The organism is Skermanella aerolata KACC 11604, assembly GCF_000936425.1.
GTDB lineage: Bacteria > Pseudomonadota > Alphaproteobacteria > Azospirillales > Azospirillaceae > Skermanella > Skermanella aerolata.
The window spans coordinates 170,434-228,104 of record NZ_AVFK01000005.1 but is presented as its reverse complement, the minus strand read 5'-3'; the positions used below and the strand labels follow the sequence as shown (position 1 = coordinate 228,104).

The 57,671-nt window shown below is 64.4% G+C and carries 48 protein-coding genes and 1 pseudogene (2 of these 49 only partly in view); 20 read left to right on the top strand and 29 right to left on the bottom strand.

Going from position 1 to position 57,671, the window contains the following annotated elements; genetic code table 11:
- Positions 1–205 (top strand): annotated as a pseudogene (gene hepT / locus N826_RS45940) (type VII toxin-antitoxin system HepT family RNase toxin) (it extends 230 nt beyond the left edge of the window).
- A gap of 17 nt (positions 206–222) precedes the next feature.
- Here the strand turns inward: hepT and N826_RS09100 are convergent.
- The 11 genes from N826_RS09100 to purD form a co-directional block, all read right to left on the bottom strand.
- On the bottom strand, positions 223–1,734 hold the full coding sequence (locus tag N826_RS09100; RefSeq protein WP_044427828.1) for an AMP nucleosidase: 1,512 nt from the start codon (positions 1,732–1,734) through the stop codon (positions 223–225).
- 19 nt (positions 1,735–1,753) lie between these two features.
- Positions 1,754–2,887, bottom strand: coding sequence for a signal recognition particle-docking protein FtsY (gene ftsY, locus N826_RS09095; protein WP_084720602.1), 1,134 nt, complete (start codon positions 2,885–2,887; stop codon positions 1,754–1,756).
- Positions 2,881–4,140 (bottom strand): tRNA (N(6)-L-threonylcarbamoyladenosine(37)-C(2))-methylthiotransferase MtaB, encoded by a 1,260-nt coding sequence (mtaB, locus tag N826_RS09090; RefSeq protein WP_044427827.1) that lies wholly within the window; start codon positions 4,138–4,140, stop codon positions 2,881–2,883. Before mtaB ends, ftsY begins: the two co-directional genes overlap by 7 nt.
- Entirely contained in the window at positions 4,137–5,000 is an 864-nt protein-coding gene (gene dapF, locus N826_RS09085; protein WP_044427825.1) for a diaminopimelate epimerase, read from the bottom strand. The genes mtaB and dapF overlap by 4 nt, the downstream gene beginning before the upstream one ends.
- 87 nt (positions 5,001–5,087) lie before the next feature.
- Positions 5,088–6,773 carry a methyl-accepting chemotaxis protein gene (locus N826_RS09080; protein WP_044427993.1) on the bottom strand — a complete coding sequence of 562 codons (1,686 nt, stop codon included), beginning with the start codon at positions 6,771–6,773 and terminating at the stop codon, positions 5,088–5,090.
- Positions 6,774–6,911: 138 nt separating this feature from the next.
- Positions 6,912–7,754 carry a DUF4344 domain-containing metallopeptidase gene (locus N826_RS09075; RefSeq protein WP_044427823.1) on the bottom strand — a complete coding sequence of 281 codons (843 nt, stop codon included), beginning with the start codon at positions 7,752–7,754 and terminating at the stop codon, positions 6,912–6,914.
- A 136-nt stretch (positions 7,755–7,890) separates the two neighbouring features.
- The gene (locus N826_RS09070) at positions 7,891–8,694 is read right to left on the bottom strand and encodes an undecaprenyl-diphosphate phosphatase (protein ID WP_044427821.1); all 804 of its coding nucleotides are present in this window, start codon (positions 8,692–8,694) and stop codon (positions 7,891–7,893) included.
- Between the two features lie 61 nt (positions 8,695–8,755).
- Positions 8,756–9,160, bottom strand: coding sequence for a GtrA family protein (locus N826_RS09065; RefSeq protein WP_044427819.1), 405 nt, complete (start codon positions 9,158–9,160; stop codon positions 8,756–8,758).
- Positions 9,157–10,251, bottom strand: a complete 1,095-nt coding sequence (locus N826_RS09060; protein WP_425600600.1) for a glycosyltransferase family 2 protein — start codon at positions 10,249–10,251, stop codon at positions 9,157–9,159. Before N826_RS09060 ends, N826_RS09065 begins: the two co-directional genes overlap by 4 nt.
- 23 nt (positions 10,252–10,274) lie before the next feature.
- Positions 10,275–11,912 (bottom strand): hypothetical protein, encoded by a 1,638-nt coding sequence (locus N826_RS09055; RefSeq protein WP_052830950.1) that lies wholly within the window; start codon positions 11,910–11,912, stop codon positions 10,275–10,277.
- 92 nt (positions 11,913–12,004) lie between these two features.
- On the bottom strand, positions 12,005–13,294 hold the full coding sequence (gene purD, locus N826_RS09050) for a phosphoribosylamine--glycine ligase (protein ID WP_044427817.1): 1,290 nt from the start codon (positions 13,292–13,294) through the stop codon (positions 12,005–12,007).
- An 80-nt stretch (positions 13,295–13,374) separates the two neighbouring features.
- Here purD and xseA point away from each other — a divergent pair, with 80 nt between their 5' ends.
- Positions 13,375–14,952 (top strand): exodeoxyribonuclease VII large subunit, encoded by a 1,578-nt coding sequence (xseA, locus tag N826_RS09045; protein ID WP_044427815.1) that lies wholly within the window; start codon positions 13,375–13,377, stop codon positions 14,950–14,952.
- Here the strand turns inward: xseA and N826_RS09040 are convergent.
- The 9 genes from N826_RS09040 to N826_RS09000 all read right to left on the bottom strand — a co-directional run bounded on the left by N826_RS09040 (position 14,949) and on the right by N826_RS09000 (position 25,064).
- On the bottom strand, positions 14,949–15,839 hold the full coding sequence (locus tag N826_RS09040; protein ID WP_044427814.1) for a lysophospholipid acyltransferase family protein: 891 nt from the start codon (positions 15,837–15,839) through the stop codon (positions 14,949–14,951). The two genes, xseA and N826_RS09040, sit on opposite strands and share 4 nt — an antisense overlap.
- Positions 15,840–15,978: 139 nt before the next feature.
- Positions 15,979–16,872: a lysophospholipid acyltransferase family protein gene (locus N826_RS09035; RefSeq protein ID WP_044427812.1), complete on the bottom strand. Its 894-nt coding sequence runs from the start codon at positions 16,870–16,872 to the stop codon at positions 15,979–15,981.
- 5 nt (positions 16,873–16,877) lie between these two features.
- A complete protein-coding gene (gene lpxK / locus N826_RS09030) occupies positions 16,878–17,867 on the bottom strand; it encodes a tetraacyldisaccharide 4'-kinase (RefSeq protein WP_044427811.1) in 990 nt (329 codons plus the stop codon).
- On the bottom strand, positions 17,864–19,147 hold the full coding sequence (locus tag N826_RS09025; protein WP_044427810.1) for a 3-deoxy-D-manno-octulosonic acid transferase: 1,284 nt from the start codon (positions 19,145–19,147) through the stop codon (positions 17,864–17,866). The genes lpxK and N826_RS09025 overlap by 4 nt, the downstream gene beginning before the upstream one ends.
- A 119-nt stretch (positions 19,148–19,266) precedes the next feature.
- A complete protein-coding gene (locus tag N826_RS09020) occupies positions 19,267–20,304 on the bottom strand; it encodes a glycosyltransferase family 4 protein (RefSeq protein ID WP_044427808.1) in 1,038 nt (345 codons plus the stop codon).
- Positions 20,301–21,083, bottom strand: coding sequence for a UDP-2,3-diacylglucosamine diphosphatase (locus tag N826_RS09015; protein WP_044427806.1), 783 nt, complete (start codon positions 21,081–21,083; stop codon positions 20,301–20,303). Before N826_RS09015 ends, N826_RS09020 begins: the two co-directional genes overlap by 4 nt.
- A gap of 175 nt (positions 21,084–21,258) precedes the next feature.
- Complete coding sequence (zapE, locus tag N826_RS09010) at positions 21,259–22,407, bottom strand: cell division protein ZapE (RefSeq protein ID WP_044427805.1); 1,149 nt, start codon at positions 22,405–22,407, stop codon at positions 21,259–21,261.
- Between the two features lie 145 nt (positions 22,408–22,552).
- Positions 22,553–23,899, bottom strand: coding sequence for a B12-binding domain-containing radical SAM protein (locus tag N826_RS09005; RefSeq protein WP_044427804.1), 1,347 nt, complete (start codon positions 23,897–23,899; stop codon positions 22,553–22,555).
- A gap of 103 nt (positions 23,900–24,002) precedes the next feature.
- The gene (locus N826_RS09000; RefSeq protein WP_044427803.1) at positions 24,003–25,064 is read right to left on the bottom strand and encodes an NAD-dependent epimerase/dehydratase family protein; all 1,062 of its coding nucleotides are present in this window, start codon (positions 25,062–25,064) and stop codon (positions 24,003–24,005) included.
- 170 nt (positions 25,065–25,234) lie between these two features.
- On the opposite strand from N826_RS09000, the gene N826_RS08995 reads away from it, so the two are divergent.
- The gene (locus tag N826_RS08995) at positions 25,235–26,455 is read left to right on the top strand and encodes a glycosyltransferase (RefSeq protein WP_044427802.1); all 1,221 of its coding nucleotides are present in this window, start codon (positions 25,235–25,237) and stop codon (positions 26,453–26,455) included.
- A gap of 67 nt (positions 26,456–26,522) precedes the next feature.
- Positions 26,523–27,593, top strand: a complete 1,071-nt coding sequence (locus tag N826_RS08990; protein WP_044427800.1) for an NAD-dependent epimerase/dehydratase family protein — start codon at positions 26,523–26,525, stop codon at positions 27,591–27,593.
- A 30-nt stretch (positions 27,594–27,623) separates the two neighbouring features.
- On the opposite strand, the gene N826_RS39775 is transcribed toward N826_RS08990, so the two are convergent.
- On the bottom strand, positions 27,624–28,250 hold the full coding sequence (locus tag N826_RS39775) for a class I SAM-dependent methyltransferase (protein ID WP_052830949.1): 627 nt from the start codon (positions 28,248–28,250) through the stop codon (positions 27,624–27,626).
- 82 nt (positions 28,251–28,332) lie between these two features.
- On the bottom strand, positions 28,333–29,175 hold the full coding sequence (locus tag N826_RS08980; protein ID WP_044427798.1) for a tetratricopeptide repeat protein: 843 nt from the start codon (positions 29,173–29,175) through the stop codon (positions 28,333–28,335).
- A gap of 49 nt (positions 29,176–29,224) precedes the next feature.
- Between N826_RS08980 and N826_RS08975 the strand changes: the two genes are divergently transcribed.
- The 5 genes from N826_RS08975 to N826_RS08955 all read left to right on the top strand — a co-directional run bounded on the left by N826_RS08975 (position 29,225) and on the right by N826_RS08955 (position 32,854).
- Complete coding sequence (locus tag N826_RS08975; protein WP_044427985.1) at positions 29,225–30,118, top strand: SDR family oxidoreductase; 894 nt, start codon at positions 29,225–29,227, stop codon at positions 30,116–30,118.
- Between the two features lie 115 nt (positions 30,119–30,233).
- Positions 30,234–31,586: a hypothetical protein gene (locus tag N826_RS08970; protein WP_044427796.1), complete on the top strand. Its 1,353-nt coding sequence runs from the start codon at positions 30,234–30,236 to the stop codon at positions 31,584–31,586.
- Positions 31,587–31,724: 138 nt separating this feature from the next.
- Positions 31,725–31,916 carry a hypothetical protein gene (locus N826_RS08965; protein ID WP_044427794.1) on the top strand — a complete coding sequence of 64 codons (192 nt, stop codon included), beginning with the start codon at positions 31,725–31,727 and terminating at the stop codon, positions 31,914–31,916.
- Positions 31,917–32,003: 87 nt separating this feature from the next.
- Entirely contained in the window at positions 32,004–32,435 is a 432-nt protein-coding gene (parS, locus tag N826_RS08960; protein WP_044427792.1) for a type II RES/Xre toxin-antitoxin system antitoxin, read from the top strand.
- Entirely contained in the window at positions 32,435–32,854 is a 420-nt protein-coding gene (locus N826_RS08955; RefSeq protein WP_044427790.1) for an RES family NAD+ phosphorylase, read from the top strand. Before parS ends, N826_RS08955 begins: the two co-directional genes overlap by 1 nt.
- A gap of 285 nt (positions 32,855–33,139) precedes the next feature.
- Here the strand turns inward: N826_RS08955 and lepA are convergent, their stop codons facing one another.
- Positions 33,140–34,942 carry a translation elongation factor 4 gene (gene lepA / locus N826_RS08950; protein ID WP_044427789.1) on the bottom strand — a complete coding sequence of 601 codons (1,803 nt, stop codon included), beginning with the start codon at positions 34,940–34,942 and terminating at the stop codon, positions 33,140–33,142.
- Positions 34,943–35,085: 143 nt separating this feature from the next.
- On the opposite strand from lepA, the gene N826_RS39770 reads away from it, so the two are divergent.
- Positions 35,086–35,721 (top strand): TIGR02466 family protein, encoded by a 636-nt coding sequence (locus N826_RS39770; RefSeq protein WP_052830948.1) that lies wholly within the window; start codon positions 35,086–35,088, stop codon positions 35,719–35,721.
- 45 nt (positions 35,722–35,766) lie between these two features.
- Here N826_RS39770 and N826_RS08940 read toward each other — a convergent pair whose 3' ends face one another.
- From N826_RS08940 to N826_RS08930, 3 genes are all read right to left on the bottom strand, one after another.
- Complete coding sequence (locus tag N826_RS08940; RefSeq protein WP_244619573.1) at positions 35,767–36,333, bottom strand: DedA family protein; 567 nt, start codon at positions 36,331–36,333, stop codon at positions 35,767–35,769.
- A 170-nt stretch (positions 36,334–36,503) separates the two neighbouring features.
- Entirely contained in the window at positions 36,504–38,606 is a 2,103-nt protein-coding gene (locus N826_RS08935; RefSeq protein ID WP_052830947.1) for a bacteriohemerythrin, read from the bottom strand.
- A 334-nt stretch (positions 38,607–38,940) separates the two neighbouring features.
- Positions 38,941–42,282 carry a maltotransferase domain-containing protein gene (locus tag N826_RS08930; RefSeq protein ID WP_044427784.1) on the bottom strand — a complete coding sequence of 1,114 codons (3,342 nt, stop codon included), beginning with the start codon at positions 42,280–42,282 and terminating at the stop codon, positions 38,941–38,943.
- Positions 42,283–42,453: 171 nt separating this feature from the next.
- Between N826_RS08930 and N826_RS08925 the strand changes: the two genes are divergently transcribed.
- From N826_RS08925 to N826_RS08915, 3 genes are all read left to right on the top strand, one after another.
- On the top strand, positions 42,454–43,302 hold the full coding sequence (locus N826_RS08925; RefSeq protein ID WP_052830946.1) for a polyphosphate kinase 2 family protein: 849 nt from the start codon (positions 42,454–42,456) through the stop codon (positions 43,300–43,302).
- A gap of 265 nt (positions 43,303–43,567) precedes the next feature.
- Positions 43,568–44,167, top strand: coding sequence for a PRC-barrel domain-containing protein (locus N826_RS39765; RefSeq protein WP_084720600.1), 600 nt, complete (start codon positions 43,568–43,570; stop codon positions 44,165–44,167).
- Between the two features lie 280 nt (positions 44,168–44,447).
- Positions 44,448–45,134: a class I SAM-dependent methyltransferase gene (locus N826_RS08915; RefSeq protein WP_169789308.1), complete on the top strand. Its 687-nt coding sequence runs from the start codon at positions 44,448–44,450 to the stop codon at positions 45,132–45,134.
- Positions 45,135–45,150: 16 nt separating this feature from the next.
- Here the strand turns inward: N826_RS08915 and N826_RS08910 are convergent, their stop codons facing one another.
- Positions 45,151–48,141 (bottom strand): transglycosylase domain-containing protein, encoded by a 2,991-nt coding sequence (locus N826_RS08910; protein ID WP_044427782.1) that lies wholly within the window; start codon positions 48,139–48,141, stop codon positions 45,151–45,153.
- A 507-nt stretch (positions 48,142–48,648) separates the two neighbouring features.
- Positions 48,649–49,533 (bottom strand): LysR family transcriptional regulator, encoded by an 885-nt coding sequence (locus N826_RS08905; protein ID WP_044427781.1) that lies wholly within the window; start codon positions 49,531–49,533, stop codon positions 48,649–48,651.
- Between the two features lie 160 nt (positions 49,534–49,693).
- Between N826_RS08905 and N826_RS08900 the strand changes: the two genes are divergently transcribed.
- The 5 genes from N826_RS08900 to N826_RS08880 all read left to right on the top strand — a co-directional run bounded on the left by N826_RS08900 (position 49,694) and on the right by N826_RS08880 (position 54,259).
- Positions 49,694–50,806, top strand: coding sequence for an alkene reductase (locus tag N826_RS08900; protein ID WP_044427976.1), 1,113 nt, complete (start codon positions 49,694–49,696; stop codon positions 50,804–50,806).
- A 70-nt stretch (positions 50,807–50,876) separates the two neighbouring features.
- The gene (locus N826_RS08895) at positions 50,877–51,989 is read left to right on the top strand and encodes a sulfotransferase family protein (protein ID WP_044427780.1); all 1,113 of its coding nucleotides are present in this window, start codon (positions 50,877–50,879) and stop codon (positions 51,987–51,989) included.
- Positions 51,990–52,086: 97 nt separating this feature from the next.
- On the top strand, positions 52,087–52,575 hold the full coding sequence (locus tag N826_RS08890; RefSeq protein ID WP_044427779.1) for a thioesterase family protein: 489 nt from the start codon (positions 52,087–52,089) through the stop codon (positions 52,573–52,575).
- Between the two features lie 60 nt (positions 52,576–52,635).
- Positions 52,636–53,136, top strand: a complete 501-nt coding sequence (locus N826_RS08885; RefSeq protein ID WP_044427778.1) for a pentapeptide repeat-containing protein — start codon at positions 52,636–52,638, stop codon at positions 53,134–53,136.
- Between the two features lie 100 nt (positions 53,137–53,236).
- On the top strand, positions 53,237–54,259 hold the full coding sequence (locus tag N826_RS08880; RefSeq protein ID WP_044427776.1) for a GGDEF domain-containing protein: 1,023 nt from the start codon (positions 53,237–53,239) through the stop codon (positions 54,257–54,259).
- Between the two features lie 27 nt (positions 54,260–54,286).
- Here N826_RS08880 and N826_RS08875 read toward each other — a convergent pair whose 3' ends face one another.
- Positions 54,287–54,646: a hypothetical protein gene (locus N826_RS08875; RefSeq protein ID WP_052830943.1), complete on the bottom strand. Its 360-nt coding sequence runs from the start codon at positions 54,644–54,646 to the stop codon at positions 54,287–54,289.
- Positions 54,647–54,823: 177 nt separating this feature from the next.
- Between N826_RS08875 and N826_RS08870 the strand changes: the two genes are divergently transcribed.
- Positions 54,824–57,154 (top strand): ATP-dependent helicase, encoded by a 2,331-nt coding sequence (locus tag N826_RS08870; RefSeq protein WP_044427774.1) that lies wholly within the window; start codon positions 54,824–54,826, stop codon positions 57,152–57,154.
- A gap of 155 nt (positions 57,155–57,309) precedes the next feature.
- Positions 57,310–57,671, top strand: the beginning of a protein-coding gene (locus N826_RS08865; protein WP_044427772.1) for a hypothetical protein. It continues 847 nt past the right edge of the window; 362 of the gene's 1,209 nt are visible here — the first part of the coding sequence; it begins with the start codon at positions 57,310–57,312; its stop codon lies off the right edge, out of view.

Here is a 57,671-nt window from a genome sequence, read left to right as displayed (position 1 = left end):
TCTTCAGCAGGCTGGGATAATCGAGCCGGATCTGGGTGCGAACCTCTAGCGCATGGCGGGCTTTCGCAACATCGTGGTGCATGATTATCAGGCCATGGAAGTCTCCATTCTCGTTCAGATCATCGAAGAGCACCTGAACGATTTTTCGAACTTCAGCCGAGCCGTGCTGAGCCGGAGAGAGCCCGGTTCCGATATCGACTCCTGAAGGCGAGGTTGGATCGCCTACTGGAACGCCGCCTCCGCAAAGCTCCGCAGCTTTCTGGAATGCAGTTTTTCCAGTCCGTTGCGGCGCAGCAGTTCCATTGCCAACACGCCGATCTTGAGGTGCTGGTCGACCTGCCGGCGGTAGAAGTTGTTCGCCATGCCGGGAAGCTTCAACTCGCCGTGCAGCGGCTTGTCGGAGACGCACAGCAGCGTTCCGTAGGGCACGCGAAAGCGGAAGCCGTTGGCGGCTATCGTGGCGCTTTCCATGTCCAGAGCTATGGCGCGGCTCTGGCTGAAGCGCTGGACCATCTCGGTATGGTCGCGGAGCTCCCAGTTGCGGTTGTCAATGGTGGCGACGGTACCGGTCCGCATCACCCGCTTCAACTCGTAGCCGCTCAGGCCGGTGACCTGTCCGACGGCGCCCTCCAGGGCTACCTGGACTTCTGCCAGCGGCGGGACGGGGACCCAGATCGGCAGGTCGGCGTCCAGCACGTGGTCTTCCCGGACATAGCCATGGGCCAGCACGTAATCGCCCAGGCGCTGGGTGTTACGGAGGCCGGCGCAGTGGCCGAGCATGATCCAGGCGTGGGGGCGCAGGACGGCGATGTGGTCGGTGATCGTCTTGGCGTTGCTGGGACCGACGCCGATGTTGACCATCGTGATGCCGGAGCCGTCCGCCCGCTTCAGGTGGTAGGCCGGCATCTGCGGCAGGCGCCCCAGCCGGGTGCCCGTGGCGTCAGCGCCGCCCAGGTTCTGGTTCGGGATGGTGAAGTCGCCGGGTTCGACGAAGGCGGTGTATTGCTTGCGGTATTCCTGCGTGTCCGGATCGTCTGATGGCGACATGATCTCCATGCCGAGCCGGATGAACTCGTCAATGTAGAACTGGTAGTTGGTGAACAGGACGAAGTTCTGGAAATGGTCCGGCGATGTCGCGGTGTAGTGCTTCAGCCGATGGAGCGAATAGTCCACGCGCGGGCCGGTGAACAGCGCCAGCGGCGTCGGCTCGTCCGGAGCCGGCTGATGGGTCCCGTTGACGATGCTGTCGTCCATCTGCGACAGGTCGGGCAGGTCGAAGACGTCGCGCATCACCGACAGCCGCTCGGGCGTCAGGTCGCTTTCGACATGCAGTCCCTCGGGGAAGGCGAAATGGATCGGGATCGGCTGCCGGCTGACGCCCACTTCCAGGACGACGTTATGGTTGCGCCGCAACTGTTCGAACTGTTCCAGGAAATAGTACGAGAACAGGTCAGGGCGGGTCACCGTCGTCGCATAGGTACCGGGTCCCGCCACGAAGCCGTATGCCAGCCGCGTATCCACCCGCGTCCCGATCTCGGTATGGACGCGGACGAAGGGATAGCAGGCGTGGACGCGCTGCTGAAGGTCTTCGCCGGCGGAGAAGCGCTTGAAGCAGTCGCGGAGATAGGCGGTGTTGGCGTCGTAGATCTCGCGCACGCGCTCCAGCGCCGCCGCCGGGTCGGTGAAATGTTCGGCAGCGAAGGGAAGGCCGATATGGCTGGTCGAGTTCGGCATGGTCTCCTAGGCTCTCCCTCTAGCTTTCAAGGCCCATCAGCGAGCGGGCAAACGATCCGGCCTCGAAGGGCCGCATGTCTTCCAGGCTTTCGCCGACGCCGATCAGGTGGACCGGCAAGCCGTACTTCTCCGCCAGCGCCACCAGCACGCCGCCCCGGGCGGAGCCGTCCAGCTTGGTCACGATCAGGCCGGTGACGTTGACCATCTCGCCAAACACTTCGACCTGACTGTGGGCATTCTGCCCGGTCGTGGCGTCCAGCACCAGAAGCACCGACTGCGGCGTCTCCGGGTCCATTTTCTTGATAACGCGGATGATCTTCTGAAGTTCGGCCATCAGGTTGGCCTTGTTCTGAAGCCGTCCCGCCGTGTCGATCAGCAGGATATCCGCCTTCTCGCGCTTGGCGCGCTCCAGCGCGTCGAAGGCGAGGCCGGCGGCATCGGCCCCCGTCTCCTTCGAGACGACGGGGCAGCCGGAACGCTCACCCCAGACCTGAAGCTGCTGGACGGCCGCCGCGCGGAAGGTGTCGCCCGCCGCGATGATGACCGACTTGCCTTCGGTGCGGAACTGCTTGGCCATCTTGCCGATGGTCGTGGTCTTGCCGGCGCCGTTGACGCCGACCACCAGGATGACGTGCGGCTTGGCGTCCGGATCGATCACCAGCGGTTCGGCCACGGGTTCCAGGATCTGGGCGATGCTGGCGGCTAGGGTCCGGCGAACCTCGTCGGGGGAAACCTCCTTACCGAAACGGGTGCGGGCGAGTTCGGCGGTCACCTTGGCCGCCGTGACGGGGCCGAGGTCTGCCGTGATCAGCAGTTCCTCGAGCTCTTCCAGCGCTTCGTCGTCCAGCTTGCGCTTGGTGAAGATGCCGGAAATGCCGTCGGTCAGCTTGGACGTCGATTTGGTCAGCCCTTCGCGCAGACGCGAGAGCCAGCCCTTCTTCACCGGCTGCTCCGGCTCGGGTTCCGCCAGGGCCAATACAGGTTCGGGCTCGGGCTCCGGTTCCGGTTCAAGCTCGGGTTCCGGCTCCGGCTCGATGACCGGTTCCGCTTCCTGCCGTTCCGCTTCGGTCTCGATCTCCGGAGTATCCTGCCTGACTTCTTCCTGCTCGGGCTTAGTCGGCTCCTGCTTATTGCGGCGCCAGAATTTCAGCATGCGATACTCCGGTCGATCCGGCCGATCAGGTGTTCCGCATCGACGCCGACGATTTCAGCCCGTACGACCGAACCCGGTTCGACGGGCTGGTCCAGGCGCACTTCGGCGAATTGCTCGGTTCGGCCGAGGGTTTCCTTTTCCGCCAAGACGGCGGCATGTGTTCCGATACGTCCGCTCAGGAAGCGGCTGACGGCTTGGGAACCTGCCTCGCGCAGGCGTGCCGCCCGTTCCTTGCGGACCAGTCCATTGACCTGCGGCATCTTGGCCGCAGGGGTGCCGGGGCGGGGGGAGTAGGGGAATATGTGCAGCCACGTCAGGCCGCATTCGTCCACCGCCCTCAGCGTGTTCTCGAACATCTCGTCTGTTTCGGTCGGGAAGCCGGCGATCAGGTCGGCGCCGAACACCATGTCGGGCCGCAGGTCGCGGGCACGCCGGCAGAACTCGATCGCGTCGTCCCGGAGATGCCGGCGCTTCATGCGCTTCAGCACCATGTCGTCGCCCGCCTGGAGACTGACATGGAGGTGCGGCATCAGGCGCGGTTCCTCGGCGATCAGGCGCCACAAATCGTCGTCGATCTCGACCGGGTCGAGCGAGGACAGCCGCAGCCGCTTCAGATCCGGCACCTGGGCCAGCAGCCGGCGGATCATCTGCCCCAGCGTCGGCTTGCCGGGCAGGTCTGGACCGTAGGAGGTGATATCGACGCCGGTCAGCACGATCTCGTTATAGCCGGACTGGACCAGCAGGCGGACCTGCCGGACGATTTCGCCGATCGCGACCGAGCGTGAGTTACCCCGGCCATAGGGGATGATGCAGAAGGTGCAGCGGTGGTCGCAGCCGTTCTGGACCTGGACGAAGGCGCGGGCACGGCCTTCCAGCCCGCCGATCAGGTGGCTGGCCGTCTCCCTGACCGACATGATGTCGTTGACAAGGACGCGTTCGGTCGAACTGTCCAGGCCGAAGCTTTCGGGCTTCAGCTTCTCCTCGTTGCCGAGGACCTGATCGACTTCCGGCATGGCGGCGAACTTGGCCGGGTCGATCTGGGCGGCGCAGCCGGTCACGATGATGCGAGCGGCGGGATTCTCGCGGCGCGCCTTGCGGATCGCCTGACGGGCCTGCCGCTCGGCTTCCGACGTGACAGCGCAGGTATTGACGATGATGGCGTCGGTCAAGCCGGCGGCGGCGGCGTTCTCCCGCATCACTTCGGATTCGTAGGTGTTCAGCCGGCAGCCGAAGGTGATGAACTCGGTGGTCATGCGGTCACCAACGCCGCCCCGACCGATGTCTGGCCCAGGAGGTCCGGTTGCAGGACGCCGCTGAAGCTGAGCGCCACCGGCCCCGTCATCAGGACATGCCCGTTCTCCTGCCACTCGATGGTCAGGCTGCCACCGTCCAGCACCACTTCCGCCCGCCGGTCGGTCAGCCCGCGCCGGACCGCCGCGACCTGTACGGCACAGGAGCCGGAGCCGCAGGCGCGGGTGATGCCGGCGCCGCGTTCCCAGACGCGCATGCGGATCTCCGTGCGGGAAAGCACCTGGACGAACTCGATATTGGCGCGCTGGGGGAAGGCCGGATGATGTTCCAGGACAGGACCGACCCGTTCCAGCGGAACGGCGTCCACGTCGTCGACGAAGAAGACGATATGCGGGTTGCCCATGCTGACCGCCACCGGCCCGGACCAGGGGCCTTCCGACACGTCGAGGCGAAGCGTGTCGGCAGGACCGGCCAGCGGAATGTCGCGCCAGTCCAGCCGCGCCGGACCCATGTCCACCGTTATCAGCCCGTTGGCTTCCGCCGTGGCGGGCAGAAGCCCGGAGATTGTCTCGATCACCGCTTCAGCGATGCCGGACTGTTCCATCAGAAGGTGTGCTACGCAGCGGGTGGCATTGCCGCAGGCCCCGGACTCGCTGCCGTCCGGGTTCAGGATCTGCATGAAGGCGGTAGCGCCTTGTGTCCTGGGCGGCTGGATCACGATGAACTGGTCGAAGCCGACGCCCGTGCGCCGGTCCGCGATGGCACGGACCTGCGCTTCGGTCAGGGACAGGGTTCGGCTGCGGGCATCGATGACGACGAAGTCGTTGCCGAGCCCGTGCATCTTCAGAAACGGGATGGTCATGATGCGCGGTTATATGGCGATTCCCCCTCTCAAGTCCATGGCTGCCGTCCACGGACCTGGGAAGGGCTGCCAGGACTTATCGGGGTATCAACTCGCGCGCACCCGCCCCATGAAGACGCCGACCTCGCGGTTGAGGCTCTCCGACTGCTTCGAAAGCTGACCGGCTTCCGCCAATACCTGCTGGGCGGTTCGCGCGGCTTCGTGGGCTGCTTCAGAGACGCCCGTGATGTTGTTGGAAACCTCCTGGGTGCCGCGCGCCGCTTCCTCGACGTTGCGGGCGATCTCGCTGGTCGCGGCCCGCTGCTGCTCGACTGCGGAAGCGATGGCGGCGGAGCTGTCGCTGACGGCCGAGATGGTCGCCGTGATGTCCTGGATCGCCGTCACCGCCTGACCCGTCGCCGCCTGGACCGACGATATCTGGCTGGCGATCTCCTCCGTCGCCTTGGCGGTCTGGTTGGCGAGGTTCTTGACCTCCGACGCCACGATGGCGAAGCCCTTGCCGGCTTCGCCCGCGCGTGCCGCCTCGATCGTGGCGTTCAGCGCCAGAAGGTTGGTCTGGCTGGCGATGTCGTTGATCAGGCTGACCACCTGACCGATTTTTTCGGCGGCGTCGGACAAGCCGGCGACGATCTGGTTGGTGCGTTCCGCCTTGACGACGGCTTCCCGCGACGTATCGGAGGCCTGACTGACCTGACGGCCGATCTCCGTGATCGAGGCCGAGAGTTCCTCGGCCGCGGAGGCGACGGTCTGGACGTTGCCGGACGCCGCTTCCGCAGCGCTGGCCGCCGCCGTGGATTGGCGAGTCGCCTGCTCCGCTACGGCGGACATACTGCTGGCGGTCGCCGTCATCTCCGTGGCGGCGGAGGCGACATGCTCCACGACGGCCTCGACATGGGCTTCGAAATCGTCCGCCAGAACCATGATCTGCTTTTTCCGCAGCGCCTCGCCCTCCGCCTTCATCCTCTCCTGCTCTTCGCGCAGGCGTGTCACGGCGATGCCGTTCTCCTTGAAGAACTCGACAGCCTTGGCGATCTGGCCGATCTCGTTCGTGTTGGCGGTATAAGGCACGACGGCTGTGTAGTCCTGCTTCGCCAGCCGTCCCATGACGTCGCGCAGCTGGCCGATCGGACCCCTGATGCCGTGGGTGATCGCCCAGGCGATGGCTAGGCCCAGGACGATCATGACGGTAAGAGCCGACGTCACCAGTGTCTTGGCCTGTGCGCCCGTTTCCGTCGCTTCCGCCGCGAAGCTGTCGGCGCGGCGCTTGACGCCGGCGACCAGGGCATCCATCCGCTCCGCGATCAGCTTGACCTGGACCGCACCCTTGGTCCTGGTGATCGTCGCCCCGGTTTCCCGGTCGCCGGCCTTCATGGCGGCAATCACTTCGGCCCGGATCGGCTGCCAGTCGCGGATGGCCTTGAGGGTATCGTCGAACTCCTTCCTGTCGCCCAGAAAGCGCTCCTGGGCGTACGTCATGGCGGCGAACACCTGCTTTTCCGATGTGTCGACCGCCTGCGCCGCAGCGTCGATCCCGGCGGCATCCTGAGCGAGAGCCACGTCCTTCATGGAACGGTGCATGGCGATGATGCCGGCGTTGGCTTCCAGCACGGAAGTCGCCACGGCGAGGGAGTGTTCGTGGAGATCCGCCGTCAGCCCGCTGACCGTTTCCAGCTTGTTCAGCGAGATCAGGCCGAGCAGGCAGGAGAGCGCCAGGATCGCTCCGAAGCCCGTCAGAAGGCGAGTCAGCAGAGTGGTGTTCGTCAGTTTCATCATTGTCACCCGCCGCAGCAACCGCACCGAAACCAGAATGGGTCCGGCCATGGGAGCCCGTTAGCGCCGAGTGTGAGATCAGATCGGCTTGCCGATCCTTGATCTGGCTCAACCAGTGATGAATCGGGTCTTCATGGTTAGCTATCGACGGGAAATGTCGCGCAGGATGAGGTCGTTATAGAAAGACACCAGTTCGTAGCACAGGGTCACCGACGGTCCGGCCTTGTCGTAGAAGGCATTGGCCATATCGGCGCCGCAGTTTCTGAACCGTATCGTAAGGTCGCTGGGCAGCTTGAAACTGCTCCCGATATCGCGCGCGATCGCGTTTATCAGCCCTGATTCATGCAGCAGTGACGAGACATAGCCATAGGCAGGATCCGGCGCCTCGAACTCCAGGGAGATCCGGCTGTCGCCAGCGGAGCGCGACTCGACGGGGTTCATGTGGGGCGCCAGCAGCCGCGTCCATCCCGCACGGGCCTGGGCATAATCGGCCGGACAGGTCGTCCGCCGATCCGCTGGCAGGCTGACGCTTGCCGCGAGATCGGAAAAGCCGGCGGGGTCGCTGCCGTACATAAGGCACACGACGGAATAGAACCGCTGCATGTCGAGCGCATGCTCGCCCCACCATGCAGGCTCGGTATTGCCGGCTTCGCGCTGCCAGATATTGCCGAGATACCAGCCGTCGGCGGCGGCGATGATCAGCTCGTCCATCATCGGATCGGCTTGCTCGGGGATCATCATGATGCTGGCGAGATTGTCGGCCGCGTCTTCCTCGTGCCCCAGGACCGGCAATCCCAATTGGTCGATCAGCGCATGGCCCAGCTCGTGGTACAGGATGAAGACGGTATTGCCGAGGACGAAGAGATCGGCTTCCTCCCGCTGCTCCTGCGTCAACTGACCGGCGCGGCCGGGTAGGGAAAGGCAAACCATAACGGCGGTGACCAACGCTACCAGACAGCCAAAGCCGCCCCGCACCCGCACCATCTCCGGACCTCCCCTGTCGGGGCAAGACGCCCCATACTCCGCGCGAAAGTATTACGGGGAGTTCCGGTTTTACTCAAGCCCTCTCCGAGGACGCGCGATATTACCATTCGCTGTTGTCGTCAAGGGTGTGGCGGCTTCAGCGCAGTGACAGGATCGCCAGCATGACCACGCCCAGGGCGATGCGGTACCAGCCGAACGGCGTGAAGCCGTAACGCCCGACGAAGGCGACGAGGCTGCGCACCACCAGCAGACCGGCCACGAAGGCGGCGACGAACCCGATAGCGATGACCAGGGAGCCGTCGGAGGTCAGGGTGCTGTAGTTCTTGTAGGTATCGTAGACGACCGCGCCCAGCATCGTCGGGATCGCCAGGAAGAATGAGAACTCCGCCGCCGTGCGCCGCTCCACGCCCATCAGCAGGGCGCCCAGGATCGTGGCGCCGGAGCGCGAAACGCCCGGTATCATCGCCAGCGTCTGGACGAAGCCGATGCCGAGCGCCAGCCGCGGCGAGAAGTCTTCCACGGCGAAATGGCGGGGATCGGGCAGATTGCGCTCGATCCACAGGATCGCGATGCCGCCGACGATAAGTGCCACGGAGACGACATGGGGATTGAACAGCACGCTCTTGATGAAGCCATGCGCGAACACGCCGATCACGGCGGCGGGCAGGAAGGCAAGCAGGATCGCCAGCACGAACCGGCGCGATTCCCGGCTGCTGGGAAGCGTGACGGCAATGTGGAGCAGCCGCTGGAAGTAGACGACGCAGACGGCAAGGATCGCGCCCAGCTGGATCACCACTTCGAACAGCCGGCCCGGCGGTCCCTGGAACCCGATCAGGTCGCCCAGCAGGATCAGGTGCCCGGTCGAAGAGACGGGGATGAATTCGGTCAAGCCTTCGACCACGCCCATCACCAGGGCGCTGATTAGAGTGCTTTCATCCATGTTCAAAAATACTCGTGTCAGGCTGCCGGGATGCGGTTACCGCCGAAGTAGGGACGGAACGTCATGCACGGCGAAAGACCAGCTTCTTCGAAGCGGTGAAATTGAAGAAAAGGCCGGCGAGCGAGCCGGCCGCCACCGCCAATGCCGGATGCGCCGTGAAGGGGTCGCCGGACGCGATCAGTGCCGCATAGACCGCGTAGTTGACGGCGCCCCCGAAGGCGTTGACGGCTACGAAGCGCGCCCATTGATGGTGGATCTTGCCGGCATGATTGCCGCTGAAGGTAAACGCCCGGTTAAGCGCCCAGGTAGTCGATGCGGCCGCCAGATACGAGACGACGCGCGACGCGTACAGGCCCAGGCCGCTGATGTCGAGGCACAGGTACAGCACGGCGATGTCGACGCCAAGTCCGATTACCCCGACCATGCCGAACTTGATCAGTTCAGCCGAAAACACGCGGCGGATCATAGTGCGGTTCCAGCCCCAGCTCCGGTACCGCCACCGGTTCCCGTGTCGACGCTGCGCGGACGGTTGCCAGGAGCGGGGACCCGCAGATACTGCATCCGCTTGATCTCCCGGCGGCCGCGCGTCACCGTTTCCAGGATCAGGCCGCAGGTCAGGCTGAGGAAGGCCAGCAGCATCAGCCCGGTGGACAGCACCGCCGTCGGCAGACGGGGCACCAGGCCGGTTTGGAGGAAGGTGACCAGAACCGGCCAGGCCAGCACCAGAGCTATGAAGGCCATCACGCCCGACATGATGCTGAAGAACTGGAGCGGACGCTCCTCCTTCACGAGCACCAGGATCAGCTTCAGGATGCGGAAACCGTCGTAATAGGTCCTGAGCTTGCTGGCGGAGCCGGGTGGGCGGTCCTTGTAGGGCGTCTCGACGTCTGACATCGGCATCCGCAGTTCCAGCGCGTGGACGGTCAACTCCGTCTCGATCTCGAACCCGCCGCTCAGGGCCGGGAAGCTCTTAACGAACCGGCGCGAGAAGACGCGGTAACCGGACAGCATGTCGGCGACCCGGTTGCCGAAGATCTTCGCCACGATCCCGGTCAGCATCATGTTGCCGAACCGGTGGCCGGGACGATAGGCCTCGACGATTTCCGTCACCCGCGCGCCATTGACCATGTCGAGCTGTTCGGACACCAGCTTGGAGATCAGCAGCGGCGCGCTGGGAGCATGGTAGGTGTCATCGCCGTCGACCAGGACATAGACGTCCGCCTCGATGTCCGCGAACATCCGGCGGACCACGTTGCCCTTACCCTGGAGCGGTTCGGTCCGGACCGTGGCGCCGGCTTCGCGCGCCAGTTCGACCGTACGGTCCTTGGAGTTGTTGTCATAGACATAGATGCTGGCGCCGGGCAGCGTGGCGCGGAAGTCGCGCACCACCGACGCGATCGACGCCTCCTCGTTGTAGCACGGGATCAGGACGGCGATCTCAAGGCCTGACAGGTCGGCCGGCAGGGTGTCCGGAACATCGTTTGCGGCAATTCCGGCGCCGACCCGGTTCGTGTCCGGGACAAGGTCTTGGCGTGCGTCGGAGAATTGGTCTATCAAAAGTCACCTGATTTCGAAGTAAATCACTGAGGATCCGCCAGATTACGACGGACCGCGCAGAAGCTGTGCGGCTCACCGAGATTGTTATGGAGGGTCTGGCAGCTATCCCAGTCCAAGGTCAATCCATAGAACGCGGCGGCATCGGCCGCGATATCTGTATCGGGGACCGTGGCGATCATAAAGTAATCCCCGCGATGTTCCATCACCCTACGCCGAAGCACTTCCGAATACCCGTTGTCGGTCGAATCCGGCTGGACGAAATTGCTTTGCAACCTCACGAAGGGGATCTGAGGTGGAAAAGCCGGTATCAGGTGCCCGACCGGCTGATATCCCCCGATCAGCACCATCGTATGGTCCGGGTCCGGAATTGCTGGCATGTCGAACTCGACCACATGAGCCGTCCAGTCCGACCGTCCCCACGTTCCCCAGACGGTAGTCGCCTGAAGGGCGGCCAGGATCAGCGCGGCAGTGCCCCAACGGACTTTTCGGGAGAGCGGCAGCAGTCCGAGGGCAAGCACGATGCCGAGCGGGGCCAGCATCTCGATCGGGACGGCATAGCGGTAGATGCAGAACATCCAGGCCCAAGCGGCATAGGACAGCGCGACGACGGTCAGCAGCCAGCGGGTAGGCCCAGGGGCGGCGGAAGCCGCGTTCCGGCTACCGAAGCCGATCAGGCTCGCCAGGGCGGCTACCGGCAGGATCACGTAGAGCGTCACGATCCGGAAATCGCGGAACACGATCTCGCCGACGATCTCGGGATCGAGGCTGAACCGGAACGGCAGCGCCAGCCGGTCCAGCATCGTCTTGGGATGGTAGTGCAGGTCCTTATAGTCGCTGATGGCGCCCAGCGGCGACTTGAAGATGTGGTTGTAGTAGGGGTGGATGGGATTGCCGTGGGTTTCCCACAGAAACCACATCCAGTGCCCGGACAGCAGGGCGAAAGCGGCGACGATGCCGAAGCCGCAGGCGAGGATCAGCAGGAACCGTTGTTTCACTGTTACGGGAACGACGGCGAAGGCGAAGCAGACGCCGATGCAGTAGATCACCGAAGGCTGCTTCAGCCCCATCGCGGTTCCGGCCAGCAGGCCGGCCAGGAATGCCGTTCCGAGAGCGGACGAGGCAGGCCCATCCACGATCCGGTCCCAGCGACTGACCACCAGCAGCATGGCGCCGAAGACGCCCAGGCTGATCGTGTTGTCGTGAAAGGTCGTGCCGATCTGCGAGAGATTGCCGCCGCCCGCGACCCCGACCAATGCTATTGCCGCCGCTGCCCAAACCTTCGCCAGCGGGCGGTCGATCCGCAGGACGGCATGGGCCAACGCGAACAGCAGAACGAAGTTGAGCGACTGGACGAAGGCCAGGATGCTGTAGGCGACCGGGGCCGGCACGGCATTGCCGAGCAGGAAGAACGGGATATCCAGCGTCGGGTTGTAGAAGCTGGGCGTCTGGGCCGGGACGACATCGAAGAAGAATCGATCGTTCAGGAAACTGTACGGATTGTACCAGTGGTAGTTCCGCAGGTCCCAATTGGCGTCCTGTCCCATCGCCAGATTGAGCAGGATCAGCCCGAGCGGAACCGCGATCGCCAGCGCCAGCGCGGTGAGCCTGACGGACGGGGTGGCTTGGCGGGCAGTCCGCCGGATCGGGATCGAGGGGGTCACGGCAACGGCATCGGCAAGCTGAGCCCGGTCGGGCGGTGAGCGTTGTTATCGCCCGACCACGGCTTAATCAAGGCGGCGCCCATCTGTTCCGGTCAGCCCCGGCCGATCGCCCGCCAGCCGATGTCGCGGCGGCAGAAACCTTCGGGCCAGTGGATGCGGTCCACCGCTTCATAGGCCAGCGACTGGGCGTCGCGTACCGTCGGCGCTATGGCGGTGACGCCGAGCACCCGGCCGCCGTCGGCCAGTACATGTCCGTCGGCCGACAGCACCGTGCCGGCATGGAAGATCGAGACGTCCGGCAAGACGCCGGCTTCGTCCAGGCCCTGGATCTCCGTCCCCTTGCGGTAGTCGCCGGGATAGCCCCGGGCGGCCATGACGACGCACAGCGCCGAGTCGTCGTACCAGCGGAGCTGAAGGTTCTTCAGGACGCCGTCGCGCGATGCCACCAGCGCCGGCAGCACGTCGGACATCAGCCGCTTCATCAGCACCTGAGTTTCCGGATCGCCGAAACGGGTGTTGTATTCCAGCAGCTTGGGCGCCGGGCCTTCCGGCGTATCGACGATCATCAGCCCGGCGAACAGCACGCCCCTGAAAGGCCGTCCTTCCGCCGCCATGCCCCGCACGGTCGGCTCGATCATCTCGCGCATGACGCGGGCTTCCAGCGCCGGGGTCATCACGGGCGCCGGGGAATAGGCTCCCATGCCGCCGGTGTTGGGGCCGGTGTCGCCGTCGAAAGCGGCCTTGTGATCCTGGGCGGAGACCAGCGGCAGGGCGGTGGTGCCGTCCACCAGGGCGAAGAAGCTGACTTCCTCCCCGTCCAGGAATTCCTCGATCACCAGCTCGGTCCCCGCCGAGCCGAACCGGGCATCGACCATGGCCTCGTCGATGGCGGCCAGCGCCTCCTCCACCGTGCGGGCTATGGTGACGCCCTTGCCGGCGGCCAGCCCATCGACCTTGACCACGATCGGAGCGCCGCGCTCCCGTACGAAATCGCGGGCGGAGGCAGCGTCGGTGAAGCGGCCATAGGCAGCCGTCGGAATCCCATACTTCGCGCAGAGGTCCTTCATGAAGCCCTTGGACCCTTCAAGGGCCGCGGCGGCCGCCGTGGGGCCGAAAGTTTTGATGCCGGCCGCTTCGAGCCGGTCCACCAGACCCAGCACCAGCGGCTGTTCGGGACCGACCACGACGAAGTCGATGGCGTTGGACGTAGCGAATCGCACGATACCGTCGAGATCGTCGGCCTTGATGGGCACGCACTCGGCCTCCCGGCCGATCCCGGCATTGCCGGGTGCGCAGTAGAGCTTGTCGCAAAGAGGCGACGCGGCGATTGCCCAACATAGTGCGTGCTCGCGTCCGCCCGAGCCGACCACCAGAACCTTCATGAGACCCTAATCCCTTACGGACTTGTTGCCATGGCGCAGGCTTGTATCATGCCGACGCCATGACACAAGACCAACCCTTAATGGACCGGGACCCCCGGTCGGACCGTCCCGGAAGCAATCTTGCCGAACTCAGCGTGACGGAATTGTCGCGGGCGCTGAAGCGTACGGTCGAGAGCGCCTTCGGCTATGTGCGCGTACGCGGCGAGATATCGCAGCCTAAGCTCCATAGCTCCGGCCATCTTTACCTGCGCCTAAAGGACGAGACGTCGGTCATCGAATCGGTCTGCTGGCGCGGTTCCGTGTCGAAACTGTCGATCCGGGCCGAGGACGGGATGGAGGTCATCTGCACCGGCCGCTTGACCACGTTCCCCGGGCGCTCGCAGTACCAGCTCGTGATCGAGTCGATGGAACTGGCGGGCGAAGGCGCGCTGCTCAAGCTGCTGGAGGAGCGGAAGCGCCGTCTGGCCGCCGAGGGGCTTTTCGACCCGTCGCGCAAGCGGCCGCTGCCCTTCCTGCCTGCCGTCATCGGCGTCGTCACGTCGCCGACCGGGGCGGTGATCCGCGATATCCTGCACCGGCTGGCCGACCGCTTTCCGCGTCACGTGCTGCTGTGGCCGGTCGCCGTACAGGGCGAAAGCGCCGCTGCCCAGGTGGTCGCCGCGATCAGGGGGTTCAACGCTCTCAAGCCCGGCGGGCCAGTGCCCCGGCCCGACCTGATCATCGTCGCGCGCGGCGGCGGCTCGCTGGAAGACCTGATGGCGTTCAACGAGGAAGCCGTCGTCCGCGCCGCCGCCGCCAGCGAGATCCCGCTGATCTCCGCCGTCGGCCACGAAACCGATACCACCCTGATCGACTTCGCGTCCGACCGCCGGGCGCCGACCCCGACCGCCGCCGCCGAAATGGCGGTGCCCGTGCGGGCCGACCTGATAGCGCAGGTATTCGACTGCCAGCGCCGGCTTGCCGGTTCCGCCGGCCGGATGATCCAAGAGCGGCGCAACCATGTGGACGGCTTGGCGCGGGGCTTGGGCGATCCGCACAGCCTGCTCGAAGGCTGTGTCCAGCGGCTGGACGACCGCGCCGAACGGCTGGGCATGGCGATGGCCGGCGCGCTGGACCGGCGGCGGACGCGAGTAGCCGAACTGGCGGCCAAGCTGCGCCACCCGCGCGAGGTGCTCACATCCGCCCAGGGACGGCTGCAATCGGAGGCGCGCGCGCTGGGTGCCGGTCTCAGGCAGGTCGTCGCTGCGGAGGAGGGCCGCCTTGCCCGAGTCGGCTCGCGCCTGACGCTGATGCCGATCCGGATACGAGTCAGCGAGGGCGAGCGCCGGCTGACCGAGCTTGGGGAGAGGATGGACGCCGGCTACGTCCGGCTGCTGACCGAGCGGACCAGCCGCCTGCGCTCGGGTGCGGCATTGCTGGAGAGCTATTCCTATCGCGGCATCCTGGAACGCGGCTTCGCCCTGGTTACCGATCAGGACGAGCAGCGGATCACGTCGGCCGCGGATGCCAAGGCCGGCACGCCGGTCACAGTGGAGTTCCACGACGGCAAGGTCGATGCCGTCGTCGGCCATGGCGGCGTGGCGCGGAAGGCGGAAGCGGGGGGAACAGGCAAGTCGCGCAAGGCCGGCCCGAAGGCAGGGCAGGGGGTTCTTTTCTAATCCGGCCAGCGCCGGTGCAGCCACAGCCACTGCTCCGGCCTCGCCCGTATCCACTTTTCCACCTGTAAATTGACTTCGGCCATCATCTGACGGATTTCCAGGTCGCGGTTACCGAGTTGCGGCAACTCGGCGGGCGGCATGACCGTCAGGCGGAAGTGGGCACCGTCCAGACGCTCGGCGAAGGCGGGGATGACCGCGCATTTGTAGCGATAGGCAAGTTGGCCGATCGCGGGCGCGGTCATGGCGTCGCGCCCGAAGAACGGCACCGGGATGCCATCGTTCATCTTCTGGTCGATCAGCATGCAGACGGTCCCGTTCTCGCGCAGGGCGGCCACGACTTCCCGTGCGCCTTCGCGCCCCTTCGGAACCAGACGGCTGCCGATGACCGAGCGGGCGCGGTCGATCAGCCAGCTTACCGCTGGGTTGTTGGGCCGCCGATAGACCGCCGTGACCGGCAGACCGTTGCGGGAAGCGCCCAGCAGCGCGACTTCCCAATTGCCGGTATGGGCGGAATAGAACAGCGCCGGCTTCTTGGAGGCGGCGATTTCCTGGGCGATTTCCGCGCCGACCACCTCCGTCCGTTTCCAGATCTCGTCCAGGTGCGGATATTCCGCCATGACACGGCCCAGATTGTCCCACATGCCGATCAGGATCTCTTCCCGGCGCGTTTCCGAGAGTTCCGGCATGGCGCGATCCAGGTTGCGCCGGGCCTTGCGCGACGTGCGCAGGCGCGGACCGATTGTCCGGCCGATCCAGCCGCCAAAGGCGGATGCGGTATCCAGCGGGAGCACCATGAAGATGCCGTAGATCAGATAAATGAAGGCCGCTTCCAGCGGATATCCCACGTAACGGCGGCGGCGTCGGGCGAACTCGGTCTTTGTAGACATTCTTGTCGGCGGTTTGCACTTATCGGTGATCGGCTTTATCCGATATTGGGCGGGTCTGACCCTATGAAAAGGGTGAGCAGACCCGATAGTGGCCCGGACAACAGTCAGCCGTCACGATCGGGTACCAATCCTGACCGGATTAATCCGGCCAGCGGCGGTGCAGCCACAGCCACTGCTCCGGCCGGGCTCGGACCCGGTCTTCTACCATCTGGTTGATGCGGATCATCAATGCCCGCACGTCGGCATTCCGGTCGCCCGAATCGATCAACTCCAGCGGAGGGGACACGGTCAGGCGGAAATGCGCGCCTTCGAGACGCTCGACGAAGACCGGCACGACCGCGCAGTCGTATTTGAAGGCGAGTTGGGCCAAGGCTGGAGCGGTCATGGCGTCGCGCCCGAAAAACGGTACGGGAATGCCATCGTTCATCTTCTGATCGATCATTATGCAGACGGCCCCCTTGTTCCGCAGTGTCGCCACGACTTCACGCGCCCCATCGCGGCCCTTGGGAACCATCCGGCTGCCGATCACCGAGCGCGCCTTGCTGATAAGCCAGCTTATGGCCGGATTGTTGGGCCTGCGATAGACCGCCGTAACGTGCAGGCCGTGCCGGGCGGCGCCCAGCAGACCGACTTCCCAATTGCCGGTATGGGCAGAAAAGAACAGCGTCGGCTTTTGCCGGAAGGCGGCGATTTCGTCGACGATCTTGCCGCCGATCATGTCGGTCCGGGCCCAGATCTGATCCAGGTGCGGGTATTCCGCCATGACGCGGCCCAGATTGTCCCACATGCCGGTTATGATCTCATCCCTGCGCTCCTCGGACAGTTCCGGCATGGCGCGATCCAGGTTGCGCCGGGCTTTGCGCGACGCGCGCAGGCGCGGGCCGATGGTCCGGCCGATCCATCCGCCGAAGGCGGAAGCCGTATCCAGCGGGAGGACTATGAAGATGCCATAGATCAGGTACAGGAATGCCGCTTCCAGCGGATACCCCACGTAGCGGCGGCGTCGCCGCGCGGATTGGCTTCTACTGGCCATGTGGTTTATCGGGCATTGGGTAGGCTGGACGTCATGTAAGGGGTAAGCAGATGGCGGATCGCCGCCGGATCGTCCCAGGTGACCGAGACCGGCAGCACGTGGACCATCGCACGGGCGGCTTCCGTCAGGCGGACTGCATCCTTGGCGGTCGTCACGGGAACGGCGCCCAGGCTGTCGGCGTATTCCACGAGGCGCATGATCTCGTCAGGGTCATAGGGGTGATGATCCGCGAACGCAAGCCGGCCGACCAGTTCGGCCCCCAGTTCCTCCAGCGTCGCGAAGAACTTGCCCGGACGTCCGATCCCCGCGAAAGCGACGATCCTGCGGCCCCGCAGCGCGTCCGCGACGTTCCGGGCGGGGGTAAGGCGTGCCGACAGCACGGGCAGCCGTCCGGCGACCAGCGCCTTGATGCCGGCATCGTCCCTGCCCAGCACCACCACGGCATCCGCGCGGGCCATCCCGGCGTCCACCGGTTCCCTCAGTGGGCCGGCGGGAATGACGTGCCCGTTGCCGAAGCCGGCGCCGCCGTCGACCACCAGGATCGACAGGTCCTTCGCCAGACGCGGGTTCTGGAAGCCGTCGTCCATGACCACCGTCTCGGCTCCGGCTGCGGTGGCGGCCTTCGCTCCCGCGATCCGGTCGCGGGCGACCCAGGTCGGACGCGACGCGGCGAGCAGCAGCGCCTCGTCGCCGACATCGGCCGAATCGTGCTTGGTCCTGTCCACCAGGAGGGGACCCCGTTCGCGGCCACCGTAGCCGCGTGTCAGGAAATGGACGCGGCGGGCTTTGAGCACCTCGGCCACCGCCAGCGCCACGGGTGTCTTGCCGGCGCCGCCGGCGACCAGATTGCCGACGCAGATCACCGGTATTCCCGGATGCACCGGCTTTGCCGTCGCCAGCCGGGCGCGTCCGAGCGCCGCGAACAGCGAGCCGGCGGGGCTGAGCAGCCGCGCGGCATTCCCCGGCGGAGCGTACCAGAAAGCGGGTGCCTTCATGGGGATGTCGCTATTCCGGCATCGGCCAGGGTCGGCGCTAAAGCGTCGAGTACCGCATCGACCACGCGCCGGTTGCGCTCCGCCACCTCGCGGGCGGCGGTCCCCAGCCGCGACCGCTCCGCGCCGTCGGTCAGGAGGCGTCCGACGGCTTGCTTCAAGCCGGTGCCGTCCGCAATGCGCAGCGCGGCCGAGCCAGCTTCCAGCTGGGCCGCCACCTCCGAGAAGTTGGTCATATGGGGGCCGTAGATCACGGCGCAGCCGAACTGCGCCGGCTCGACCGGGTTGTGGCCGCCGATCGGGGTCAGCGATCCACCGACGCAGACGACCGGAGCCAGCCGGAAAAACAGTCCCAACTCGCCCATCGTGTCGGCGACATAGGCTTCGTGATCCATGCCGGGCACTTGGTGAGCCGAGCGCAACGCGGCTTTCAGTCCGCGACCGCCGAGCATGTCCATGACCTCGCCGCCGCGTTCCGGGTGGCGAGGGACGATGACGGTCAGCAGGCCGGGCAGGACGGAGCGGAGTTCGGCATGGACATCGGCGGCGATGGCTTCCTCACCCGGATGGCTGCTGGCAAGCAGCCAGACCGGCCGGTTGCCGAAGGCTTCGCGCATCTCGGCCAGCGCCCGGTCATCGGCGGGCAGGGGTTCCGCCGAGAACTTCAGGTTGCCGAGGCAGCGGACGTCGGTAGCCCCCAGGCGGCGCAAGCGCTCCGCTTCCGTCTCCGTCTGGGTCAGGCAGAGACTGAAGACCTTCAGCAGCGGACCGATGAAGCCCGGTACCCGCGACCATTTGCGGAACGATCCGGCGGACATCCGGGCATTGACCAGCGCGGATGGGATCTTTCGCCGTCCGATCTCGTGCAGCAGGTTCGGCCAGATCTCGGACTCGATCCACAGCGCCATGTCGGGCTGCCAATGGTCCAGGAACCGGCGCACCCAGGGCATCCGGTCCACCGGCACGTAATGGTGCAATGCTCGCGGCGGCAGGCGCTTCGCCATCAGCTCGGCCGACGTCACCGTTCCCGTCGTGATCAGCACGGACAGGTCTGGATAACGGTCGATCAGGCGGTTGATCAGGATCAGGACGGAGAGCGATTCGCCGACACTGGCGGCATGGAACCAGACCAGCCGTCCGGACGGACGTGGGCATGACGCCAGCCCAAGACGTTCCAGGCGGCGTACCGGGTCTTCCTTGCCTGCGGCACGGCGGCGGGCCAGATACAACCGTATCGCAGGCCCGCCGATTTCCGTCAGCCCGCGATAGATCGTCTGAAGCATTTAGAACGGTGACCAGTCCCGGCGTGAAAAAAGCCGCGCACCTTACCACGATAGTCGAAGAGGGCTAAGGCTTTTCGCGCTTCGGCCGGAGACAAAGCCCGGACAAGCGCCGGCTTTCCTCAGACCGCCCGGAGATAGCCGGCGGTTTGGCTTAAAGGCCTGAGGTTGCTGAGGAACTGCTCGGCCGAAGCGCGCCAGGAATATGTCAGCGCATGCTCGCGGCAGCGCTCCGGCGGGATCTTCAGGGCCGATGCGATCGCTTTGCCCAGGTCCTCATCCATGCATCCCACTGGATCAGCGCCTTCCGGCACCTCCAGCACGTCGAGCGGACCGGGGACCGGATACGCCGCGACCGGGACTCCCGATGCCAGCGCTTCCAGCAGCACCAGACCGAAGGTGTCTGTTCTGGACGGAAAGACGAAGACGTCGGCGGCGGCATAGCTGGCCGCCAGGTCTTCGCCGTGCCGGGCGCCCTCGAACTTCACGTCCCCGTAGCGCCGGCGGTATTCCTCCATCTGCGGGCCGTCGCCGACGACGACCTTGGTGCCGGGGATATCCAGCTTGAGGAACGCTTCCAGGTTCTTCTCCACGGCGACGCGGCCGACATAGAGGGAAACCGGCCTAGGATAGTCGAGGAACGACTTGTCGCGTGGACGGAACAGACCGGTATCGACTCCGCGCGACCAACGGCGGATGTTGCGGAACCCCTTGGCGGTCAACGCATCCTCGATCGACTTCGTCGCGACCATGACGGCGAAGGCCGGCGCGTGGAAGCGGCGGACCAGGGCGTAGCTGAGCGCCAACGGAATCGGCGCGCGGTCGCGGACATATTCCGGAAAGCGGGTGTGATAGGCTGTAGTGAACGGGATGTCGTGCTTCAGGCACCATGATCGAGCGGCGAATCCCAAGGGTCCTTCGGTCGCGATGTGGATGGCGCCGGGATCGGCCGCTTCGATCAGATCCGCCATCTTGCGACCGGCGCCGACCGCCAGCCGGATTTCCGGATAAGTCGGCATGGCGACGGTACGGAAGCGGTCGGGACCGATGATCTCGACGGAGTGGCCGAGTTGGACAAGCTCATCCCGGACGGTGGCGAGGGTCCTGACGACGCCGTTGACCTGCGGGTACCAGGCGTCCGATACGATCAGGATCTTCACGCTGCGGCTCTGACTGGCAGCGATCGACGTGAAGCCGCCCAGTCGACGATCTGCAACTCGCCGCTCGCCAGTTCGACCAGCGCCGTGCAGGATTCGACCCAATCGCCGTCGTTGCAATAGAGGACCCCTTCCATCGGACGTATTTCAGCGCTGTGAATATGTCCGCAGATGACTCCATCGACCTCGCGACGGCGAGCCTCGTCGGCCAGCGCCTTCTCGTAATCTCCGATGTACTCGACGGCATTCTTGACGCGGTGCTTCAGATAGGCCGACAGGGACCAGTATGTGAAGCCCAGCTTTCGGCGCACATGGTTGAACCATGTATTGACCATTAGCAATCCGGTGTAAGCCTTGTCACCCAGATGGGCGGCCCATTTGGCGTATTGGACGACCACATCGAACTGGTCGCCATGGATCACCAGGAAGCGGCGGCCGTCGGCGGTGGTATGGATGGCGTCTTCCAGGATCGTAATGCCGCCGAACAGCATCCCGATGAAGTCGCGGAAGCTTTCGTCGTGGTTGCCGGGGATGTAGAAGATTTTGGTGCCTTTACGCGACCGGCGGAGCAGCTTCTGGACCACGTCGTTGTGGGACTGCGGCCAGTACCAGCTCCGCTTCAGACGCCAGCCGTCGACGATGTCGCCTACCAAATAGAGATAGTCGGACTCATGGCACCGCAGGAAGTCCAGCAGCAGGTCCGCCTGACACCCGCGCGTTCCCAGATGAACATCGGAGATCCAGATGCTGCGGACATGCCGCACGCCGTCCATGGTCTGCATACGCCAGCTCCTGAGGGGATTTCGGAACTGGCGCGGGTATACAGTTGAAAATCGGAAGATGGCAACGATTGTGGTGCCGTATATTTAAATGTTCTTATTGGTGTAAGATTAAGTACTCAATGACGACGTTTTTTCTTCACTAATCTCTTGGCAATGGCAGACTGCCGCCCGCCGTTCACGTCAGATGTTCCGCTTCCAGGTAGTCTTCCGCCTGCATCTCCATCAGCCGGCTGACGGTCCGCTGGAACTCGAAGGCATGCAGGCCCTCGTTGTAGATGGCATCCGGAGGGCACTGGGCGGAGATGATGGTCTTCACCTTGTGTTCGTACAGGGAGTCGATCAGCGTCATGAAGCGCTTGGCCTCGTTGCGCTGGGCTTCCGTCAATTTCGGCACGCGGTCGATGATGACGGTGTGGAAGTGGGTCGCGATCGCCAAATAGTCGCCGGCGCCCAAGGGACGGGCGCAGAGTTCATGGAAGGAGAACCACGCGACACCCCTGGCTGCCTTCGGGATATCGACCTTCCGGCCCTGGGCGGTCAGGCTGCAATGGGTGCTGGGGCTGCCTTCGGTCAAGGTGTCGAACAGGTCGCGCAGCGCCCGTTCCGTCGCCGGGCCATGGGGGTAGTAATAGACCTGCGAGCCTTTCAGTCGGTCCCTGCGGTAGTCGGTCGGGCCGGAAAGCTCGACGATGTCGACCCGCTCCTTCAGCAGCCGGATGAAAGGCAGGAACAGGTCGCGCTGGAGGCCGTCCTTGTAGAGGTCGTCGGGCGGCCAGTTGGAAGTCGCGACCACCACGACGCCGAGGTCGAACAGCGCTGTGAACAGCCGGCCCAGGATCATCGCGTCCGCGATGTCGGTGACGTGGAACTCGTCGAAGCAGAGCAGCCACGCCTCGTCGGCGATGGCGCGGGCGAGGTCGGGAATGGACTCGTCGCCGGTCTTCTTCCCGCTATCGGCTTCCTTGGCGGCTTCCTTAGCGGCTTGCCGATGCTGGTGCAGCCGCTCGTGGACTTCGATCATGAAGGCGTGGAAGTGGACGCGGCGCCGGTGCTCGACCGGGGCCGTCTCGTAGAACAGGTCCATCAGCATGGACTTGCCGCGACCGACATCGCCGTAGATGTAAAGCCCCTGCGGAGCAGGGTCCGGCCGACGGGTGAGGCCGAAGCGCGCGCGCCAGCCGACCCTGCCCATGGTGGGCCTGTACTCCCGCAGGGCCTGGAACAGCGACTGCAACCGCTCGGCCGCGTATTCCTGCGCGGCGTCGGCTTTCAGGGTGCCGGTGCCCCGGCGGGAACGGTAGAGCGCTAAAGGTCCGTTTGGCATGGCGGAGCGGGGACACACGACAAGGGATGCGGGAACGACCCGCATTCCTTAGCGGAAACACCCGGCCAGCGAAAGCGGTGAGACGACGCGGCTCCCCTGCGGCTTCGTCAACGGTGCAGGGGTGTGCGGTCCAGGCTCTTGCGGTTCAGGAATTGGCCAGAGTGTTGGCCAGTTCCCGCCACTTCTTGGCGCCATCCGCCTCCAGCACGTAGTTGTCGTCGGCCACGGCGCCGGGGAAAGCCTTCTGGACCTTCTCCTCTTCCAGGTTGGCCAGCGGCGTCCCTTCGATCGCGGCGCAGCCGGATTCCTGCCACGTGTCCAGCGGCAAGGAGGCCACGAAGCGCTTGGTGTCCATCATCTGCGCGTGAGTCTCGCCCGGCAGGCCGTAGGTGAAGGTGCCGTGGACGGTCATGCCCAGGCGCTTGATCTCGTGGACCGCCCTGGTCGCGTATTCCAGGTCCAGGTGCTTGTTGACGATGTTGTCCACGACCCACTGGTTGCCGGATTCGAAGCCCAGCTTGACGCCGTAGCAGCCGGAATCGCGCATGATCTTCCAGCTTTCCATGCGGGACGTGTCGGCGCGGCACATGGCAGACCACGGCAGGCCGATCTTCTTCATCACTTCCGACATCTTCAGCACGTGGCTGTTGCCGATGTTGAAGGTGTCGTCGTCGAAATAGATCGAGCTGTAGCCGTACTTGCCGGTCAGCTCGGACAGGAAGGCTTCCATGTATTCGGGCGTGTAGTGGCGCACCGACCGCTTGCCCGTGCCGTCCGGATCGTTGCCGGTCATGGTCGCCGGCCAGACGCAGAAGATGCACTTGAAGGGGCAGCCCCGGCTCGACCAGACCTGGGCGTGGGGAGCGGACTGGCCGCGCGGGTTGTCGTCCCAGTAGCGGTGCGCGATGACCTCGTCGTAATAGGGGAAGGGCGCGCCGTTCATTTCCTCCAGGGTCAGGAGGTCGTGCTCGATGATGCCTTCCTCGCCCTCCAGGACCCGCACGGAACCCTTCTCGTACTCGCCCTTGATGACCGCGTGGACCGGGAAGTTCTCCATGATCTCCTTGGCCTTGGAGGAGATCGGGCCGGTCACGACGATGCGGGCCTCCGGCACCACCTTCTTGATCGCGAAGATGATCTGGCCGTCATGCTCCCAGCTCGGCGAGGCCGATTCGATGAAGATGTAGCGGTAGTTCGCTTCGCGTAGATGGTTGAAGTAGGTCGCATAGCTCTCGCGCAGCGCCAGGCTGTCGCGCATCACCACCTCGGCGCCGGTCGCCCGCGCGGCGTAGGTGGTGGCATATCCCATGAAGAACGGATAGGGCAGGTAGCCGCCGAAGATGAAGTTGTCCGGCGTCGAATGGGTATGGATCGTGTGCGGCCAGCGCGACCCCGCACGGATGCCGGCCAGGCACATGTCATGCGAAGCCCCATTGTCGTTGATCGTGAATTGTTCGAGCCACCAGGGCGGATTGCTGAACAGAACTTTCATGGGGCTTCTCCTCCTGCGGCAAGTCGTCGCTCTGCCGGACCGCCGAAGCGTAGTTCGCAACCGATAAGGAACCGTTAATCCTGTTGACGCGGAAAGGGGGCGTTCAGCGCAGGATCGGCTGAAGCTCGTCGGCATGGGCTTCCAGCCAGCCGAAGATGTCGTCCACGATCTTTTCCACGCCATGCGATGGCCGCCATCCCGTCGCCGCCGTCACCTCGGCGTTGTCGGTCACGTACCAAGGGATATCGGCGGCCCGCGTCTCCGGGTCGCTGCCAAGGGTGGCGACGCGCTGGCAGCGCCGCACGCACAGTTCCGTCAGTTCCGCCAGCGAGACGCTGACGCCGGCGCCGCCGCCGACGTTGTAGGTCCGGCCGGCATGCCGGCCAATGTCGCGGACCTGGATGCGGACGAGGTCGTAGAGGTCGGCGACGTGAAGGACGTCTCGCACCTGAGCGCCGGTGCCGCCGAAACCCATGTAGGAGAGGTCGCCGCCGAACAGATGGCGGGCCGCCCACAGCACCATGAAGCCCTGATCGACCTTGCCCATCTGCCACGGCCCGGTCAGCACGCCGCAACGGTTGACGACGGCGCGCAAGCCGTACATCGCGCCGTATTCCTCGATCATCAGTTCCGACGCTAGCTTCGTGGCGCCATAGATCGAGCGGCTGCCGGCCATGGGAAATCCCGTTCCGATCCCGTCGGCGGACCAGCCGGGACCCGCCGCCGCCTCGTCCAGCGCCAGGCGAGAGCCGGCGGCGTTCAGGGGCAGGGCACGCAATCCTGCGATCGGATAGACGCGGCTGGTGGACAGGAAGACCAGCGCCGCGTTGCAACGGCGCACGGCTTCCAGGCAGTTGATGGTGCCGGTCAGGTTGGTGTTGATCACATAGGCCGGCGATGCGCCGTAGCCGGCATGTACCGAAGGTTCGGCCGAACACTCGATCATCAGGTCGAAATCGCCGGCCTCGGCGATGTCCTCGGCGTTGCGGACATCGCCATGGCGGAACTCGACCCCGGCTTCGCGCAGCCTCGGCAGTGCGAGTTCGCTGCCCCGCCGGCGCAGATTGTCGAATGCCACGACAGCCGCGTCCGGATTGTCGCGCTTGAATAAGGACGCGAGGTTCGACCCGACAAACCCCGCCCCGCCAGTCACCAGAATCCGCATCGCGCCACCAGAGGTAATCCCAATAGTTTAGAAAGGCGCAAGTCGAGGCGGTGGTCAAGCTGGAAATCGCATGTCGGGTCCGGTCGCCAGCATGCTGGAGTAAGCTTTCTTTAACCAAATCGTGCCGAAGTATTCCGCCGGATGTCATAACTCCAATTGGATAGCTGATCGTGCAGGATGTAAGTTTCTCGCAAGCGCAGATCAAAGGTATCCGCCGGGCGGACGTCATCTTCGTGGCGGCCGATGGCTTTACCTTGGCGCCGAGCAGGATCCGCGCCTACACCTTCGCCAAAGCCTGCCGCGAGCGCGGCCTCAATGCCGAAGTCCTGTCCTTCTTCGACCATCTGGGAGCACCGGGACAAGGGTCGGCGGCCTACAGGATGGACGAGCAGACGAAGCTCCGCATCGCCGCTATGGGCGCCGACATCCTCAAGGTCAATCCGACCGCGATCTTCTACATGCAGAAGGTTTCGTATCATAGCCTGTCCGTAGCGATCGCGGCCGGCGCGAACGGTAATCCGGTCGTGCTGGACTACGACGACTTCGATTTCCAGTCGCACTTCCTGCCGCGCATCTCGCGGTTCTTTCCCGGCGTCGGCCCTTTCCCGGCCACGGCCGATATGGCGAAGAACTCCGAGCTGTGCATCTGTTCGAGCCACCGGCTTATCGAGATCATGAAGCAGTTCAACGAGAACTGCGAGCTGATCCCGACCGGCACCGACCTGTCGGTGTTCGACGCATCGCTGAGGGAGCAGGCCCGGCCGGAGCTGCGGCCCGGCGATCCGGTGGAGCTGATCTGGTTGGGCGATCTGTGGGGACCCCAGATCGTATCCGACGTGATGATGGCTGTAGATGCCTTCGCGGCGCTGCCGTCGTCGATCCGCGATCTCGCGCGCCTGACGATCATCGGGTTCGGCGACGCTTGGGGAGAGTTCAAGCATGTCATCGGCACCAAGTATGCCCATGTCAGCAATCTCGTGCTTCGTGAGCGGATCGACCCGGCCGACGCGCCCGCCTTGCTCGCCGGCTGCGACATCGGCCTGCTCCCGCTGTCCGACAGCCCGTTCAACCACTGCAAGAGTCCGACCAAGATGTTCGAATACATGGCCATGAAGGTGGCCGTGCTCGGGACTCCGGTCGGCGAGGTCGAGCATATCATCCGCGACGGCGAGAGCGGCATGCTGGCCCAGGATATCGCCGGCTACATGCGGCGGATGGGGACGCTGATCCTCGACGCCGGACTGCGCCGGTCGATCACGGAGCGTGCCTACGAGGAGGTGGTGAAGAGCTACCATCTCGGCCCCATGGGAGACAGGCTGGTCGAACTGCTGACGCAGGTGCGCGATGGCCCGCGCCGCCAGGGCCTGGAGCAGTTGATGGCCGAGGGTTAACCAAAACTTTGCGAAAGCGGGATTGTAATCGTCCCCGTCCCGTCAAGCTGCTCAAGGAATCGCGGTCATGTCGATTGTCATCGTAACCGGGTCCGCCGGCCTGATCGGTGCGGAAGCCGTGCGCTTCTTCACCGGTAAAGGCATGGACGTCGTCGGCATCGACAACGACATGCGGCAATATTTCTTCGGCGAGGGCGCCAGTACCAGATGGGCTTGCGAGCGTCTGTGCCGCGACTTCCCGTCGTATCGGCATGAATCCGTGGATATCCGGGACGCCGCCGCGATCGACGCCATCTTCCAACGCTACGGCAAGGACATCGCGGCGGTGATCCACACGGCGGCGCAGCCGTCCCACGACTGGGCCGCGCGCGAACCGGTGACCGATTTCACCACCAACGCCAACGGTACCCTCAACCTGCTGGAAGCGACGCGCCGCTTCGCCGAAGGGGCCGTATTCATCTTCACCAGCACCAACAAGGTCTATGGCGACACCCCCAACGCCCTGCCGCTGGTCGAGCTGGAAACCCGCTGGGAGCTGTCGCCCGACCATCCTTGGGCAACCCACGGCATCCCCGAAGCCATGAGCATCGACCAGACCCTGCACAGCCTGTTCGGCGCCTCCAAGGTCGCGGCCGACGTGCTGGTGCAGGAATACGGTCGCTACTTCGGCATGAAGACAGCCGTCTTCCGGGGCGGCTGCCTGACCGGTCCGGGCCATTCCGGGGCCGAGCTTCACGGCTTCCTGTCGTACCTGATGAAGTGCGCGGTCAGCGGCAACCGCTACACGGTGTTCGGCTACAAGGGCAAGCAGGTCCGCGACAACATCCATTCCCACGACTTGGTGTCGGCGTTCTGGGAGGTTTTCCAGGCGCCGCGCTCGAGTGCCGTCTACAACATGGGCGGCGGCCGGTTCTCCAACTGCTCCATGCTGGAAGCGATCCGGATCTGCGAGGAACTGGCCGGCCGGCCGATGAACATCGCCTATCAGGACGGCAACCGGGTCGGCGATCATATCTGGTGGATCAGCGACATCCGGGCCTTCCAGCGCGACTACCCGGACTGGCGCCAGCAATACGACCTGCGCCGGATCATGGAAGACATCCATGAAGGCTGCCGCGAGCGCGAGCCGGCACTCTAGGAACGAGCCGCCGGCAGGGGCGGGAGCGGGCTATCCGGCAATGCGCTGGAAAGCCATCAGGTTGTGCTTGGCGTTCAGGAAGCGGAACCATTTCGGCAGTTCGGTGATCAGGCGGGTAGGACCTTGCCAATCCGGCACGTCGTCGAACACGATGTAGCCGCCGGGCGCCACGAAGGGCGACCAGAACTCGAAATCGCGGCGAACCGCCTCGTAGTTATGGTCGGCGTCGATGAACAGCAGGCCGATCTGCCGGTCCCCCGGCCATCCTCGGGCGGCTTCGACGGTAGGCGAGCGCACCGGTTCGACCTGATCGGCCAAGCCGGCGCTCATGATGTTGCCCCAGAACTCGTTGAACAAGTCGTCCGGCCCGTACTCCGCAAGCAGGCTCTGGTGTTCCGGCTCGTGCGGGGTGCCTTGCCAGGTGTCGACCGCATGGACCTGACCTTCGCCGCGATCCAACATGCCTGCCGCCAGCCAGATCGTCGACCGGCCGCGCCACGAGCCGAGTTCGACCACGGTCGGTACCGGGGCGATGAAGCGGGCGAACTGGTAGAGCAGGGCGCCGGCATGTTCGTTGATGAAACCGTGGACCGATTGGGCTGCCTGCGCCACTTCGCGCAGCCGTCCGTTCAGAGCCTCTTGATAGTCGGCTTCCATCAGGGCGATCCTCTTTGCTGTTCGCCCATCCGGTGTAGCCTCCGGATTCACCAGAATTCGTTAAACTGCGACAGCTTCCGGCTTATTTGGCGACCTGACCGGTCTGAAGCCGATTGAGGTTGTCGGAAGCGGCGCGGGCATTGGCCGTGTCGGGATCGACTTTGGTCACCATCTGCCAATCGGCCCGCGCTCCGTCCTGATTGCCGCCCGCCGCCCGCAGGTTGCCACGCAGCAGCAGCGCTTCTGGGTTGGAAGGCTCCAGCGCCAGCGCGCGCTGGACATCCTCCATCGCCTTGTCCTGCTTGCCCAGCGACCGGTAGGCGCCGGCGCGGTAGACATACGATTCGGCATTGTTCGGCGCGATCGCGATGGCCCGGTTCAAGTCTTCCACCGCATCCTGGTAGCGCTGGGCTTCCGCCCGCGCGAAGGCGCGGTCGATTAGCAGTTCGGGGTCTTGGGGAGTGCGTTCCAGCGCCGCTCCGTAGGCACGCTCGGCCCGGTCGGAATTGCCGGCGCGCAGCCATGCCCAGCCGGCGCGGGCGAACAGGCTGGCCGCTCCCTCCGCCGTGTTGGAGCCCAGCGTCGGGACGAGGTCTTCCAGCCGCGTCGCGGCGGCCTGGAACTGACCCTGGTGGAACAGCGCCATAGCCTGACACAGCCGGGCCATGTCGCCGCCGCCACGGTCCTCCCAGGTCAGGGCGCTGTCGAACGCGGCGTCCGGCGCCCGCTCGGCGAGCTTGAGGCAGGCGGTCGCCTCCCTGGCATGGTTGACCGCTTCCCGGTCGGCGGGGGCCGCCGCCTGGGGTTGGGGATTGGCCGGGTGCTTGCGGTCGGCGGCTCCGGCGGTTCCGGCCGCGAGCAGCGAGAGGGCAAGGGCCGCCGGAATGAAGCGGGCGAAAGCCCGGGGGACATTGTTTCTGGTCATGGTGGCTCCTAAATTCGGCCCTGGAGTTCCCGAGCGCAAGGCCAACATCATGCAGCCATCATCCGTGCCCCGTCTGTTCTGCTTCGGGCTCGGCTTCAGTCCCCTGGCCTTCGTCGATCTGGTCGATCCCGAAGGCTGGCGCATCGCCGGAACCACGCGCGGCGCCGAGAAGGCCGCGGCGTTGCGGGCCAAGGGGATCGAGACTTTCCTGTTCGACCGCGGGCGTCCGCTCGACGATGCCACCGCGGCGCTGGCGGGAACGACCCATCTGTTGACGGCGGTACCTCCCGATGCGGAAGGCGACCCCGTGCTGGACCATCACGGCGGGGACATCGCGGCGCTGATGCCCGGTCTCCGGTGGGTCGGCTATCTCTCGACCACCGGAGTCTACGGCGATCACGACGGCGCCTGGGTCGATGAGACGACGCCACTCCAGCCCACCGGGCGGCGGCAGAAGCAGCGGGCGGCAGCCGAGGATGCCTGGCTGACCCTGTGGCGCGAGCACGGCGTTCCCGTCCACCTGTTCCGCCTTGCCGGTATCTACGGTCCCGGCCGGAGCGCCTTCGACGCGGTGCGCTCCGGCACGGCGCGCCGAATCGACAAGCCGGGACAGGTCTTCAGCCGCATCCATGTGGAGGACATCGCCGCTGTCCTGCGAGCGTCGGTCGAGAAGCCCGACCCGGGTGCGGCCTATAACCTGTGCGACGACAATCCGGTAGCCGGCCACGAGGTAACGGCCTTCGCCTGCGAGTTGCTGGGCGTAGAGCCTCCTCCCCTTGTCCCGTTCGAACAGGCCGAGCTGTCGCCGATGGCGGCCAGCTTCTATGCCGACAACAAGAAAGTCCGGAACGACCGTATCAAATCGGATCTGGGGGTAACGTTGAAGTACCCGGACTACCGCCAGGCGCTGCGAGATATTCTTAAGCAGGAAGGCGGGCAATGATCCGTTACCAGCCGATCCGTGTAGTCCTATATGCATTAGGGTACTAACAATACGGACTATTTGTCGCTATTTTTATCCTTAGGGAGCAATCCCCTTGGATGAAAGGACTGCGACAATGGTGACGTCTGAACTCCTGGGAAAGATCAGGACCGGCCTATACGATTTCCTGGCGGAATCTCCTGAGGAGCGGCCGGCGCTCATCTCTCCGCCGTCCCAGGCGATCAGGCGATCGCCTGCCGCTCCGCCCGCTCCTGAGCCGTCGCCTTTGCTTGGGGCCGAACTGGCGCGGCTGTTCGCCCGCAACCCGAACGCGGCGGCAGGCCGCATCCATCTGATCGGGCTTGAACCGATCCGGGAACGGCTCGGCGAGCGCTGGCCGAAGCTCCGCGACAGCATCCACCAGCTGGCTTCCAAGGTGATCGGTCAGCATCTGGGGCCTGACGACGTCTTCTGCCGGTACGGTACGCTGGACTACCTGATCGCCTTCTCGGCGCTGACTCCGGAAGCCGCCCGTATCAAGTCGGTCGCCATCGCGCAGGCGCTCTATGGTCATTTCCTGGGCAGCGACGATTTGGAAGGTATTACGATCAAAACGGCGGTCGGTCAGATCGATGGGGCTATCGTGTTCGACCAGCAGCCCCTCCACGGCATCCTGAACGCGCTTGCCGACCTATCGCCGGTTCCCGTCGACGATAAACTCTGTCTCCGCCCTCGCAGCGACCCGACAACCCTTCTGGAATGGCAGTACCGGCCGGTGCTCGACCGTCAGCACGGCGTGCTTTCAACGTGGTGCTGCGTACCCTTCATCCGGCCTCCAGTAGGGTTGGTCAAGGAAGGGTACCGCGTGCTGGGGCGCGATGCCGACGCCGACCGGATCGCGGAACTGGACCGGATTACGCTGGATCACGCCCTACGGGATCTGGACGACCTGATCGCCAACCGGTTCAGCGTCTTCGTGAACGTGCCGCTTCACTTCGAAAATCTCTGCACGCGCCGGACGAGGGCCGGCGTTCTCGGATTGCTTCAGCAGACCGACGAAATGCTGAGGCGCTTCCTGGTCTTCACGATCCAGGGCGCTCCGGGCGATATCCCGCGCGGACGGCTGCTCGAACTCGCCAGCATGCTGCGCCCTTTCTGCCGGTCCGTGCTTCTGGCCGCCGATCCCCATGACCACTCGGTCGCCTATGCGAAGGAATGCGGCATCCATGGCGTGACATTCGACCTCGGCGGTCAGTTCGACGCCGCCGGACACCTGCCGCCCGCGCTGGAGAAGATCTGCCGCAACGTGGAGCATTCCGGTGTCAGGCTCGCCATGATCGGCATCCGGACCGATGCGCAAGCCCAATTGGCCGCCGATCTCGGCGCCACATATCTGGGAGGACCCCGGATCGGCCCTCCCGGAGAAGCGCCAGCCAATATGGTGCGCTATGGCTGGAACGACCTGATGGCCGGGCGGTGTCCGCTGTAGACCGGGATACCCGCACCAGTACCGGAGACATAATCCCAAATATGCGGCGGCACGCCGCATGGCGTTAGACCGAACGGTAAAATGAAAATTGTCACAATTGTACGTTAAGATGCTCCGAGTCTTACGGAGGAAAAACCAATGAATGAAGTGGCGCAGCCCGTGTTCCTGATCGTCGGTGCAACCGGAGAACATGGCGCGGTCGATCATACCATCGTGGAAATGCCGAGCCGGAGTGCCGGCGATATCGTCGGGCAGGCCTTGTCGGCCCGGCTCATGAACGGCGGCGCCGTCGGCAAGGCTTACTTCCAGGTCGTATCGCCTTCGGCGTGATCGCATCCGTGCGCGTTCATATGCCCTCTCTTGAAGAGCGTGCGATTTCGCCCTAAGCTTGAAATCGTTGCGCTATGAGGGTGGACAATGGCCAGCGCCGCTCAGGTTGTCGCCCTTCTCGGTGGCGAGAAGGTTGTCGGAAGGCCGGTGACGTGCGATCTCGATATCGCCCGCCTGATCCGGGACGGGTTGCCGGTGGACGTCGTGGACAGGTTGGTCGGCGACAAGACGGTCACGCCCAATGAGGTGAGCCGCATCATCATGGCTCCCAAGGCGCTCTCAGAGCGGCGACGCAGGGGCGGTCTGACGCCTGAGCAGTCAGAAAAGGTCGTCCGTGTCGCCCGCGTCTTCGCGGAAGCGCTGGAAACATTCGGTTCACGCGACAAGGCGCTGACCTGGATGCGGCGCGGCTGTGCCGTCCTGGGCGGCAAAGCCCCGATCGACCTGCTGGATACGGACGAGGGCGCCGGGCTGGTGGAAAGCCTGCTCGGCCGTATCGCCCATGGACTGGCTGCCTGATGCGCGTCTGGAGACTGACGCGGCTGCCCTATGCCGACCTGTCCGGAGCGGGAGCCGAGTTGCTCGGCGGCCGCTGGACGTCACCCCGCGTTCCCGTCGTCTATGCCGCCGTCGATGCCGCCTTGGCAGCGCTGGAGATCCGGGCGAACCTCGACCTGGATTTCTCCCTGCTGCCCGACGACTACGTCCTGCTTGGGATCGACACGAACTATCTGGGCTACGAGGACGCACCTCCCTTGACCGAGGGCGAGCAGTGCCGCGCCTATGGCGACCGCTGGCTGAGCGAGGGACGTTCGGCCCTGCTGCGCGTTCCCTCCGTCGTCATGCCGGAGAGCCACAACATCCTCATCAATCCTCGGCACCACGACGCCCGCCACGCCCGCATCGCCTGCCAGCGCCCCTGGCGGTATGCGGCCTGAAGATCGACCGATGAGTGCCGGCAAAGATGTCGGGCTGAAGAGGCCCGACCTACAAGGATTTGCTGGCAAAAGCACGCTGACGTAGGTCGGGCCTCTTCAGCCCGACATCCAACGTTTTGGACCGGTCAATCATCAGCGCCGGTGGTAGCATACCGAGGGTCGAAGACATTGACCTGTGTGGACAGCGTTTGTTGGGCCACGGCCCAACCTACAGGCTCCTGCTTCGTAGGTTGGGCCGTGGCCCAACACTTGCCGACCGCCGGTCAAACTCTTCGGCTCCTGGTATCAGTTGTCGTTCATCTTCAGGGCGGCGATGAAGGCGCTCTGCGGGATTTCGACCTGGCCGAACTGCCGCATGCGCTTCTTGCCTTCCTTCTGCTTGTCCAGCAGCTTCCGCTTGCGGCTGATGTCGCCGCCGTAGCACTTGGCAAGCACGTCCTTGCGCATGGCGCTGATGGTCTCGCGCGCGATGACGCGGCTGCCGATGGCGGCCTGCACGGCGATCTTGAACATCTGGCGCGGGATCAGCTCCTTCAGCCGCTCGCACAGGGCTCGCCCGCGCTTCTCGGCCGCCGCCCGGTGGACGATGGTGCTGAGCGCATCGACCGGCTCGGCATTGACCATGATCGACAGCTTGACCAGATCGCCTTCGCGGTACTCGTCCCACTGGTAGTCGAAGCTGGCATAGCCGCGGCTGATGCTCTTCAGGCGGTCGTAGAAGTCGAACACCACTTCGTTCAGCGGCAGGCGGTAGACCATCATGGCGCGGCTGCCGGCATAGGTCAGCTCGATCTGTTCGCCGCGCCGGTCGGTGCAGAGCTGAAGCACGCTGCCGAGGTATTCGTCCGGCAGCATGATCGTCGCCTTGATCCAGGGCTCCTCGATCTTCACGATGCGGACGGGATCGGGCATGTCGGCCGGGTTGTGCAGGTCGATGACCGAGCCGTCGTTCATGTGGATCTTGTAGACCACCGACGGCGCCGTGGTGATCAGGTCGAGGTCGAACTCCCGCTCCAGCCGCTCCTGGATGATCTCCAGGTGAAGCAGGCCCAGGAACCCGCAGCGGAAGCCGAAGCCGAGCGCCGCAGACGTCTCCGCCTCGAAATGGAAGCTGGCGTCGTTGAGGGCCAGCTTCCCCAGGCTGTCGCGCAGATGCTCGAAGGCGGCGGCGTCGGTCGGAAACAGGCCGCAGAACACCACCGGCACGGACGGCTTGAAGCCGGGCAGAAGCTTGTCGGCCGGACGCCGGTCGTCGGTGATGGTGTCGCCGACCTTGGTCTCGGTGATGTCCTTGATGCCGGCGGTGATGAAGCCCATCTCGCCGGGGTTCAGCACGCCGGTCAGCAGGGCCTTGGGCGTGAAGACGCCAACGCGGTCGATCTCGCGGGCGGCGCCGCTGACCATCATCCGCATCTTCATGCCGACCTTGAGCTGGCCGTCGACCACGCGCACCAGGATGACGACACCCAGGTAGGGATCGTACCAGCTATCGACCAGCAGCGCCTTGGTGGTGGCGTTGGGATCGCCCTTGGGTGCGGGCAGCCTTTGCACGATGGCTTCCAGCACGTCCTCGATGCCGAGGCCCGTCTTGGCCGAGATCATGACGGCATCCTGGGCATCCAGGCCGATCACGTCCTCGATCTGCTGCTTGACGCGCTCGGGTTCCGCTGCCGGCAAATCGATCTTGTTGAGGACCGGGATGATTTCGTGGTTGTTGTCGAGCGCCTGATAGACGTTGGCGAGCGTCTGCGCCTCGACGCCCTGGCTGGCGTCCACCACCAGGATCGAGCCCTCGCATGCCGCCAGCGACCGGCTGACCTCGTAGGCGAAATCGACGTGGCCGGGAGTGTCCATCAGGTTGAGCTGATACTGCTCGCCGTCCTTGGCGGTGTAGAGCAGCCGGACAGTCTGCGCCTTGATGGTGATACCGCGCTCCCGCTCGATATCCATGCTGTCGAGCACCTGCTCGCGCATCTCGCGCGCGTTCAGCCCCCCGCAGAGCTGGATCATGCGGTCGGCCAGTGTGGACTTGCCGTGATCGATGTGCGCGATGATGGCGAAGTTACGGATATTCTTGAGCTCGGACATGCCTGACGCCACTAACCTGAAAATTAGCCCGCACCATAGGGCCGCTGCGGGTTGGGCGCAACGGAGTCATGGAAATCGGGACCAACGCACGCCATACACTTGGCAAGCCATGCGATTGATAATGAAAATTGCCGGGGAACCTCATGCAGTCGATCAAGCTAAACGAAGCGATCATGTATTGTTTCGGAACGCCGCTGTTCAAGGCGCGAATCCGGGATCACGCTCCGATGAACGCGGAACTGGCTAAGTTCCTCCAGAAGGAACGCTCGCTCGATCCCGAGAAGCACATGTCGGCGGTGGGTGGCTGGCAGGGCAGCAAGGAGCTGTTCCAGCAGGACCACCTTGCTCTCAACCGTCTCAAGGGACATGTCACCAAGGCCGTGATCGCCGTCACCTCCACATATTTCGGCCAGCCGCTCGACCCCGCCAAATGCACGGTGACCGGCGAGATGTGGGGCAACATCATCCCCAATGGCGGCTATACCAAGCTGCACAACCATTCGAAGTCCCACTGGAGCGGCGTCTACTATATCGACGTGTCCAAGATGGACGAGAACCGGTCACCGGAAAACGGCTGCATCGAGTTCGTCGATCCCCGCAGCTTCCCGACCGCCTTCCACCATCCCAAGTTCTCGATGCTGCCGGGCATGACCGTCAAACCCGAAGACGGCTTGATGGTCTTGTTTCCGGGCTGGCTAAACCACTACGTCCATCCCTATTACGGGCCGGCCGAGCGCATCTCGATCGCCTTCAACATGATGATCCGGGTGGACGAATAGACACGAGCCCCGATGCGGCTGCGAGAATGACCGGCCGATGCCCGGTCATTCCGCCTGGGCCGGCACGTTGCGGTTGGGAACCGTCGCCGGCACTACGGCCGGCTGCGGCGCGGGGCGCCGGCGCGACATCTTGACCAGAACGACGATCGCGATCAGGAAGGCCGCGAGCATCAGCAGCCCGAACCCGGTCGCCAGATCGCCCAGCAGGTGCTGAAGCGCCATGCCGGCCAGATAGCCCGCGCCGGCGAAGCAGACAGCCCAGACACCGGCCGCGATGAAGTTGAGCATCGCGAAACGCGACCATGCCAGCCCGCTCATTCCCATCGCGAAGGAACTGAAGTTCCGCACGCCATAGATGAAGCGGAAGCTGAGAATAAAACCAGTGCTATACTTCTTCAGCAGGTTCAGCGCATGATCGACACCGGGTTTCCAGCGGGGAAAGCGGAGTAGAAGTCTGGCCCCGTACCGGCGTCCGATCAGGAAGTAAAGCTGGTCGCCAAGGAAACTACCAAGCCAAGCAAAAGCGATCAACGTAGGTAGATCCAGAATGCCTTCGCGTGCAGCTACTCCTGAGAAGATTACGAATGTCTCGCCTTCCAGAAAGGTCCACATGAACACAATGGCATAATAATAGTTACCGTAATCCTTGATGGTCTCGAGAATATCCACCGCGCGCTCCTGAGACAGGCCACTTTCTTATCCGTTGGCCGCAGTCTATCCGGAATCGTAGCGATTGCATACCGCTATGGTGACATTTCCGGGCCATCGTCCGACCGCCTTCGTCATGCCGCCTGCCGGGTCAAGTCCTGCGTCCCGGGGTGATTGATGGATTTACGGCCCGCGGCGAACTCCGCTACCTTGCCGTCGGATCCCTTGATGTGCCCCTGCCACCAGTTGCCCAGCAGACCGATTACGTCGATACCTCGGATGGGTGCTCCCGTGTGGTAATCCTCGGCAAGTGTGTCCAGGCGCTCGATGAACATCCTGTGTTGCTCACGGTGCTCGGCGGCGTCGGGATAGCCGATGCGGGTCATGAACTCCTCCTCGTCGGAGAAGTGACGGAAGGCGTAGGCGCGCAGTTCGGCGAAGGCCTCCTTCAGAACGTCCGGGTCGTCGATGGTCTTGACCATGACGTAGACCCGGTTGGCCAGTTCCATCAGGCGCTTGTGCTCGTTGTCGATGGCGGGGATCCCGAACTCCAGATCCTTGCCCCATGTCACCAGCGGGCGCGCTCCCTCCTCGTCCTCGAAGCGCACCTGCCGCAGGAAGGCATCGACCTTCTGTTTCAGCGTTTCCGCCTGTTCGCCCAGGGTCATGGCGGTGTGGTCCAGGTCCCGGGTGGCCGAAGTCGCCTCGATGGCGGCCTGCTCGACCTTGCCGATGGCGCTGGAGACGCTTGCGGTGCCAGATGCTCCCTGCTCGGCATTGCGGGCTATCTCGCGGGTGGCCGCATGCTGCTGCTCGACGGCGGCGGAGATGGCGGTGGCGACTCCGCTCATGTCCTGGTTCACCTGCACGATCGACGAGATCGCTTCCACCGACAGATGGGTGCTGTCCCGGATCTCGGCGATCTGCCGGGTGATCTCGTCCGTGGCGCGTGCGGTCTGGTTGGCCAGCGCCTTGACCTCGTTCGCGACGATGGCGAACCCCTTGCCGGCGTCTCCCGCCCGTGCGGCCTCGATCGTGGCGTTGAGAGCCAGCAGGTTGGTCTGGCTGGCGATGTCGGCGATGAGCTGGACGACGACGCCGATGCCGGCGACCTTCTCCTCCAGGACGCGCATGGCCTCGGTCGTCACGCCCGTTTCGCGCACCGCCCGCGACGCCATGGTCGATGCATGGGATGCCTGGCGGGCGATCTCCTGGATGGAGATGCTGAGCTGTTCCGCCGCGGCCGCGACGGTCTGGACATTGTTCATCGCCTCTTCGGATGCCGCGGCGACGGTCGTCACCTGTTCCCTGGTCTGGGCGGCGTTGGTCGACATGCGGCGGGAATTGCCGCGCATCGCATGGTCGGCGGCGGCCAGCCCGTCGAGCACGCTGACGACGGTCAGCTCGAACTCCTGGATGAAGGCATCCATCTGCTTCTGCTTGGCTTCCTTCGCCTCGGCGGCCTTGGTCTGGGCTTCCGTCAGGTCGCGGGCACGGATCAGGCCTTTCTTGAAAACCTCGACCGTCTGGGCCATCGCACCGATCTCGTCCTTCCGAGCGACCGAGGGAATCGCAACGTCGATCGAGCCCTCGGACAGGCGGGTCATGACGCGGCGCAACTCGGCAAGGGGCCGCACGATGGATCGGGTGACCAGCAGCGCCGCACCGAGAACGAAGGTCAGGACGATCCCGAAGATCGTCACCTGCTCGATTGCCTTACGTTTGAACACGGCATCGACATCGTCGACGTAGATCCCCGTGCCGATCACCCAATTCCACTCCGGTATCAGGGTCACGTAGGAAATCTTGGGAGACGCCGCCGCTGCTCCGGGCTTGACCCAGTTGTAGTGCACGAAGCCGCCGCCCTGGGCGCGGGCTATGTCACAGAACGCCGCGAACATGGCCATGCCGTCCGCGTCGCGCAGATCGAGCACGCTCTTGCCGACCCGGTCCGTCATTCTGGGGTGCTGTAGCAGCGTGCCGTCCAGACCGTTGACCCAGAAATAGTTGCTGCCGTCATAGCGGAGTATCGAAATAGCGTCCAGGGCGCCCTGTTTGGCCGCATCTTCCGTCATGTCGCCGGCCGCCGCCTTGGCGGCGAAAGCCGTGGCGATGCTGGCAGCGGCGTCGACAAGGTCCTTGGTCTTCAGTTCCCGGTCGAGGAGAAGTTCCGACCGCAGGCTGGCCAGAGCGATTACGCCGATGATGAGCATTCCGGCCAGTGCCAGTGAAACCATGGCAAAGAGTCGGCCACGCAACTTCAGACTAATCGACATCAACGCCTCATACCGCAACCATAGGAACATATTTTCCGATAGGTAGAGGATTGTTGCGCGCAGTTTGTTAAAATATTACATTGTTTCGTGTAAAATTTATCATCTTATGTGCGATATATTGACGCGGGCTGTCCATCATTTTATGAAAAATAAATAATTTAGCTAAAATTTTATAATTCGCGTCCGGTGACGCTGGATGTCTGGTCCGTTGCGAGGTTGAAATCGAGGACGAAACCGGCCAGACCGGGCGGAGAAGCGCTCCGCCCGGTCTGGCCGGTCTAACAGGCTACGTTCGTCAGGTGCGCTGTGCGATTCCCGGCGGGATCACGCGCCAGATGGCGCAGGGGTTCATCTGCGGATCCAGATGGACCTGCTGGAACTTGCCGTACCAGAAGAAGCGGCCTCCGGTCAGCAGGTCCTCCACCTCGACATGGGCGCTGTCCGGCAGGCCCAGTTCCCAGAGCGGGACCTCGATCGTGCCGCCATGCGCGCCGTTGGGATCGAGATTGACGGCGATCAGGATGAAGTTGTCCTTCGCCTTGGTCATCTTGCCGTAATACAGGATGTTGTCGTCATGGGCGCCGTAGAAGCGCAGGTTGTCGTACTCGTGCAGAGCGGGGTTCTCGCGCCGGATCTTGTTGAGCCGGGTGATATAGTTCCTGATGTTGCCCGGCCGGTCCCAGTCCCACGCCTTGATCTCGTACTTCTCGGAGTTCAGGTACTCCTCGCGTCCCGGTATCGGGGTGCCCTCGCACAGTTCGTAGCCGCTGTAGAGGCCATAGACGCTGGACAAGGTGGCGGCCAGAACAGCCCGCATCTTGAACACGCCCGGCTGTCCGGACTGGAGGATCGGCGGGTTGATATCCGGCGTGTTGGCGAAGAAGTTCGCCCGCATGTACTCCTTGGGCTCCAGCATGGTCAACTCGACCAGATAGTCGGTGATCTCCTGCTTGAAGTTCCGCCACGTGAAGTACGAATAGCTCTGGGTGAAGCCGACCTTCGCCAGACGCTTCATCATCTTGGGCTTGGTAAAGGCTTCGGCTAGGAACAGGGCGTCGGGGTAGCGGTCCTGGACCTCGCGGATCATCCATTCCCAGAAGGGCAGGGGTTTGGTGTGCGGGTTGTCGACCCGGAAGATCCGGACGCCCTTCTCGCACCAGAACAGCACGATATCGCGCAGCTTGTACCAGATGTCGGGCAGGGCGCCGCGATAGAAGTGGACGTTGACGATGTCCTGGTACTTCTTCGGCGGGTTCTCGGCGTATTTGATCGTGCCGTCGGGCCGCCAGTCGAACCATTCCGGATGCTCCTTGATCCAGGGATGGTCCTGGGAGCACTGGATGGCGAAGTCGATCGCGATCTCCAGCCCGTGGTCGCGGGCCGCACTGACCATCCGGGCGAAGTCCTCGAAGGTGCCGAGCTGGGAATGCAGCGCGTCGTGGCCGCCCTCGGGCGAGCCGATCGCATAGGGGCTGCCGACGTCGTCTTCCTTGGCGTCCAGAGTGTTGTTCTTGCCCTTGCGGAACGACTTGCCGATCGGATGGATCGGGGTGAAGTACAGCACGTCGAAGCCCATGTCGCGGACATAGGGCAGTTTGGCGATCACGTCGTCGAAGGTGCCGTGCCGGTTGACGTCGTCGCTCATCGAACGCGGGAAGACTTCGTACCATGCGGCGTAGCGGGCCGCCGTCCGGTCCACGAAGCACTCCAGCACCGTCTTGTAGTGTGACAGGTTGGTCCGTTCGCCCGAGCGGCGCATGGCGATGTGCAGATCGTTCGACAGCAGCAACCGGGTCGCCAAGTCCTCGTCGGCGCTGTCGCGCGACAGCCGCTCCAGCGTCGTTTCCATCACCTCGCGGTCGGCGCCCGCTGCCTGCTTGGCCGAGCGCTCGACCAGTTCGCGGCCCTCGATCAGCTCCAGCGACAGCTTCTGGCCGGCGTCCTGCTTCTTGATGAAGTCGCTGCGCCACGTCTCGAACAGGTCGCGCCACGCTATGATCGTGTAGAAATACCGGCCGTTCTGCGTCAGCGGGATGTTGCCGACCCAGCGGTCGTTGTCGAAGAAGGCCAGCGGCTCCTCGCGCCACTTGTCGTCGCCCTGGACGCGGTAGCGCAGGCAGGCGTTGATCTTTTCGTGACCGTCGGTGAAGACGTCGGCCCAGACCTCCAGCACGTCGCCGACCTCGCGCTTGATCGCGAAGCGGCCGCCGTCCAGTTCCGGATAGACGCCCTCGATGGCGATCCGATCCTTGGCCAGGGTTTCCAGCAATTGCCGGGATTCCTGCTGCCGTTCGGCGCTGTCGGCGCCGCGCGATACCTTGGCGTTGGCTTCCGGATTGCCGCGGAAGACGCGCAACTCGAGCGGGGCCAGCACGATCGGCTCGCCGGGCCGGAAAAGCTGGGGCGAGCATTGCGGCGTCACGTCGCGGAAGCCGTCGAACAACCCGCCGGTCTCGGCCAGCAGCGGTCCGGGATCGATCGAGTGGGCGCGGTTCTCGTCCGGATTGATCAGGACGATGGCGCAATCCTGGACATCGCCGGTTCCCTGCCGGCACAGCCCGACCACGGGGCTGTGCGGCGCCGTGATCCGGAACTGCGGTCCCTCGACGTTGAACGCGGGCGTGGCGGCCCGCATCGAATTGACGTCGGCGACGAACTGGCTGATGTCGACCTTCGGCTCTTCCCAGTCCTCCGGAGTCGATTTGACCACGTCCATCTTGCGGGTGAAGCCGTATTCGTAGCCGATCGGCATCATCACGCCGGCGGAGAAGCAGGCGGAGAACAGGTAGCGCATCTTCAGGATGGCGGCCAGCCGTTCGCGGTCCTGACTGCCGACATCGGCGGCCAGCCGCTCGGTGTCATGGCTCTCGGGGAAGGCCACTGACGGCGCTATGTGGCGGAACTGATTGTACTGGTCCAGCAGCCAGGGCTCCTGGAAATCCCACCACTTGGCGCTGTTGAACAGGTAGTCGAAACCGGCGTCGCCCAGGGCATCGACCTGCTCGACCGTGCAGCCCAGCGTTTCCGCGTAGAATTCGACCTCGCCGTCGATGTCGTGCGCGGCGTCGATCAGGTCGCGCCAGACGGGAGCGGGCACCTGATATGCGGCGTCGCAGCGGAAGCCCTTGACGCCAAGGCCGACATAGTGCTGCACGTAGCGCCGCCAGTAATCGACCAGACCGGCGCGTGAATCGGGGTTCTCGTAGTCGAGTTCCGCCAGATCGCCCCAGATCGTCACTTTGCTGGGATCGACCGGATCGACCGCGCGGGGGCTGTAGAGGGTGCCGTCGGCCTCGCGCCGGAACCACTCCGGATGCTGTTCGGCCAGCACGGAGTCCTTGGCGGTGTGGTTGACCACCAGATCCAGCATGACGCGCATGCCGTGCTCTTCCGCCCGGCCGCAGAAGCCCCGGATCAGGTCGTCCGGGCTTTCGGAAGCGCCGCCCTGGAAGCGGTCGTGCAGCCGGTACGGGTCCTTGACCGCGTAGAGGCTGCCGGAGAAGCCCGGATAATGGATGGGGTTGAGGAAGACCCAATCGAACTGCATGCCGGCAATACGCGCCAGATGCCCGGACCAATCCTGGACCGATCCGACCAGCAGCGGAAAGAGGTTGTAGATGCGTGGTCCGAGAGTCACTAGCCCATCCTCGTGTCGTTGACTTCCAGGCGCCGATTGATTTTTACGGCGAAGCGCGGTTCGATTGACCGGCTTTCCAGCCGCACGGCCGCAGTCGTGCGCCCAACCGGCCCGATCCAACGTTTAACCAGCGCCACCAAGCTAAGGTTCCACACGCGAGAGGCGACCCCGATGTCCCGTACCGAGATCAAGCCCGACAAATCCAAGATCCGCCTGCGCAAGCTGGACCAGGGCGCGGAGCGGTTCACCGACAAGTCGGACTACGAGAAGCGGCTGAAGTCGCTCCAGGAAGAGATGCTGCATATCCAGCAGACCTATTGGCACGAGAAGCGCCGTGCGATCGTGGTGTTCGAAGGCTGGGATGCCGCCGGCAAGGGCGGCGCCATCCGCCGCATCACGGAGCAACTGGACCCGCGCGGCTTCCACGTCTGGCCGATCAGTTCGCCGACCGCCGCCGAGCAGGGCAAGCACTATCTGTGGCGTTTCTGGCAGCGGCTGCCGGAGCCGGGCACCTTCTCGATCTTCGACCGCTCATGGTATGGCAGGGTGCTGGTGGAGCGGATCGAAGGCTTTGCCAAGCCGAAGGAGTGGAAGCGCGCCTATGACGAGATCAACGAGTTCGAGCGCCTGCTGATCGACGACGGCGCCCGCATCGTCAAGCTGTTCTTCCACATTACCGAGGAAGAACAGCTCGCCCGCTTCCGCGAGCGCCTGACCAACCCCTACAAGCGCTGGAAGCTGACGGAGGAGGATCTGCGCAACCGCTCCCGCTGGGTCGATTACATGGATGCCGCCGAGGATATGTTCGACAAGACCTCGACGGTGGCGGTGCCGTGGCATCCTATCGCCGCCGACAGCAAATGGCACGCCCGCGTCGAGTCCCTGAAGATCATCACGGCGGCACTGAGGGACGGCGTCAACATCGCCCCGCCACCGGTCGATCCGAAGGTGATCGAAACGGCGGCCGAACTGCTCGGCATCCATGTCAGCGGGCATGACGAGGAGGTGATGAAGGGGTAGGAGGAACGGCGGGGCCTTGCCTTAGTGTCAGCAATGCCCCGTTTCGGCGGGGTGTTGTACTTTTCACGACCAGCCAATAAAGAAAATCCAAATACAACATCATAAGTTATTGAAAAATTTTTGAAAATATTGTGCTCGGTTGCTGATACGCATGAATAAGTATTTTAATCCTCACTAAATTCCGAAATATAAGTAGAATTTATGCTTGAAATCCGGTCAGCAAAATCAAACTCGGCCTCTCGAAAGCAAATCAAAGGAGGTCATCATGCGATCATCATCTCTGCTGTGCACCGCATCTGTCCTTACACTCCTTGCCGGTCCTGTCTTCGCGCAGACGACGCAAGGCACTGAACCCGTCAATCCCACGACGGACGCGCCGGCGATGGCCGTGGAGGCTCCCTCCGGCAGCCCTGCCATGGGAACGGCGCCCGATACGTCGGCCGAGGCCGCGCGCGATCAGCCGGCCGACACCACCAATCCCGGTATGGCCACATCCGGCACCGCCACTCCGGATGCCGGAGCCATGGCTACGGACTCGGCCGCGATCAGCGTCGACGACATGATGGGCAAGACCGTGCGCGGCAGCGACGGCGAGTCCCTGGGCTCGGTCGAGGACATCATCATCGATCCCCAGTCGGGCGAAGCGCGCCAGCTCGTGCTCTCCAGCGGCGGCTTCCTTGGGATAGGCGCGAAGCAGATCGCCGTCGATCTGGCAAGCGCCAACCTGTCCAGCCAGGACGATGCGCTGGTGTTGCCCAACATGACCCAGGCCGATGTGGAGGCCATGCCCGTGTTCGAGATGGAGGAAGGAACGGTCTCCTTCAACTCGCGACCGGACGCGACGACCGGCACCACCACCCAATAAACCAGGCCCCTGGTAATCCAGGCTGAAGCCACACAGCCAGATCGAAGTCACCCCGGGCCGGCATTTCACGTCCTGTGCGGAACATCCGCGCCGGCCGTGATGCCGGTCCGGGTTTTTCATGACCTGCCGGCAGTTGGCAGATCGCTCGCCTTACACATCGACCTGCTATTTCCGGAACGCGATGTCCTTCTTCCTCCTTTATTCCTTCTTGTCGTCAATCGCCTTGATCTGGCTCGGTTGGCGCCTGCTGTCTCTGCGTGCGCGCCGGAAGAACCGTTTCGTGCTGGGATCTTGGCCTGTCGAGACAGTCAGTCTCGGTTCATTCGATCCTGTCCTCGGCGCGACCGAGTTCGGTCCCGGCCTTGACGGCGAAATCCGCTTCATAAGCCAGGGCGACGCGCCGGCGGTCGGCGGAACGTCGGACCTGGAAAGTTGGATCCTGTCGGTTCTGGCGAAAGACCGAAAGACGATCTTCGAATTCGGGACCTGTACCGGCAAGACGACCTATCATCTTGCCCGGAACAGTTCAGCCGAGGCACGGGTGATAACCCTGACCCTGCCGCCCGATGGCCATCAAGCTTATCAGAGCGACGGCAAGGACGACCGCGAGCATACCGGCATCGCCCTCCGGGAATCGCGGTTCAGCAGGTTTCTCTACACGGGAACCATTGCCGAGCCGAAGATCGAACAGCTATATGGCGACAGCAAATCGCTTGACGTCGCACCTTGGGCCAAGTCGTGCGACCTCGTCTTCATCGATGGTTCCCACGCCTATTCCTACGTGGTCAGCGACACGGAGAAGGCGCTTGCGATGCTGAAGCCCGGCGGGATAGTCCTCTGGCATGATTACCGGCCCAAGGTTTCCGGAGTTTTCCGTTACCTCAACGAGTTGTCGAAGCAGCTTCCGCTGACTCACCTCGCCCGGACATCGCTGGTCGCCTATCGCAAACCGGTGGAGGCTCCATAGCCGGACGCCAGTCGCATTAGTGTCCCCGGTCCACCGTCTGGGTCGCCATCGGGCGGTCCATCAGCGGCTGGATGATGTGGGCCAGCGATTTCAGCAACTGGGCGGGCAGGGCGCTGGTGAACTTGTAGCGGGCGGCCTCCGGGCCGGCGACGTGGGCGGTGATGGTGCCGAAGAAGCGGTCGCCGATGAAGAAGACGAAGGTGGCGGTCCGGGCCATCACGCGGTCGGCGTAGCGGTGGTCGCCCGTGCCTGTCTTGCCGCCCATCACCAGGGGAACGCCGTCCGGCCCCATGAAGGCGCCGCGCACCCGGCGGGCGGTGCCGTTCTCGACGACATCCTGAAGAGCACGGCGGACCGTTGCGGTGATCTCCGGCGCCAGGACGCGCTCGCCCGGCTTCTGCTCGAAGCCCAGGACCGCTTCATAGGGCGTGCCGGTCGCGAAGTGCATGCGCTCGACCCGCAGCGTCGGCAGCCGGATGCCGTCGGAAACGATGATGCCCATCAGGTCGGCGAGTGCGCCGGGACGGTCGGCCGAGCTGCCGATCGCCGTCGCATAGGACGGCGTCAGGCTGTCGAACGGATACCCCAGCCGCGCCCAGGACTTGTGGATGCGCTGGAATGCCTCCGCCTCCATCAAAATTCGGATGCGGGTATCCTGCGCCTGCTTGCGGCTGGTCTTGAACAGCCACGCGTAGGTTTCCTGCCGCTCGTCCGCGCTGGCCGCAAGGACTTCGCTGCGCTTGGCTTCAGGATGGCCCTGGAGATATTCGACCAGCCAGAGCTGAAGCGGATGGACGCCGGTGATGTAGCCGCGGTCAGCCAGGTTCCACTTGTCCTTGGCATACTTGTCGAACAGCCGCTCCAGGATCTGGGCGCTCAGCTCCGCCTTGGGCAGCCGGTCGCTCATGAACCGCGTGAACTCGGCGAGGCTGGCCTTGGGCTTGACCGAGAGGAAGGCGGTGGCCAGCCGGTGCGGCGCCGGGCGGACGCGGGTCGCCAGCAGGGCCAGGGCCTCGTCCGGGGTCTTCTCGCGGTAATCGGTGTAGAAGCGGTTCAGGAAGTGGCTGCCTTCCTTGTCGGCGAACTGCTCCAGATAGGCCTGCCGGGCAGGGTTGGTGGGATCGGTCAGCAGGGTGCCGCCGGCGTCCTCGGCCCCTTCGGCCACGTAATACTGCGCGATGTCGCGCATCATGCGGATGAAGGGCAGGTTGATCGAGCTGCGCAACGCCTCCGTGACGGTCGGGATCGAGCCGTTGTCCTTGTCGTCGAAGTTGACGAAGGTGTGGACGCCGCCGCCGGTGAAGAAACGCTCGCCGGGATTGGCGGAATAGCGACGGTCCATCGCGGCGTTCAGCAAGGCGGTCAGCCCCCGGTCGGCCGCATCCGACAGGTATGTGGAAACCCAGCGCGTCAGGTTGTCGGTCGCATCCGCCGCCACCGAGCGAAGCTGCGGGCGGGGCAGGTGGGCGTAGCGCCCGTGCAGTTCGGCGATGATTTCCAGATATGTTATCAGAGTGCGCAGCTTGGCGGTCGAACCCAGGTCCAGTTTGGCGCCTTCGTTGATGTCCAGCGGCCGATCCAGGTTGTCGGCCTGGATACGGACATAGTTGGCGTTCATCCCGCGCTCGTACAGCATGACGCTGTAGATCACCTTGTGCAGGTCGTTCTTGCCGGCGTCGAGCAGGCGGAAGCCCGCCATGCCCAGGCTCTCGATGAAGCTCGGCTCATTCAGCTTGGACAGCACGTCGACCATGTTGGACTGCGTCGGGCCGTCCAGGCTGGTTTCCGCCGTCAGGTCGTAGCGGTCGAGCTGGTAGAGGCTCGGCACGTTCAGCATGCCGAGCAGACGGGCGCGGATCGCGTTGGCGGCCTTCTGTTCCACGAACGAAATGGTCGGCGGCAGCGGCGCATCGTTCCGGAAGCGCAACTTGAGGCTGAGGCCGGCGTCGCGTAGTTCGGGCGTGATCGTCCCCTGCGACGCCAGCAGGCGCAGGTGGCTGTCGGCAAGGTCGTTCAGCGAGCTGCGGTCGGCGATCAGGTAGTGGGTCGGCCGGCGCTGCGCCAGCAGCAGGCTCAGCACCTGCTTATAGATCTCCGCCTGCTTAAGTCGTTGCTCCTGGGTTGTAGCGGGCTGCTTTAGGATCTCGTTGGCATCCTTGAAGTCGGTGCCGTACCAGGCCCACAGCCCGTCGCCCAGCCCGTTGACTTCGCCGAAGCCCAGACGCGCCGTCAGCGGCGTCGAGTTCAGGTAGTCCACGACGATGCGGCGACGGGCATATGTCGTGTCCTTGCCGTCCAGATAGGCGCGGACGCTGGCCGAGATCATCTGGCGCAGCTTTTCCGTGGCGCCGGAGGTCTGGCCGTCCGGCGAATGGCGGTATTTCTCGATCTGGGTCGCCAGCGTGCTGCCGCCCGGTATCCGCATGCCGGGGTTGAGCCACTGGGCCGGCAATCCCAGGATCGCATAGGCGAAGCGGTCCCACTCGACTGCCGGGTTCCGCATCGGGAAAGTCGGGTCCAGCAACTCGCGGTTCTCGATGAACAGCAGGGTGTTGACGACCATCGGCGGGACGGCATCGAAGTCGTCGTAGACCCGCTCCGGATAGCGCGCGGCGTAGAGGATGGAGCCGTTGCGGTCCTTCAGCGTCAGGCCGGCGCGGGTCTTCTCGCGGAACACGGCGAAACCGCCGTACTCGACGAAGCCCGCCAGTTCCGGAGACGTACGGGCCTGCTGCTCGATCCTGTAGCCGCTGCCGGTCAGCGATTTGACGGCCTTGGGGATCTCGGTATAGCCGAGCCGCTCGTTGTACGGCCCCTGGGTCGGGTACTTGACCAGTTCGCTGAGGCCGGGCTCGACCTGATAGGTCAGCTTCTCGCCGTACTTCGTCAGGAAGCCGGCTTGCAACCAGGAGGTTTGCATTTCCTGATGGCCGACCCAGGCGGTACCCGCTGCTGCCGCAATCAGAACTCCACCGATCAGCCAACGGTCCCAGCCGAAGCGACGCATCAAGCCATGCCTTCCGGAATAAGGATGCCGATCCGAAACGATAGTTGGACCGGCTTCCGGCAAGGCTAGGCTGGCGTGGTTAACAAAGAGTTTGCACCGCTGGTTGCGCTTCCGAAAACATCCGGTGTTCCAATTATGCGACACCTCATGGATTGCTCGGAAGTTGATCGGCCGGAGCAGGCTCGACCCCCAAGGACGAAGGCGGAAAGCTTTTGATCGGGATGACATGGCTACCGTGAATCGCTGGACCGCTCTTCCGCGGCACTCCTGCACGGTACAGCCGGAGAGTGCAGTTTTATGTGAATGCGTTCATACCCCCGTCTGCGGTTTTGAGGCATGATGCATCTCAGTTGCCCGAGCAGGGCAGCACGCGGGAGCGATCTTGGATCGACCGGGACTGTGACCCGGTTTCCTCGTCAAAGAGGTTCCCGGATTGTACAAGGCTCCACCACCGCATCGATCTGCCCTGGCCGGCGGTGGTGGAGCCTTGTCGATCTTCCGGATCGCCTACGTACTCAACTCTCCAAGCGCCCGCTCCAGAGCGGCGATGAAGGCGCGGACCTTGGGAGCCACCAGCCGGGGGCTCGGGTACACCGCCCAGATCGAGATTTCCTGCGGCGCCAGGGCGTCCAGTTCGACCGGTACCAGCGTCCCCGACTTCAGTTCCTCCACGACATCCCAGCGCGACAGCAGCGCCAGCCCAAGGCCGCCAAGGCAGGCTTCCCGGATGGCTTCGATGCTGTTGCTGGCGAAGCGGCCGGAAATCCGGACCTCCCGTGCATCGTTTCCGCCGCCGAACGGCCACGTGGCCGTGCCGCTGAGGACTAGGCATTCACACCTGGTCAGGTCTTCCGCCGTCTTCGGGGTGCCGGCACGAGCCAGATAGGCCGGAGCAGCGCAGAGAACGCGCGGATTGGACGACAGCCGGCGCGCGATCAAGGTGCTGTCGCGCAGCCGGCCGATCCTGATCGCGACGTCGATGCCGGCGGCGGCGATATCGACCACGCTGTCGGTCAGTTCAAGATCGATCCGAAGCTCCGGGTTCACCGCCAGAAGGTCCGGGATTATCGGCGCCACGACCTTGCGTCCGAACGCCGCCGGAGCGGTCACCCGCAGCAGACCGCCCACCCCCGGTCCCACCGGAGCAAGGCTGGCCCTGGCCGCCGCTTCCGCTTCCAGCATCGCCTGGGCATGGGGAAGGAAGGTTTCGCCTTCGGGAGTAAGGGACACGGACCGGGTTGTTCTGTGCATCAGCCTGACGCCAAGCCGTTCCTCCAGGGCCGCCAGCCGGCGGCTGGCGATCGTCGGCGTCAGGTTCAGGCGGCGGGCGGCGGCGGACAGGCTGCCGGCCGCGACGGCCTGTACCAGGACGGCAAGTTCCTCGGTTTCCATGTCGCTTCACCCTTCGGCCGCTGTATCAGCGTCCCCGATTATATCGCTTTTCGACAAGGCGGCTTGTCAGGAACCGGGACTAACGGAGATTTCCGCACAAGTCCATATGGACGCCATCACGATTTCGAAGATCGAACTTCCCCCGAAGGTAAAGAACGTCATGTCCGCCGAATTCCTTTTCACGCCGGTCCGCGTCGGCGCCGTCGAACTGTCCCACCGTGTCGTCATGCCGCCGCTCACCCGGATGCGCTCGCGTCAGCCGGGCGACGTGCCGCAGGCGCTGAATGCCGAATATTACGGCCAGCGCGCCACCAAGGGCGGTCTGATCATCGCCGAGGCGACCGACATTTCCGAGCAGGCGCGGGGGTATCCCGGCGCTCCCGGCATCTATTCGGCCGAACAAGTCCAGGGCTGGCGCCTGGTCACCGACGCGGTGCATGCCAAGGGCGGCGTGATCTTCCTTCAGGTCTGGCATACCGGCCGCATCTCCCACTCGTCCATGCAGCCGGGCGGCGCCGTGCCGGTGGCGCCGTCCTCGGTACCGGCTCCGGGGATGCATATGGACGTCAAGGGCCAGCCGGCCGAGTTCGAGGCGCCGCGCCCCTTGGCCGAGAGCGAGATCACCGGCATCGTAGACGATTTCCGCCGTGCCGCCGTCAATGCGCGGGAAGCCGGTTTCGACGGGATCGAGATCCATTCGGCAAACGGCTACCTGATCGACCAGTTCCTCCAGACCGGCACCAACCGCCGCGAGGACCGCTATGGCGGCTCGATCGAGAATCGCGCGCGCTTCCTGCTGGAGGTGATCGACGCCGTCACGGCCGCCTGGAGCGCCGATCGGGTCGGCGTACGCCTGTCACCCTGGGGGCACTTCAACGGCATGAGCGACAAGGACCCCGGCCCGCTGTTCGACTACGTCACGGCGGAACTCGGCAAGCGGGGACTGGCGTACCTGCATCTGGTCGAGCCGCGCGCCGACCAGAACAGCGATACCAACGCCCTCGACCCCAACGCGCCGGACGCGTCGAGCCGCTTCCGCAAGAGCTTCGGCGGGACCGTGATCGCGGCGGGCGGCTTCACCCGCGAAACCGCGGCAAGGGCCGTCGCCGGGGGTACCGCCGACCTGATCGCGTTCGGCCGCCTGTTCGTCGCCAATCCCGATCTGGTCGAGCGCCTGCGCCGCAACGCCTCCCTCAACCGCTACGACCGCCCGACCTTCTACGGCGGCGACGCGCGCGGCTATGTCGATTATCCGACGCTGGAAAACGCCTGACCTATCAAGGGTAAGCAACAAGGGGTGTTTCCACCGGTTCTTACCAGTCAAACGATTGGCAAGGATCACCATGACCGGCAGCACCCCTCCCTCCTGGTTTCACCCCCTGGTCGGAGCCGACCCCAAGACGCTGCGCTGGGCCTTGTCGTCCCACGGTCCGATCTCCCCACGGCGCCGGACGGCGATATGGGCCACCCGGCTGGGGGCGGCATACCGCCGGCCCTTCATGGCGATCGAGAAGGCCAGGGTCTCTCGCCGGCTGGCGAAGTCCCCACCGATGCCGGCCCCGGTCTTTATTGTCGGACACTGGCGCAGCGGCACCACCCATCTCTACAACGTCCTCAGCCGCTCGCCCGCCTTCGGCTGGGTGCCGCCCTTCGCGGCAGGTTTGCCGTGGGACTTCATGGGCGTCGTCGGGCCCATCCGCACCGTTCTGGAAAGCCACCTGCCTAGCGACCGGATGATCGACAATATCCCGGTGACCCCGGACAGCCCGCAGGAAGACGAACTGCCGCTGGCCCTGATGTCCACCGTGTCCTACTACCACGGCCTGTTCTTCCCCAGCCGGTTCGAGCATCACTTCAACCGGGGGATCTTCTTCGAAGGCTGCACGCCGGAGGAGATCGCGGACTGGCGGGATACCTTCTCCTATTTCCTCCGCAAGGTGGCGCTGGTCCAGCCCGGCCTTCCGCTGCTGCTGAAGAACCCGGTCCATTCCGTCCGCATCCCCATGCTGCGCCGGATGTGGCCCGATGCCCGCTTCATCCACATTCACCGCAACCCCTATGTCGTCTATCCTTCGACCCGCAGGACCTTCGGCACGCTGCTGGACAGCTTCGCGCTTCAGGATCATGGCCACGTCGATCTCGACCGCTTCGTGCTGGACCTGTATCCGCGCCTGATGAACCGGCTGATGGAGGATACCCGGGACTTGCCCCCGTCCCACTACGCCGAGATCCGGTTCGAGGATTTCGAGCGTGAACCCATGGCGGAACTGGAGCGGGTCCACCGGGATCTCGATCTGCCCGGCTGGCCGGAGGCCGAGCCGCGCTTTCGGGCATACCTGGACAGCATCCAGGGCTACCAGAAGAACAGCCATCGCTACCCGCCCGAAGACGTCGCCCGCGTCGGGCGGCACTGGGAGCCCCTGATCCGGCGTTGGGGCTATGCGCCGCCAGCCTGATTCCCTGCCCGAACGATGAAGAGCGCTTTCGCCGGGCCGAGGGTTTAAGCTGGTTGTCCCTTGTCGCTGCCCAACTTTCCCTGCCCGAACGGAAGCCATGACAGATCCGCTGCTCCGACTGCATACCGAAACCGTCCGGCCGGAATGGATCGACTACAACGGACACATGAACGTCGCCTACTACGTGCTGGCGTTCGACCATGCGACCGACAGGCTGCTCGATCATGCCGGTCTCGGCATTGCGTATGTGAGAGAAACGAACCGCTCGGTCTTCGTGCTGGAGATGCACGTGACCTACGAGCGGGAGGTCGGGGAGGGCGACCCGCTCGCCTTCACCACCCGCATCCTCGATATCGATGCCAAGCGGGTCCACCTGATCCATGCCATGCATCACGCTGGCGAAGGCTGGCTGGCCGCGACCAACGAGCTTGTCCTGATGCATATCGACCTGGAAGCGCGCCGGTCCTGTCCCCTGCCGGAGTCGGCGCTGAAGACTCTGACGGAAATCCACCACTTCCAGGCGGCTCTCCCGATGCCGCCCCAGACGGGCAGGGTGATCGGTCTCAAGCGGCGCTCATCCGCCTGAGTTGAGCCAAATCGCCGTTTTGTTTTGGTATCCTTCGCCGTGTGACCTATCTAGGACATCATGAAGCGTGCCCATTCCGCCGCGTTCGCGGCAATCCTCCTCGCCCTTTCCGCTGAAACCGCCCTTGCAGCCTGCACCGAGTTTCCGGAGCCGGGTGTGAACTGGCGGCGCTGCTACCATGACGGCCGCGACCTGACAGGCGTCAATCTGGAAGGCGCCATGCTGAGGGACGCGACTTTTCAGCGATCCGCCATGAAGGGAGCCAACCTGTCCCAGGTGGACGGTTATCGCGCCAAGTTCGTCAGCGCGACCATGACCGGCGTGAAGTTCGATCAGGCGCGCCTGATCGAAGCCGATCTGACCCGTGTCGATCTGACCGGTGCTTCCCTGGTCGAGACCGATCTGCGCAACGCCAAGCTGGTCAACGCGATCCTGCGCGACACCAACCTGACGAGCGCCAGGATCGATGGCACGGACTTCCGGAACGCCGATCTCAGCGGCGCCACATGGATAGACGGCAGCCGCAAATGCGCGGAGCAGTCGATCGGGCAATGCAATTGACCGAAGACGCTTCGGGCAAAGCTTCTTCGTATCCTTGCAATTTAGTAGTATTTGACCCATAGACTGCCTCATCGACGGTAGTCTTTTGGTGGTGTGCTCGATGGACGAGGTAAGTGGCTGGGCGGATCGGGCCATGAAGCGGATGGCGGATGAGTCTCTGCTTCCCAACCCGCATAATTTCGCCATCTGGTACGGCTACTACAGCGGCGAGGTCCCGGATCTGATCCGCGCCATCGATCTCGACATCGCGGCATCCAAGCCCTTCACGCCGGCCCGGATGGAAGAGCTGTACGGCAAGTTCTTCAGCTTCGACCGGGAGCAGAAGGCCGTGCTCCAGGCCGGCATGCGTATCCAGGACGCGCTGGGGCAGCTGCTGGAACTGCTTCGCTCGTCGGGTGCCGGCACGGATCGCTACGGCAAGGCGCTTCAGCAGTTCGGAGACAGGCTCGAACTGCCGGGGCTGGAGCAACTTCGGTCGCTGGTCGATGCCATCGCTTCGGAAACCAAGCTGGTGGCCCAGCAGAACCAGCGGCTTCAGGATCAGCTTCATCTGTCCGGCGCGCAGATGGAGGAGTTGAAACGCAACCTGGACAGCGTCCGGCAGGAAGCGATCACCGATTCTCTTACCGGCCTGTTCAACCGCCGCAAGTTCGATGACTCGCTACAGGATGCCGCGATGCGTTCGGTCCAGACCGGATCGCCGCTATGCCTGCTGATGACCGACATCGACCACTTCAAGAAGTTCAACGACAACTACGGCCATACGATCGGCGACCATGTGCTGGCGCTGGTGGCGCGTACCGTGAAGGAATGCATCCGGTCGTCCGACACGGCGGTCCGCTACGGCGGGGAAGAGTTCGCGGTCCTCCTGCCGGGCGTCCGCATCTCCGACGCGGTGCGCGTGGCGGAACAGATCCGTACCGCCGTCGCGTCTAAGCGGGTGGTCAACCGGTCGAAGAACATTACGCTCGGCACCATCACCCTGTCGGTGGGCGTCGCCCGCTACGTTCCGGGCGAACCGGTGGGGGAACTGATCAGGCGCGCCGATGCCGGGCTCTACGCCGCCAAGCGCACCGGCCGCAATCGCGTGGTGGCGGAAGACTCCGGCGGTAGTTCCACCTGATATCGGAGCACGGAGGCACCGTCCCGCTCAGGACGGCTTGCGGTTCCTCGATGCGCCGCGATTGTTGATGGCGCCCAGCAGGCCGGTCGGCGCCGGGTTGACCGGACGGGGGGCGCGGAGCTTCGGCAGCTTCAGCTCGCCGGTCGCTTCCATCGCGGCATCGGTCGCATCGTCGGCGATCTGGCGGCGGATCTCCGGTTCCAGGGTCGCGAAGGCTCGCGAGGCGAAATCCATGCCGATCTGGGAGCGGGTCTGCTGGACCTGCCGCAGGGCTTTGGAAACCAGCGTACATTCCAGCGAAGTCACCCCGCTGAAGCGATCCAGAACGTCGGCGAGAATCCCGATGGCTTGAATCGTTTGGTCGTCATCCAGGCGCAAGGACGGCATGTGCGGCTCCGGTCAGGCTTTCGATCATTGTTCTATCACGCGTCGCGGTGTCCGGTCGAGAGCGACGCACCCCTTTTGATAACAAAGTGACGATCTCCGCCACCGTCACCACCTTGATAAGCGTCCTGTCTGAACAAGCCTTTAATCTCCCCTCGCCGGCGGAGTATAGTCCTGCCCATGTCCGATCCGTTCCATTATGACGACCCGCTGAACGATGCCGTGCCCGCTCCCGCCCCTTCGGCGATGCCGGCCGCGCAGCGTTATCCCTACCTGTCCGGCCTGAACGAGGTTCAGCGCGAGGCGGTCGAAACGCTCGACGGTCCCGTGCTGGTGCTGGCGGGGGCCGGTACCGGCAAGACCCGCGTGCTGACGACCAGGCTCGCCCACCTTCTTATGACACGGCGGGCATCGCCGTTCCAGATGCTGGCGGTCACCTTCACCAACAAGGCGGCGCGCGAGATGCGCGACCGGGTAGGCGCGCTGATCGGCGCTCCGACCGAGGGCTGGTGGATGGGGACCTTCCACGCGCTGGCAGCCCGCATCCTGCGCCGGCATGCCGAGTTGGTCGGATTGAAGAGCAACTTCACGATCCTCGACAGCGACGACCAGATCCGGCTGATCAAGCAATTGCTGAAGGCCGAGGGCATCGACGACAAGAAGTGGCCGGCACGCGCCGTCCTGAGCGTCATAGAGCGCTGGAAGGACCGCGCACTGACGCCGGACAAGCTGAAGCGGGAAGACGGCGGCGACATGGCCGGCGGCAAGGTCGTCCAGCTCTACCGCGCCTATCAGGAGCGGCTTGCCAGCCTGAACGCCTGCGACTTCGGCGACCTGCTGCTGCATAACATCACCCTTTTCCAAAGCAATCCCGATGTATTGGCCGAGTATCAGCAGCGCTTCCGCTATCTGCTGGTGGACGAATACCAGGACACAAACGTCGCCCAATACCTGTGGCTGAGGCTTCTGGCGCAAAAGCACAAGAACATCTGCTGCGTCGGGGACGATGACCAGTCAATCTACGGTTGGCGCGGGGCGGAAGTAGGGAATATATTACGTTTCGAAACGGATTTTCCTGGCGCCAAGATCATTCGTCTTGAGCAGAACTATCGCTCGACCGGGCATATCCTGGCGGCCGCCGCGGGAGTCATCTCCAACAACCAGGGGCGGCTGGGCAAGACGCTGTGGACCCAGGCGGTCCAGGGCGAGCCGGTCAAGGTTCGCGCGCTGTGGGACGGCGAGGAGGAGGCCCGCTGGATCGGCGAGGAGATCGAGGCGCTTCAACGCGCCAAGGTCTCGCTGAGCCAGATCGCGGTGCTGGTCCGCGCCGGTTTCCAGACCCGCGAGTTCGAGGAACGGTTCATCACGCTGGGCATGCCGTACAGGGTGATCGGCGGACCGCGCTTCTACGAGCGTCAGGAAATCCGCGACGCGATGGCTTACCTGCGGATACTGGTCCAGCCGGACGACGATTTGGCGTTCGAGCGGATCATCAATACCCCTAAGCGCGGCGTCGGACCCGCGACCATCCAGCAGCTCTACCAGCTTGCCCGTGCGCGCCGCATCCCGCTGACCGAGGCGACGTGGCTGCTCGTCGACACCGACGAACTGAAGCCCAAGATGCGGGTCACCCTGCGCAACCTGATGACCGATTTCGACCGCTGGCGGATGCTGCTGGCGACCCGGCCGCATACCGAGGTCGTCCAGACGGTGCTCGACGAATCCGGCTATACCGACATGTGGAAGGCGGACAAGACGCCGGAAGCGCCGGGACGGCTGGAGAACCTGAAGGAACTGATCGTCGCCCTGGGCGAGTTTGAGAACCTCGCCGGCTTCCTGGAGCATGTCAGCCTCGTCATGGACAATGCCGAAGCGAGCGGCAGCGAGATGGTCAGCGTCATGACCCTGCACGGCGCCAAGGGGCTGGAGTTCGACTACGTCTTCCTGCCCGGCTGGGAAGACGGATTGTTCCCGAGCCAGCGGTCGATGGACGATACCGGCATAGCCGGCCTGGAGGAGGAACGGCGGCTGGCCTATGTCGGCCTGACCCGCGCCCGCCTTCGCGCCCATGTCAGTCACGCGGCGAACCGCAGGATGCATGGATCGTGGGTCACCGCGATCCCGTCGCGCTTCGTCTCCGAGCTTCCCGAAGAGCATATCGACGCGGAAGCGGCGGTCGGCCTGTCGTCGGCGCCGCAGCAAGGTTTCGGCGGCTTCGGCGGGGGAGGCGGTTTCGGCGGAGGTTTCGGTGGCGGCTTCGGCGGAGGCGGGTTCAAGCCCCGGCCGCAGCGTCAGGCGCCGGGCCCGGTGATCGAGGGCAGCGCCTTCGAAGTGGCGCCGCGCCGGCGTCCGGACAAGGCGTTCACGCGCGGCGCCCGCGTCTTCCACCAGAAGTTCGGCTACGGGACGGTCCGCGCTTCGGACGGCGACAAGCTTGAGATCGAGTTCGAGCAGTCGGGCATCAAGAAGGTGCTGGACAGCTTCGTGGTGCCGGCGGATCAGGCGGGATGACGGCGCCCGCATCACGACTTTGTCTTTGCCTGGAATGGAAAGATTCTGAAGAACCATGTATGCGGTAGTGTCTCGTTAACGCTTCTGAAAATAATCCCACTATTCAATAGTCTTCGCAGCGAATGTCATGCCGGACGGTCTGGTGGGTAGGATGCATGGTCAAGAATCGTCGGTTCAGTTATGAGACTCTGGTCTGTCATGAAGGCCGCTGGTTGATCCACTGCATCGTCCCGGAAGAGGAGGATGCGATAGCGATCGGCCGTCGGTTGCTGTCCGAGCCGGGAAACGAAGAAATCAGGGTGGTGCGCAACCGCACCATGCTGACCGGCTTCACGACGCGGACGGAGATCCTTCACGAGGTCCGTGCGCCCGTCAAAGAAAAGGCGATGGTGGTCAAGGGCCGGGTCGAGCGGTCGGTGGTCTGCGAGGAGCCGGCGGACCTCTATACGCTCGAGAGCCGCATGATCATGGGCCGGCTCTTCCGCCTGTTCCTCGACAAGTATCAAGTCACCGCGAC

What these genes read in the sequence shown, in the direction of transcription:
- N826_RS39765 (WP_084720600.1), top strand. Translation starts at nt 43,568, where the DNA reads ATGCGATCATCATCTCTGCTGTGCACCGCATCTGTCCTTACACTCCTT.
- N826_RS09080 (WP_044427993.1), bottom strand. Translation starts at nt 6,773, where the DNA reads ATGATGAAACTGACGAACACCACTCTGCTGACTCGCCTTCTGACGGGC.
- N826_RS09040 (WP_044427814.1), bottom strand. Translation starts at nt 15,839, where the DNA reads ATGTCTACAAAGACCGAGTTCGCCCGACGCCGCCGCCGTTACGTGGGA.
- N826_RS08910 (WP_044427782.1), bottom strand. Translation starts at nt 48,141, where the DNA reads ATGCGTCGCTTCGGCTGGGACCGTTGGCTGATCGGTGGAGTTCTGATT.
- mtaB (WP_044427827.1), bottom strand. Translation starts at nt 4,140, where the DNA reads ATGACCACCGAGTTCATCACCTTCGGCTGCCGGCTGAACACCTACGAA.
- zapE (WP_044427805.1), bottom strand. Translation starts at nt 22,407, where the DNA reads ATGCCAAACGGACCTTTAGCGCTCTACCGTTCCCGCCGGGGCACCGGC.
- N826_RS08870 (WP_044427774.1), top strand. Translation starts at nt 54,824, where the DNA reads ATGTCCGATCCGTTCCATTATGACGACCCGCTGAACGATGCCGTGCCC.
- N826_RS08890 (WP_044427779.1), top strand. Translation starts at nt 52,087, where the DNA reads ATGACAGATCCGCTGCTCCGACTGCATACCGAAACCGTCCGGCCGGAA.
- N826_RS08940 (WP_244619573.1), bottom strand. Translation starts at nt 36,333, where the DNA reads ATGTGGACCTTTCTGGAAGGCGAGACATTCGTAATCTTCTCAGGAGTA.
- N826_RS09035 (WP_044427812.1), bottom strand. Translation starts at nt 16,872, where the DNA reads ATGGCCAGTAGAAGCCAATCCGCGCGGCGACGCCGCCGCTACGTGGGG.
- N826_RS08925 (WP_052830946.1), top strand. Translation starts at nt 42,454, where the DNA reads ATGTCCCGTACCGAGATCAAGCCCGACAAATCCAAGATCCGCCTGCGC.
- N826_RS39775 (WP_052830949.1), bottom strand. Translation starts at nt 28,250, where the DNA reads ATGGAAGCCGACTATCAAGAGGCTCTGAACGGACGGCTGCGCGAAGTG.
- N826_RS08885 (WP_044427778.1), top strand. Translation starts at nt 52,636, where the DNA reads ATGAAGCGTGCCCATTCCGCCGCGTTCGCGGCAATCCTCCTCGCCCTT.
- N826_RS08990 (WP_044427800.1), top strand. Translation starts at nt 26,523, where the DNA reads ATGTCGATTGTCATCGTAACCGGGTCCGCCGGCCTGATCGGTGCGGAA.
- N826_RS09025 (WP_044427810.1), bottom strand. Translation starts at nt 19,147, where the DNA reads ATGCTTCAGACGATCTATCGCGGGCTGACGGAAATCGGCGGGCCTGCG.
- purD (WP_044427817.1), bottom strand. Translation starts at nt 13,294, where the DNA reads ATGAAGGTTCTGGTGGTCGGCTCGGGCGGACGCGAGCACGCACTATGT.
- N826_RS08970 (WP_044427796.1), top strand. Translation starts at nt 30,234, where the DNA reads ATGGTGACGTCTGAACTCCTGGGAAAGATCAGGACCGGCCTATACGAT.
- N826_RS08875 (WP_052830943.1), bottom strand. Translation starts at nt 54,646, where the DNA reads ATGCCGTCCTTGCGCCTGGATGACGACCAAACGATTCAAGCCATCGGG.
- N826_RS08895 (WP_044427780.1), top strand. Translation starts at nt 50,877, where the DNA reads ATGACCGGCAGCACCCCTCCCTCCTGGTTTCACCCCCTGGTCGGAGCC.
- lepA (WP_044427789.1), bottom strand. Translation starts at nt 34,942, where the DNA reads ATGTCCGAGCTCAAGAATATCCGTAACTTCGCCATCATCGCGCACATC.
- parS (WP_044427792.1), top strand. Translation starts at nt 32,004, where the DNA reads ATGGCCAGCGCCGCTCAGGTTGTCGCCCTTCTCGGTGGCGAGAAGGTT.
- lpxK (WP_044427811.1), bottom strand. Translation starts at nt 17,867, where the DNA reads ATGAAGGCACCCGCTTTCTGGTACGCTCCGCCGGGGAATGCCGCGCGG.
- N826_RS09000 (WP_044427803.1), bottom strand. Translation starts at nt 25,064, where the DNA reads ATGCGGATTCTGGTGACTGGCGGGGCGGGGTTTGTCGGGTCGAACCTC.
- N826_RS39770 (WP_052830948.1), top strand. Translation starts at nt 35,086, where the DNA reads ATGCAGTCGATCAAGCTAAACGAAGCGATCATGTATTGTTTCGGAACG.
- ftsY (WP_084720602.1), bottom strand. Translation starts at nt 2,887, where the DNA reads ATGCTGAAATTCTGGCGCCGCAATAAGCAGGAGCCGACTAAGCCCGAG.
- N826_RS08880 (WP_044427776.1), top strand. Translation starts at nt 53,237, where the DNA reads ATGGACGAGGTAAGTGGCTGGGCGGATCGGGCCATGAAGCGGATGGCG.
- N826_RS08900 (WP_044427976.1), top strand. Translation starts at nt 49,694, where the DNA reads ATGTCCGCCGAATTCCTTTTCACGCCGGTCCGCGTCGGCGCCGTCGAA.
- N826_RS09075 (WP_044427823.1), bottom strand. Translation starts at nt 7,754, where the DNA reads ATGGTGCGGGTGCGGGGCGGCTTTGGCTGTCTGGTAGCGTTGGTCACC.
- N826_RS08975 (WP_044427985.1), top strand. Translation starts at nt 29,225, where the DNA reads ATGCAGCCATCATCCGTGCCCCGTCTGTTCTGCTTCGGGCTCGGCTTC.
- xseA (WP_044427815.1), top strand. Translation starts at nt 13,375, where the DNA reads ATGGACCGGGACCCCCGGTCGGACCGTCCCGGAAGCAATCTTGCCGAA.
- N826_RS09065 (WP_044427819.1), bottom strand. Translation starts at nt 9,160, where the DNA reads ATGATCCGCCGCGTGTTTTCGGCTGAACTGATCAAGTTCGGCATGGTC.
- N826_RS08905 (WP_044427781.1), bottom strand. Translation starts at nt 49,533, where the DNA reads ATGGAAACCGAGGAACTTGCCGTCCTGGTACAGGCCGTCGCGGCCGGC.
- N826_RS09005 (WP_044427804.1), bottom strand. Translation starts at nt 23,899, where the DNA reads ATGAAAGTTCTGTTCAGCAATCCGCCCTGGTGGCTCGAACAATTCACG.
- N826_RS08935 (WP_052830947.1), bottom strand. Translation starts at nt 38,606, where the DNA reads ATGGTTTCACTGGCACTGGCCGGAATGCTCATCATCGGCGTAATCGCT.
- N826_RS08980 (WP_044427798.1), bottom strand. Translation starts at nt 29,175, where the DNA reads ATGACCAGAAACAATGTCCCCCGGGCTTTCGCCCGCTTCATTCCGGCG.
- N826_RS08955 (WP_044427790.1), top strand. Translation starts at nt 32,435, where the DNA reads ATGCGCGTCTGGAGACTGACGCGGCTGCCCTATGCCGACCTGTCCGGA.
- dapF (WP_044427825.1), bottom strand. Translation starts at nt 5,000, where the DNA reads ATGACCATCCCGTTTCTGAAGATGCACGGGCTCGGCAACGACTTCGTC.
- N826_RS09015 (WP_044427806.1), bottom strand. Translation starts at nt 21,083, where the DNA reads ATGCAGACCATGGACGGCGTGCGGCATGTCCGCAGCATCTGGATCTCC.
- N826_RS08965 (WP_044427794.1), top strand. Translation starts at nt 31,725, where the DNA reads ATGAATGAAGTGGCGCAGCCCGTGTTCCTGATCGTCGGTGCAACCGGA.
- N826_RS09100 (WP_044427828.1), bottom strand. Translation starts at nt 1,734, where the DNA reads ATGCCGAACTCGACCAGCCATATCGGCCTTCCCTTCGCTGCCGAACAT.
- N826_RS09070 (WP_044427821.1), bottom strand. Translation starts at nt 8,694, where the DNA reads ATGGATGAAAGCACTCTAATCAGCGCCCTGGTGATGGGCGTGGTCGAA.